This window comes from Candidatus Zinderia endosymbiont of Aphrophora alni, assembly GCF_964019745.1.
Lineage (GTDB): Bacteria > Pseudomonadota > Gammaproteobacteria > Burkholderiales > Burkholderiaceae.
In genome coordinates this window covers 230,686-288,356 of record NZ_OZ026462.1, presented here as the reverse complement: position 1 = coordinate 288,356, position 57,671 = coordinate 230,686, and the positions used below count along the sequence as shown (strand labels likewise).

The following is a 57,671-nucleotide window of genomic DNA, read 5'->3' as shown; positions in this document are numbered from 1 at the left end:
CAAAACAATTAGCAGTACGTAAACATGCACCTAAATTATGAGGATCAGTAATTCTATCAAGAATTAAAAATAAAGAATTTTTTTTTATATTATTAATATAATTTTCAATTTTTAAAAAAGTATTTTTTTTATATATTAAAGCAACTATACCTTGATGAGCATTTGTTTTAGATATTTTAAATAAATAATTTTTATCTACTTTTTTAATTAAATTTTTTTTTTTTGATAACAAATTTAAAATTTTTTTTATACGAATATCATTTCTATTATAATTAATATAAATTTTATTTATTAAAAAAAATTTATTTTTTATACAAGAAAAAATTGAATGAAAACCAAAAATAATATTTTTTTTCATATAAATAATTATATTTTTTTTAAAAATTTTTAAAATTTACTAAAAATATTTTTTTATTATAATAATTATATTAAAAAATAATATTTTTATAAATATATAATATAATATTTATATTATATTTTTAATATTTTTTTTTTTTAAAAAAATTTTTTATAATACATAACTAAATATTATAACATTTATGAAAATAAATAACAAAGAAATTTTAAATATTATTTTAAATAAATACGCAAAAAATAAAAATGATACAGGTTCTACAAAAGTTCAAATAGCTATTTTAACTTATCGTATAAATAATTTAAATATACACTTTAAAAAAAATAATAAAGATAATCATTCAAAAATAGGACTAATAAAAATAATAAATAAAAGAAAAAAATTATTATTTTATTTAAAAAAAAAAAATGAAAAAGAATATAATTTATTAATTAATAAATTAAAAATAAGAAAATAAATTATATTAATATGTAAAGGAATTTGTGTTTAAAAAAATTATTAAAGTTTTAAAAATTAAATCTTATAAAATAATTTTAGAAACTGGAGAAATAGCTAAAAAAACTTCTAGCTCAGTAAAAATTACTGTTAATAATACAATAGTTTTAGTAACTGTTGTTAATAATTTACAAAAAATTAAAAAAAAAAATTTTTTTCCTTTAACTATTAATTATATAGAGAAATTATATTCAATAGGTAAAATTCCTGGAGGATTTTTTAAAAGAGAAGGAAAACCATCAGAAAGAGAAATAATAATATCTCGTTTAATTGATAGATTAATTAGACCATTATTTCCAAAAAATTTTTTTAATAAAATACAAATTATAATTCATACTTTATCTGTAGATAAAGAAAATGATCCAGATATTTTAGCAGCTATAGGAGTTTCAGTAGCAATATCTATTTCAGGAATACCTTTTAAAGAATCTATTGCTACAATAAGAATAGGATATATTAATAATAAATTTATTTTAAATCCTACTATTTCAGAATTAAAATTTTCAAAATTAAACTTAATTTTATCTGGAACAAAAAAAAAAATTTTAATGCTTGAAGCAATTTCAAAAGAAATATCAGAAAAAAAAATATTAAAAGCTATAACTTTTGGACAAAAAAAAATTAAAATAATAATAGATTTTATAAATAAATTTAAAAAAAAAGTAAATAAAAAAAAAATAAATTGGAAACCTGAAAATAAATATAAAATATTTAAAATTAAAAATTTAATAAAATATAAATTAAAAAATATATATAAAATTGATAATTTATTATTAAATAATAATAAATTAAATTTAATAAAAAAAAAAATTTTTTTAAGTTTAAATAAAATAGAAAAAAAAAAAATTAAAGAAATTAATAATTTTTATTTAAAAACAATTTTTAAAAAAAATAAAAATAAAATTTTTAATGGAAATTCTAGAATAGATAAAAGAGGAATAATGGATATTAGACCTATAAATATAAAAACTAGTATTTTACCTAGAACACATGGATCTATTCTTTTTACTAAAGGAGAAACTCAAGCATTAGTAATAACTACTTTAGGATCTTCAAAAGATGAACAAAAAATTGAAACTTCTTTAGGAGAACATTCAGAAAGATTTATGTTACATTATAATATGTTACCTTTTGCTACTGGAGAAATAAATAAAATAAATTTTCCAAAAAGAAGAGAAATAGGACATGGATATTTAGCAAAAAGAGCATTAATAAATTCATTACCTAATATAAAAAATTTTAATTATTCAATAAGAATTGTTTCAGAAATTACAGAATCTAATGGTTCTTCTTCAATGGCTTCTGTTTGTGGAGGATCATTAGCTTTAGTAAATGCTGGTGTTCCAATAAAAAATTATGTTGCTGGGATAGCAATAGGATTAATAAGAAATAAAAAAAAAAATATAATTTTAAGTGATATTTTAGGAAAAGAAGATCAATTAGGGATTTTAGATTTTAAAATAACTAGAACTATTAAGGGAATTACTGCTTTACAAATGGATATAAAAACTACAGGGATAACAAAAAAAAATATTTTTCGTGTTCTAATGCAAGCAAAAGAAAATCTTTTAAAAATTTTAAAAAAAATGGAAAATTCACTTTCTATAAAGAAAATAAAACTTTCAAAGTTTGCACCACATTTAATAAAATTTAAAATTAATCCAAAAAATATTAAAAATATAATAGGTAAAGGTGGTTCAATAATTAAAAATATTATACAAAAAACTAAAACAAATATAGATATTAGTAATGAAGGAATAATAACTATATTATCAATAGATAAAAAAACAGGACAAAATGCAAAAAAAAAAATTGAAATACTTACAAAATCTATAAAAATAGGAGAATTTTATAAAGGAACTGTAATAAAAATATTAGAATTTGGCGCTATAGTTCAAATTATTCCAGGTAAAGATGGTTTATTACATATTAACCAAATAACAAATAAAAAAAAAAAATCTATAAAAGATTTTTTAAAAAAAGGACAAATAATTAAAATTAAAGTAATAAATTGTGACAATAAAGGAAGATTAAAATTTTCTATGAAAAAAAAAAAATATTAAAAATATAATATATAATATTAATTATATGTAATATATTTTTTTTATTTAATAAATATATAAATATTAAAATATTAAAATGAGACGAAAAATATATAAAAGTTTTTTATTTTTACTTTTATTTTTTTTAATTTTTACACATATAAAAAGAATTAACAATTCAAAAATTATTCTTTATAAAAAAATTCCATACTCAAAATTTATAAATGATATAAAAACAAAAAATATTAAGAAAGTTTTAATAAATAATAATATTTTAAAAGCAAAAAATTTAAATAATGAATATATTAAAACAACAATTACTTCTTTAGATAAAAAATTAATATCACGTTTAATAAAAAATAAAATTATATTTGAAGTAAAAAATGGTCATCAAAAATCTTGGGTACTACAAACATTTTTATCATGGTTACCAACTTTTATGGTAGCATTTTTTTGGATGTTATTTATAAAAAATATGCAAAATAGTAAAAATGTAAATTTTTCTTTTAATAAATCTAAAGCTAAAATGATAAATACAAAAGATAATTTTATAAATTTTTCAAATGTTGCAGGGTGTAATGAAGCTAAAATAGAATTAAAAGAAATAATAGAATTTTTAAAAAATTCTCAAAAATTTAAAAAATTAGGTGGATACATGCCACATGGAATATTAATGGTAGGCCCTCCAGGAACTGGTAAAACATTATTAGCAAGAGCTATCGCAGGAGAAGCAAAAGTTCCATTTTTTACTATCTCAGGTTCTGAATTTGTAGAATTATTTGTAGGTCTTGGCGCTTTAAGAGTAAGAAATATGTTTAATAATGCTAAAAAATATTCTCCATGTATAATTTTTATAGATGAAATAGATGCAGTAGGAAGACAAAGAGGATATGAATTATCTGGTGGAGGTAATAGTGAAAGAGAACAAACTTTAAATCAAATATTAGTAGAAATGGATGGTTTTGAAAAAAATTCTGGAATTATAATAATAGCAGCCACTAATAGAGTTGATGTTTTAGATAAAGCATTATTAAGACCTGGAAGATTTGATAAACAAATATTAATTACATTACCAGATGTTAAAGGAAGAGAAGAAATTTTAAAAATTCATATTAAAAAAGTACCTATATTAATTAATATGAAAATAAGTATTTTAGCAAGAAGTACCCCAGGTTTTTCTGGTGCAGATTTAGCAAATTTAGTTAATGAAGCAGCTATTAATGCAGCTAGTTTAAATAAAAAAGTAGTAGAAATGGAAAATTTTGAATATGCTAAAGATAAAATTATTTTAGGCCCAGAAAATAAATCAATATTTATTCAAGAAAAAGATCGTATTAATACTGCTTATCATGAATCAGGACATGTAATAGTAGCAAAAACATTTCCAAAATCTGACCCAATTCATAAAGTTACTATTATACCTAGAGGATATTCTTTAGGAATTACTTGGCAACTACCTAAATATGATAAAATTAATTTATATAAAAAAAGAATTTTAGAAAAAATTTCTATTTTATTAGCTGGTAGAATATCAGAAGAAATATTTACAAAAAATTCTTCTACAGGCGCTTCTGGTGATTTTAAAAGAGCCACAAAATTAGCTAAAGATATGGTAATATGTTATGGTATGTCAAAAATAATAGGAGTTGTATATCATAAAAATGATGATTCTTTTAATAAAAATTATAATAAAAATATTTCTGAAAAAACAAAATACAAAATTGATAAAGAAATTAAAAAAATTATTAATACACAATATCAAATTTCAAAAAATATAATAAAAAATAATAAAAATAAAATAAAAATAATGGTAAAAAAATTATTAAAAAAAGAAACTTTAAATTCAAAAGAAATAAATAAAATTATGAAAATTAAAAATTAACTTTTTAATTATTTAAAATAAATAATTAATTTTATAAACAAAAATAATTATATTTTATATATAAAATATAAATAAAAAAAATTTAATTTTTAAAATATTAAATATATTATCATTTTTTTTTTTTTAAAAAATATTATTAAAAAATTAAAATAAATATAATTTTATTAATTTTATAAAAAAAATATTAAAATATATATAATATATATAAAAAATTAAATATAATATAAATTATTTTATAAAAATATTAAAAAATATAATATATTTTTTTTTATAAAAAATTTTAAAAAAATAAATAAAAATATTTATATATAAATTTAAAAAAATTTTATATTAATTAATAATATTAAAATAATTTATTATATTATAAATAAAAATTTTAAAAAATTTATAATTTAAAAATTATTTATATAATATATTTAAAAAATATAATAATTATAATAATAAAATTTTATAAAATATAAAATATATATATTACAACATATTAAAATAATACTATCATTTTTAATATGTTGTATAATATATATATATTTTTTTTTAAAAATACAGAAAATTAAGGAGTTTGAATATTAGAAGCTTGTTTACCTTTAGCACCTTGTGTTATTTCAAATTGTACTTTTTGTCCTTCTTTTAAAGTTTTAAATCCATTCATTTGAATAGCAGAAAAATGCGCAAATAAATCTTCACTACCATCATCTGGAGTTATGAAACCAAAACCTTTAGAATCATTAAACCATTTTACAATTCCTGTTGCCATAAAATTTTTCTTGTAAATATAAAAATTATTTAAATACCAAAACACATTACATATATATAAAATATATATAATTTATAATTATTATATAATAAAAATATTACAAAGTATATATTTTATTAAAATAAATAAAATATACAAAAAAATATGTATAAAATGTATGTAATTATTACTTTTTTACAAATTTTTTCAGGATTAATTATTATTATTTTAATATTATTTGAAAATAATAAAAATATTAATATATATAACAATAAATCTTATTTAAATTTTTTAGATTATGATGAATATTATCATTTTTACTTTAAATTAATCATAACTATAATAATAATATTTTTATTATTAACAATAACTTCTGTATATTTTAATAATAAAATTTTTATTAAAAATAATAATAATTAAAATTAACTATATAAAAATATTTAAGTATTTTTAAAATACCGATGTGGTGAAATGGTATACACGTTACCTTAAGGAGGTAATAGCGTAAAAGCTATACGAGTTCAATTCTCGTCATCGGTATAAATTTTTTTTTTAATATGTATAATAAAAATTATTTAAAAATATTATTATTTATATTTATAGGAATAACAATAGGTATTATTCCTCAAATTATTGGTTATATATGTGGACCACATAAATCATATAAAGAAAAAAATTCTTCATACGAATGTGGTTTTAATTCTTTTAAAGATTCAAGAATAAAATTTAATATTAAATATTATTTAATTGCAATTTTTTTTATTTTATTTGATATAGAAAGTATTTTTTTTTTTCCTTGGTGTATATCTATGAAAAAAATAGGAATATATGGATATATTACTATAATGATTTTTATTTTTGAACTTATTATAGCTTTTTTATATATATTAAAAGAAGGAGCTTTAGAATGGTAATAAAAAATGTTAAATAATAATAAATTACATAATGGATTTGCTACAACAACATTAAATAAATTAATTAATTGGGCACAAAGTGGTTCTATGTGGCCAATGACTTTTGGTTTAGCTTGTTGTGCAATAGAAATGATGCATGCTGGTGCTTCAAGATATGATTTAGATCGTTTTGGAGTAATGTTTAGAGCTTCTCCTAGACAATCAGATGTTATGATAATTGCTGGAACTTTATGTAATAAAATGGCACCTGCATTAAGAAAAGTTTATGATCAAATGCCTGAACCAAGATGGGTAATATCTATGGGCTCATGTGCTAATGGCGGTGGATATTATCATTATTCTTATTCTGTTGTTAGAGGATGTGACAAAATAGTACCTGTTGATATATATGTTCCAGGTTGTCCACCTACTCCAGAAGCATTAATAAATGGAATAATACAATTAAAAAATAAAATTAAAAATCAAAATATTATTAATAAATAATTTTAATTTGTAAAAATTAAATGAAAAATGAAAAACTTAAAAAATATATTTTTAAAATTTTAGGTAATTTTATAGAAAAATTTAAAGAAGAATTTAATGAAATTACTATTGTAATAAAACCAAAAAATTATTTATTTTGTATGAAAAAAATTTTTAATAATAAAAAAACACAATTTAAAAAATTAATAGATATTTGTGGTGTAGATTATTTAACTTATAAAAATAAATTTAAAAAAAATATTAATAGATTTGCTGTTATTTATCATCTTTTATCTATTAAATATAATTGGAGATTAAGAATAAAAGTATTTATTAAAAATAATAATAATCCTAAATTACCTTCATTAACAAATATTTGGAAATCTGCTAATTGGTATGAAAGAGAAATTTATGATTTATATGGTATAATTTTTACTAATCATAAAAATTTAAATAGAATTTTAACTGATTATAATTTTATAGGACATCCTTTAAGAAAAGATTTTTTAGTTTATGGATACACAGAAATATATTATGATAACTCTAAAAAAAATGTAAATTATAAAATTATAGATATTAAAAAACCATTTATACCACAAAGAATTATAAAATAAATTACTAAATTTTAATTATTTTAAAAATATAAATTAAAATAATATGAATAAAAAAAAAAAATTTATATTAAATTTTGGTCCTCAACATCCAGCAGCACATGGAGTTTTACGTTTAATATTAGAATTAGATGGAGAAATAATTAAAAAAGCTACACCTCATATTGGTTTTTTACATAGAGGAACAGAAAAATTAATAGAACAAAAAACTTATCTTCAATCAATTCCATATATGGATAGATTAGATTATGTTTCTATGATGTGCAATGAACATGCTTATGTTTTAGCTATAGAAAAATTATTAAAAATTGAAATACCAATCAGAGCTAAATATATTAGAGTTATGTTTGATGAAATAACAAGAATATTAAATCATTTAATGTGGTTAGGTTCTCATGCTTTAGATATGGGAGCAATGGGGGTTTTTTTATATACATTTAGAGAAAGAGAAACATTAATTGATTGTTATGAAGCAGTATCTGGATCTAGAATACATGCTGCTTATTATAGACCAGGAGGAGTTTATAGAGATTTACCAGAAAAAATGCCAAAATTTAAAAAAATTTTTAAAAAAAATAAAAATTATTTAAATAAAATAAATGAAAATAGACAAGGATCTTTATTAGATTTTATTGAAGATTTTACTAAAAAATTTCCTAAATATATCGAAGAATATGAAACTCTTTTAACAGATAATAAAATTTGGAAACAAAGATTAAAAAATATTGGTATTGTAACACCAGAAGATGCTATTTCTATGGGTTTTACTGGTCCTATGCTTAGAGGTTCTGGGGTTAAATGGGATTTAAGAAAAAAACAACCATATGCTATATATGAAAAAATAAATTTTTCTATACCAATTGGTAAAAATGGTGATTGTTATGATAGATATCTAGTAAGAATGCAAGAAATGAAAGAATCTAATTTAATAATTAAACAATGTATAAATTGGTTAAAAATAAATCCAGGACCTATAAAAATTAATAACCATAAAATTTCTCCTCCAACTAAAAATAATATCAAAAGTGGTATGGAAGAATTAATACATCATTTTAAATTATTTTCAGAGGGGTTTTGTCTTCCAGAAGGAGAAGTATATTCAGCTATTGAACATCCTAAAGGAGAATTTGGAATATATATTATTTCTGATGGAGCTAATAAACCTTATAGAATTAAAATAAGATCTCCAGGATTTGCACATTTACAAAGTTTTAATAAAATGGTTAAAGGTCACATGTTATCTGATGCTGTTGCAATAATAGGAACACAAGATATTGTTTTAGGAGATATAGATAGATAATAATTAAAATTATTTTTAATAAATAATTTTTAATATAAATATTTTTTAAAAATTTTAAATATGATTTTAAATAAAAAAATTTTAAATAAAATAAATAATGAAATTAAAAAATATCCTATAAATAAAAAAAAATCTGCTTTAATATCAGCATTAATAATTCTTCAAGAAAACTATGGTTGGTTATCTAAAAAACTTCAAAAAAAAATAGCAAAATATATTAATATACCATATATATCAGTATTAGAAATAATTACATTTTATAAAATGTATAATTTAAAACCTCAAGGTAAATATAAAATAACAATATGCACAAGTTTATCTTGTGTACTCTCAGGAGCTAACAAAATTAAATCATATTTAATAAAAAAATTAAAAATTAATTTTAATGAAACAACTTTAAATAAAAAAATTACACTAATAAATGGAGAATGTATAGGAACTTGTGGTAAAGGACCAGTAATTTTAGTAAATAATAAATATATATATAATAATATTACAAAAAAAAAAATTAATAAATTATTAAAAAAGGAGTTTAAATAATGTCATGTTTACACAATAAACATATAAATCCATTAATTTTCTTAAATTTAAATGGTAAAAATTGGCATTTAAATGATTATATTAAAAGAGGTGGTTATAAATCTTTAAAAAAAATATTATATAATAATATTAATCCTAAAAAAATAATAAAAAAAATTAAAAATTCTGGATTAAGAGGAAGAGGAGGAGCAGGGTTTTCAACAGGATTAAAATGGAGTTTTATAAATTATAAATATCCGGGACAAAAATATTTAATTTGTAATAGCGATGAAGGAGAACCAGGAACTTTTAAAGATCAAGATATAATACTTTATAATCCACATGCAATAATAGAAGGAATGATAATAGGAGGATATACTATGGGAATAACAATAGGATATAATTATATTCATGGTGAAATTTTTAAAGCTTATCAAAGATTTAATATTGCTATAAAAGAAGCAATAGAAGCAAATATTTTAGGAAATAATATATTAGGAAGTAATTTAAAATTTAATTTATATATTCATAGAAGTTATGGTTCTTATATTTGTGGAGAAGAAACAGCATTATTAGAATCTATAGAAGGAAAAAAACCCCAACCAAGATTTAAACCTCCATTTCCTGCAAATTTTGGTTTATATGGAAAACCTACTATTATAAATAATACAGAAACTTTTGCTTCCATTCCATTTATTATTAAATTAGGTGCAAAAAAATATTTAAAAATTGGCAAACCAAATAACGGAGGAACAAAAATTTTTTCTATTTCTGGTGATATAAAAAATCCAGGAAATTATGAAGTACCTTTAGGAACACCATTTAAAAAATTATTAAAAATTTCTGGAGGAATGAAAAATAAAAAAAAAATTAAATCAGTAATTCCTGGAGGTATATCTACACCAATACTTTTAGGAGAAATTATGATAAAAATTAATATGGATTATGATGATATTTTAAAACATGGCTCTATGTTAGGTTCAGGAGCAGTAATAATTTTAAATGAAACTAGATGTATGGTAAAAATTTTAATGAATATTTCAAATTTTTTTAAAAAAGAATCTTGTGGTAAATGTACACCTTGTAGAGAAGGAACTGGTTGGATATACTCAATAGTAAAAAAAATAGAAAATGGATTTGGAAAAGAAGAAGATTTAGAAAAACTTTTATTAATATCAAAAAATATTTTAGGAAATACAATTTGCGCTTTAGGAGATGCAGCTTCTATTTCTACTTCATCTTTTATTAAAACTTTTTATAAAGAATTTTTATATCATATAAAATATAAAAAATGTTTAATATTTTAATATATAAAAAATATATATTTTATAAAAATATTAAATAATTTTAAAAATATAATTTATAAATTTTAAAATGATAAATATTAAAATTAACAAAAAAAAATTTTTTATTAAAAAAAAAAATACAATATTAAATATTGCTAAAAAAAATGGGATATATATACCATATTTTTGTTATCATAAAAAATTATCTATTTCTGCAAATTGTAGAATGTGTTTAATAGAAATTAAAAATTCTATAAAATTATTACCAGCTTGTGCAACAGAAATAAGTGATGGAATGATTATAAAAACTAATTCTAAAAAAGTAATAGAAGCAAGAAAAAATATTTTAGATTTTTTTTTAATAAATCATCCTTTAGATTGTCCAATTTGTGATAAAGGTGGAGAATGTAAATTACAAGATTTTTCTATGAAATATGGAAATTTTTTTTCTAAAGATTATAAAAATAAAAGAGTTTTTTTAAAAAAAAATGTAGGTCCTTTAATTTCTATGAATGAAATGAATCGTTGCATTAATTGTACTAGATGTATAAGATTTAGTGAAGAAATTGCTGGTAATTCAGAAATAGGAATAATTAATAAAGGAGAAAAATCAGAAATTATTACATTTTATGGAAAAAAAATAAATTCAGAATTATCCGGAAATATGATAGATATTTGTCCAGTAGGTGCAATAACTTCAAAACCTTTCAGATTTAAAGCAAGACCTTGGGAATTAAAAAATAAAAAATCTATAAGTCCTTTTGATAATTCTGGATCAAATTTAACAATTCAAATAAAAGATAATAAAATATTAAGAATATTACCATATGAAAATAAAAATATTAATGAATGTTGGATATCAAACAAAGAAAGATTCTTTTATGATGGATTATATAATAATAGAAATTTATTACCAAAAATAAAAATTAATAAAAAATGGGAAGTAGTAAAATTATCAGAAGCTTTAAAATATATAAAAAATAAAATTATAGAAATTCAAAAAAAATATAATTCAAATTCTATAGCCACAATTTGTAATACATCTTCAACTTTAGAAGAATTATTTTTAATAAAAAAAATTACAAAAAAAATAAATTCACCAAATATAGATTTTCGTCTTAGACAAACAGATTTTAATTTAAATAATAAAATTATACCATGGTTAGGTATAAATATTAAAGATATTCCTAATATTAACGGAGCTTTTATAATAGGATCTTTTTTAAAAAAAGATCATCCAATAATTTCTTTAAAAATTAGACAATCAATTAAAAATGGTTCAAAAATTAATATTTTAAATGCAAATTATAATGATAATTCAATTTTAATAAATAATAAAATTATTATTCAACCATCTTTATGGGTAAAAATTCTTTATGAAATTCTTGTATATATATTAAAAAAAAAAAAAAAAAAAATCCCAGAATTTATTACTAATATTAAAATTTCTCAAAAATCAAAAAATATTGCAAATGATTTATTATTTTTAAAAAATACAATTATTTTATTAGGTAATTTAGTAACTCAACACCCAGAATACTCACAAATACATATAATTTCACAAACAATTTCTGAAGAAACAAATTCAAAATTAGGATATTTAACAGAAGCAAATAACATTATTAGTGGATATATAACAAAAGTTTTTTCTAAAAATAAAAATATTAATTCTAAAACTTTATTTAAAAATTTATACAAAAGCTATATATTATATAATGTAGAACCTGAATTTGATTGTTATAATCCTATATTAACAAAAAAAGCTTTAAAAAAATCGAAATTTACAGTTGTTATTTCTCCATTTATACATAATATGAAATATGCGCATGTAATTTTACCAATAACACCTTTTACAGAAAATTCTGGAACATTTATTAATGTTGAAGGAATTCCCCAAAGTTTTAAAAGATCAATAAAACCATTAAATAATATTATTTCAGGATGGGAATTATTATGCAAATTAGGAAAAATATTTAAAATACCTAATTTAAATTATAAATCTTCATTAGAAATAAAAGAAAAAATTTTTACAAATAAAAATGAAATTATTAATAAATTAAATAATTATTGTAAATTAAAATTTAAACCAATAAAAAAATATAATAAATTATTACTAGAAAGAATTTCAGATATACCAATTTATTTATCAAATTCTATTTTAAGAAGATCTAAAATACTTTCAAAAACTCAAGATTCTCAAGAACCTAAAATATTAATTTCAAAAAAACTATCAAAAAAATTATCTATTTCAAATTATAATATAATTTATATTAAACAAAAAAAAGGTTATGCAATTTTAGAAGCGTATATAGATAAAAATTTACCAGAAAATGTTATACAAATTTCTGCTGCACATAAAAAAACTTCTAATTTAGGAAAAATGATAGGAAATATTAAAATAAAAAAACATTATATTAATAATAATTAATAATTTTTTTTTTTTTTTTTAAAAAAAAAAAATATTTTATATGATAAAAATTTATAATTTTAATATTTTTTATGAAATAATAAAAATATTATTAATAATAATACCATTATTAATTTGTGTAGCTTATTTAACTTATATAGAAAGAAAAATTATTGCTTGGTTACATTTAAGAGTAGGTCCCAATAGAGTAGGTTTTAAAGGTTTATTACAACCTATCGCTGATACTTTAAAATTAATATTTAAAGAAATTATAATTCCAAAAAAATCAAATAAAATTTTATTTCATATTGCTCCAATTATAACTATAATGCCAACTTTAACAGCTTGGGCAATAATACCTTTTGGTCCAAAATTAATTTTTACTAATCTTAATACAGGTTTATTATTTATAATAGCTATAACTTCAATAGAAGTATATGGAATAATTTTTGCTGGTTGGTCATCAAATTCAAAATATGCTTTTTTAGGAGCAATGAGAGCAGCAGCACAAATGATTTCATATGAAATAACAATGAGTTTTTCTTTAATAATAGTTATATTATTAACTAAAAGTGTAAAATTAATTAAAATAGTTAATTTTCAAAATAATGGATTTTTTGCAAAAAAATTAGGATTAAATTTTTTATCTTGGAATTGTTTTTTAATTTTTCCAATATTTATAATATATTTTATTTCTGGGATTGCTAAAACAAATAGACATCCTTTTGATGTTGTTGAAGGTGAATCAGAAATAGTTGCAGGTTATATGGTAGAATATTCTGGAATGTTATTTGCTATATTTTTTTTATCAGAATATACAAATATAATTTTAATTTCTATATTAACAACATTAATATTTTTAGGAGGTTGGATAGCTCCAATTAAAATTTTAAATTTTATTCCAAATTTTTTTTGGTTAGGAATTAAAACTTTTTTTTTAATATTTATATTTATTTGGATAAGAGGTACTTTACCTAGATATAGATACGATCAAATAATGAAATTAAATTGGAAATTTTTTCTTCCAATTACTTTTATATGTTTTATTATAATCGCTACTATATTACAAATAAATATTTTTAAAAAATAAAATTATATAAAAAATGTTATATATAAAAAAAAAAATTAAAAATTTTTTTTTAGTAAAATTTATTAAAAGTTTTTTATTAACAATAAAATATTTTTTTTCAAAAAAAATAACTATTTATTATCCAGAAGAAAAAACTCCAATTTCACCTCGTTTTAGAGGATTACATGCATTACGTAGATATCCAAATGGCGAAGAAAGATGTATAGCATGTAAATTATGTGAAGCTATATGCCCTGCTATGGCTATAAATATAAAAATAAAAGAAGATAAAAATGGTTCTAGAAAAACTAAAAAATATAATATAGATTTAAAAAAATGTATTTTTTGTGGTTTTTGTGAAGAAGCTTGTCCAGTAGATTCAATAGTACAAACACATATTTTCAAATTTAATGGTAATAATAAAAAAAATTTATTTTTAACAAAAAAAATGTTACTTAAAAATGGTGATAAATATGAAAAAAAAATTATGAAAGCTAGAATAGCCGATTCTAAATATATTTAATAATAAAATTTATATAAATTTAATGAATATTAAAATATTATATTTTTTAACATCTTCAATTTTAATGTTAATTTCAGCTTTACAAGTTATATTAAATAATAATCCAATTAATTCTGCATTATTTTTAATATTAACATTTTTTTTAATGTCAAATATTTGGTTTTTTTTAAAAATTGAATTTTTAGCTACAATATTAATTGTTATATATGTAGGTTCTATAATGATATTATTTTTATTTATTATTATGATGATGAATTTAAAAAAAAATAAAAATAAAAAAATAAACTTTAAAAATTTTTTATTAACAATAATACCTTTAATAATAATATTATATAAAATAATATTTTTTATTTATAAAAATAATTTTCATAAAATTAAAATTAATAATTTTATAAAAATAAATCATAATAATATTAAAAAATTAGGAATTATTATATATACAAAATATATATATGCTTTTGAAATATCATCTATAATTTTATTAGTTTCTATAATAGCTATTGTTTCAATAATTATTAATAATAAAAAAAAAATAAAATATTAAAATGAATACCTTTTATTATTTATTAATAAGTTCAATATTATTTATAATTTCTATATTAGGAATATTTTTAAACAAAAAAAATATAATAATAATAATTATGTCTTTAGAATTAATGTTTTTATCAATAAATATGAATTTTTTAATTTTTTCAAATTTTTTTAATGATATTTTAGGACAAATTTTTGTATTTTTTATTTTAACTGTTTCTGCTGCAGAAACAGCTATAAGCTTAGCTTTTTTAATAAAAATGAATAAAAATTTAAATAATATTAATATTCAAAAATTACATAATTTAAAAAAATAAAAATTAATTAAAGTGATTATATTAAATAATAAATTTTTTTTTTTAACTATTATAATTTCACCATTAATAAGTTTTATAACTATTGGCTTATTAGGAACAAATTTCTTTTTAAATATAATAAATAAAAAAATTACAAATTTTATAGCAATAAGTAGTATTTTACTTTCAACTTTTATTTCTTTTAAAACTTTTTTATTAACAATCAATGGACATATTTATAATATAAATATATATACATGGATAAAATTTAATAATTTAAAAATAAAATTTGGTTTTTTAATTGATAATTTAACATCAATAATGATGTTAATGATTACATTTATTTCTTTAATAGTATATATCTATTCAATAGAATATATGAAAAATGATAAAGGTTATAAAAGATTTTTCTGCTATTTATCTTTATTTATTTTTTCAATATTAATATTAATAATGAGTAATAATTTATTACAATTATTTTTTGGTTGGGAATTAGTAGGAATAGTTTCTTATTTATTAATAGGATTTTGGTATAAAAAAAAAAAAGCCAATAAAGCTAGTATAAAATCATTTTTAATAAATAGAATAGGAGATTGTGGACTATTAATAGCAATAGGATTAATATTTTCATATACAAATTCTTTTAAATACAATAAAATTTTTAAAAATTTACATTTTTTAAAAAATATTTATTTATATAAAACTAATATATTAATAACAACTATTATTTGTATATGTTTATTTATTGGAGTAATTAGTAAATCAGCTCAATTCCCTTTACATATCTGGTTACCTAATTCTATGGAAGGTCCTACACCTGTTTCAGCACTTATTCATGCTGCAACTATGGTGACAGCAGGTATTTTTATAATTTCTAGATTATCACCAATATTTGAATTATCTAAAAATACATTATCAATAATTTTAATTATTGGAGGAATAACATCTATGTTTATGGGAATACTTGCAATTATTCAAAATGATATAAAAAAAATAATAGCATATTCTACTATATCTCAATTAGGATATATGACCATGGCATTAGGTGCTTCAGCATATTCTATAGCAATATTTCATTTAATTACTCATGCTTTTTTTAAAGCATTACTTTTTTTATGTGCAGGATCAATAATTATAAATAATAATCATATACAAGATATAAGATATATAAATAATAATATTAAAAAAAATATACCAATAACATGGGCAACTTTTTTAATTTCTATATTTAGTTTAATAGGAATACCTTTTTTCTCAGGATTTTATTCTAAAGAAAGTATAATAAAAATATTATCAAAAACTAAAATAACAGGCTCTAATTTTGCATATTTTTCATCATTATTTTCTATTTTAATAACTACTTTATATTCATTTAGAATGTATTTTAAAATATTTCATAAAACTTCTAAAAAAAATATTAATAATAAAAAAAAAAAATCTAATTATTTTATAAAAATTCCTTTAATAATTTTAAGTATTCCCTCATTTTTTTTAGGTTATTTTCTTATAAAACCAATAATTTTTAAAAATTTTTTTAAAAAATGTATAACTACAAACATTAATTTTAAAAATATTAAATATTTAAAAAAAATTTTTATTAATCCATTTTTAATGAGTCTTAAAGCTTGGAAAACTATTCCTTTTTTATTAATAATAATAGGGATTTTTATAACATATTATGTATATATAATAAATATAAATTTCACAACTTATTTAAAAAATAAATTTAATTTTATATATAAAATTTTAAAAAAAAAATATTTTATTGATATTTTTTTTAAAAAAATTTCTTATTTATTAATTTTAATATGTAAAAAAATGAAAATTTTTATAGAAAAAAAAATATTTAATAATTTTTTTTTATTTGGAATTATTAAAATAATAAAAATTATTTCAAAATTTACAAAATCATTAAATTCCGGATATATTCATAAATATATTTTTACTATGATAATAGGATTATTAATGATTTTAATTTATTTACCTATAAAGTTTTAATTAAAATGAAATTATTTTTACATATTTTAAGTTTTTCAATATGGTTACCAATATTATGTGGTATATTTTTAATATTAATTAATAATTATAAAAATAATGAAATTAAAAAATATATTTCTTTAATAAGTGCAATTATTAGTTTCATACCAACATTATTAATAATTTATTTTTTTAAAAATTCAGAAAAAAATTTTCAATTTTCAGAAAAAATACATTGGATAAAATGTTTTAATATTAATTATCATTTAGGTATTGATGGAATTTCATTATGGTTTATACCATTAACAGCATTAACAACTTTAATAACTATATTATTAGCATGGGATAATATTAAAAAAAATATTTCTCAATATTTTGGATTATTTTTAATATTATCAGGATTAATGATAGGAGTATTTTCTTCTATTGATTCTATGCTTTTTTATATTTTTTTAGAAACTACACTAATACCAATATTTATAATTATTGGAATATGGGGTGGGAAAAAAAAAATATATGCAACATTTAAATTTTTTTTTTACACATTATTAGGTTCAATAACAATGCTTTTAGCATTAATATATTTATATATCAAAACTAAAAATTTTGATATTACATCTTGGTATAATTTACCATTAACTTTTAATGAACAAAAAATAATATTTTTAGCATTTTTTTTTGCTTTTGCTATAAAATTACCTATTTGGCCATTTCATACATGGTTACCAGAAGCCCATGGAGAAGCTCCAACTAATGGATCAATTATTCTAGCAGCAATTATGTTAAAATTTGGCGCATATGGCATATTAAGATTTTTATTACCTATTACACCAGAAGCTAATAAATTTTTTGCCCCAATAATAATTATATTATCATTATTTTCTATTGTTTATATAGGTTTAATAACAATTGTTCAAAAAGATATAAAAAAATTAATAGCATATTCTTCTATAAATCATATGGGGATCGTAACAATAGGAATTTTCTTATTAAATAAAATAGGGATTTTAGGAGCAATTATACAAATGATCTCTCATATATTTACTTCAATTGCTATGTTTAGCTTAATAGGAATTATATATGAAAAAACTAAAACAAAAAAAATTAATAATTTAGGTAAATTAATTAAAAAAATACCTATTTTTTCTACATTTTTTATAATTTTATCTTTAGCAAATTGTGGTTTACCTTCAACTTCTAGTTTTGTTGGTGAATTTTTAGTAATAATAAGTGCTATTAAATATAATTTTTATATAGGAATAATAACATCAACAATTTTAATTTGGTCTGCTATATATTCATTTCTTTTAATAAAAAGAATTATTTTTGATAAAACAAAAAAATGTTCTATTAAAATAATAAAAGATATTAATAAAAAAGAATTTTTTGTTTTATTTATTATTACAAGTTTAATTTTTATTATTGGTATTTTTCCTAAAATAATAATTACTCCATTAGAAACTTCAATAACAAATTTATTAAGTTAATGTATATTTTATTTATATATAAAATATAAATTATTTTTTATAAAAATGAAAAATTTAAATTTAATTTATTTTTTCCCAGAAATAATTTTATTTATAACTATTATTATATATTTAATAATTAATATTATTTTTAATAAAAAAAAAAAAATAAATTATTATTTATCAATTTTTTCTTTATTAATATGTTTAATATTTACTATTAAATATAATTTAAATAATAAAATTATTTATTTATTCAATAAAACTTTTATAAAAAATAAAATTTCTAATTTTTTAAATATATTTATATATTTAATAAATTTATTAATTATATTATATAGTTATCAATATTTTAATATTAAAATTAAAAAAAAAAAAAAATATTTAAAAAAAGAATTTTTTTTTTTTATATTAACTTCTATAATAGGTCAAACAATAATAGTTTCTAGTAATAATTTACTAATTATTTATTTAGGTATAGAATTAACTTCATTATCTATAAGTAGTTTATTAATATCAGAAAGTAAAAAAAAAAAATCTTATGAAACTTCTATAAAATATTTTATTTTAAATATTATAGCATCAGGTTTTTTTTTATATGGAATCTCCATGATATATGGAGCAACAAAATTTATTAATTTAAATGATATTTATTATTCATTAATATCTGGAAATTTTTTTTTTAATTTATTAATATTAGGAATAATTTTTATATTATCTAGTATATTTTTTAAATTTGGAATAGCACCATTTCATATGTGGATACCAGATATTTATGAAGGCTCTATATGTCCTATAACTATGTTAATAAGTTCTACTCCTAAAATTGTTTTTTTTTCTATAATATTAAAAATATTTTATTATTTTTTTCCTATAATAATAAATTTTAAAAAAATTTTAATATTTATATCAATATTATCAATTATAATTGGAAGTACTGCAGCAATAATGCAAAAAAATATTAAAAGATTATTAGCTTATTCTTCTATTTTTCATAGTGGATTTATTTTACTCGGAATAACATCTACAATATTTTGTAGAAATTCTATAGAATTTATAAATTCTTTTTGTTTTTCGTTATTTTATATAATTATATATGTTATTAATAATTTAGGAATTTTAGGAATAACAATTATTCTTTCAAAAAATAAATATGAATCTAATAATATTAGAAATTTTAATGGTTTAAAAAAAAAAAATTTTTTACTTACTTTAATAACATTAATTTTAATACTTTCATTAAGTGGTATACCACCTTTAATTGGTTTTTATACTAAATTTTCAATTTTAAAAATAATAATTAAATTAAATCAAAAATATATAGCAATATTAATAAGTATATTTTCTTTAATAAATATATTTTATTTATTAATAATAATAAAAAATATTTTATTTAAAAAACCAATTATTAATACAAAAATAAAAAACAATTTTTTAATTAAAATATTATTAATAATAAATATAATTTTTATTTTATTTATAAGTATATTTCCAGATTTTTTAATAAATATATGTTTTAACATAATTATTAAAACTTTTACTAAAATAAAATATTTATTAATTTAAAATTTTGGAGTTGGCGGGGATCGAACCCGCGTCCGTAAAATATCAATATAAACATATCTACATATTTAGCATTGTTTTTTTAACTTAATATTAATAAAATAAACAAGCATATTTATTAATATAAATTCACAAAAAATTTAATTTTAAAATTTTGTGAAAAAAATTTTAAAACGATTCTCTATTTATAACCTTATATATTATTAATATATTTTTTATATATAATAAAAACCATTATAGAGAAATCATGGAATAAGGTAACTACTTATTTTTAAGCAGCTATTGCGTAATTATTTTCGTTTGCAGTTATTTTTTAAAAAATTTTCTAATAAATTTTATGAGATAATTAGATTCTCAATATGCAATGTATTATTATGATAAATACGTCGAAACCAAATCAACCCCTATTAACAAATATATAAAATTATAACATAAATAAAAATATTTAAAAATAAAAATATGAATAATAAACAATTATTACGTTATTCAAGACATATTTTATTAAAAGAAATAAATATTAAAGGTCAAAAAAAATTATTATCAAGTCATGTAATAATTATAGGTATTGGTGGTATAGGTTCTACAGCTGCTATTTATCTTGCTTCTTCTGGTATAGGAAAAATTACATTAATTGATAATGATATTGTAAATTTAACAAATTTACAAAGACAAATTATACATAATACTAATAATTTAAAAAAAAAAAAAGTTTTATCAGGAAAAAAAACATTAAAAAAAATAAATCCAAATATTAAAATAAAAACTATAGAAGAAAAAATAAATAATAATAATATTTATAATTTTATAAATAAAAAAAAAATATTATTAGATTGTAGTGATAATTTTAAAACAAGATTTATAATTAACAAAGCATGTGTTAAAAATAAAATACCATTAATTTCAGGATCTGCTATAAAATTTAATGGACAAATTTGTGTTTTTGATAAAAGATTTTCTAAAAATCCTTGTTATGAATGTGTATTTCCTAAAAAAAAAATAAAAGAAGAAAAATGCTCAAATTTAGGAATATTCTCGCCATTAGCAGGAATAATAGGTGCAATACAAGCTTCAGAAACTATAAAATTAATAATAAATATTAAAAATAAAAAAAATTTTTTTTATACATTAAATTTAAAAAAAATGAAACTTCTAAAATTTAAAATTAAAAAAAATTTATTTTGCAAAATTTGTAAAACTAAAAAAAATATTTTTATTAATCATAAATATAATTAAATTTTTTTTTAAAATTTTCTACTCTTCCAGAGATATCTAATATTTTATTTTTACCAGTATAAAACGGATGAGATTTAGAAGAAACTTCTATTTTAATAAAAGGATAATTAATACCATTAAAATTAATTTTTTTTTTTGTTTTTATTGAAGATTTAATAATAAATTTATAATTTATTGAAACATCATAAAAAACAACATATCTATATATTGGATGAATATTTTTTTTCATAAATTTTTTATTAAAAAATAATTTTTTAATTTTATATTATCATTTTTAAAAAATCTTCATTATTTTTTGTAATTTTAAATTTTTTTAAAAAAAATTCCATAGCAGAAATTTCATCCATATCAAATATTAATCTTCTTAAAATCCAAATTTTTTGTAATTTTTTTTTTTCTATTAATAATTCTTCTCGTCTAGTTCCAGATTTTTTTAAATTAATAGCAGGATAAACTCTTTTTTCTGCTAATCTTCTTTCAAGATGAATTTCCATATTTCCAGTGCCTTTAAATTCTTCATAAATTACATCATCCATTTTACTTCCAGTATCAATTAAAGCAGTAGCAATAATTGTTAAAGATCCACCTTCTTCTATATTTCTAGCAGCTCCAAAAAACCTCTTAGGTCTTTGTAAAGCATTTGCATCAACACCTCCAGTTAATATTTTACCAGATAAAGGAGTAATAGTATTATAAGCTCTCGCTAATCTAGTAATAGAATCTAATAGTATTATAACATCTTTTTTATTTTCTACTAATCTTTTTGCTTTTTCTAATACCATCTCTGAAACTTGTACATGTCTATAAGCTGATTCATCAAAAGTAGAAGCAATAACTTCTCCTAAAATAGATCTTTGCATTTCAGTTACTTCTTCTGGTCTTTCATCTATTAATAAAACTAATAAAATAACTTTTGGATAATTTAAAGTAATAGCACGTGCTATATGTTTTAAAATAATAGATTTTCCTGATTTTGGTGAAGAAACTAATAATCCTCTTTGACCTTTACCAATTGGTGCTATTAAATCAATAACTCTACAAGTAGTATTTTCTTCTTTTGTTAAAAGATTTTTTTCTAAAATAAATAATTTATTCGCATGTAAAGGAACTAAATTTTCAAATAAAATTCTTTGTTTAAAAAATTCTGGTGATTTATAATTAATTTTAATTATTTTCATAATTGCAAGATAACGCTCATTAATTTTAGGTAATCTAATTTCACCTTCTATAAAATCTCCAGTAAAAAGATTAAATTTACGTATTTGAGATGGAGAAATATAAATATCATCAATAGAAGCAATATAATTTGAATTTGAAGATCTTAAAAAACCAAAACCTTCAGGTAATATTTCTAATATACCATTACCAAAAATTTGTTTTCCTAATTGAAAATTTTTTTTTAAAATATTAAAAATTAATTCTTGTTTTTTTAAAAAAGATATTTTTTTTAAACCTAAATTAGTAGCAATTTTAAATAAATAAGTCATATGTAAAATTTTTAATTTTGATAAATGCATAAATATTATTTAAAATTTTTTCTTTTTTTTTACTTCTTATTTCTTTCTTTTTTATTTTTTTTTTTATAAAATATATCTTAAAAAAATTATTTATGAACATTTTTTTCAATAAAATACATAAGTTGACTTTCAGAAAAAACTCCTATTCTTTTAGAAATAACTATACCTTTTCTAAAAAAATATAAAGTAGGAATACTTTTAATATTAAAAATTTTAGTAATTTCAGAATTTTCATCTACATTTAATTTTGTAAAAATTATAATATTTTTATATTCTAATGCTACTTTAGAAAAAATTGGTAAAACCATTTTACAAGGATTACACCAAGGAGCCCAAAAATCTAATATAATTGGTCTTTTAGCTTTTAAAATATCATTTTCAAATGATAAATCTGTAACAGATTTTACAATTTTTAACATAATTAAAATTTTTAATTTTTTTTTTATAAATTAATATATAATATATATTATATATATTTTATATATAAATAATTTATATAAAAATATAAATATTTTTTTAAAAAAAATATTTAAATATTAGTATATATTATAAGTATATTCTATATATAAAACAATTTATATTATATAATAAATATAATTAATATCAATTACAATTTGTTTTTAATAAAAAATATAAAAATATTATATATATTTTTATTTATGAAAAAAAAAAAATTTAAAATAAATAATTTAATAGTAAAAAAAAAAATATTTTTTTCTACTGCTAATAATTTAAATAATTCAATTTTTATTGAAGCTTGTGCTGGGAGTGGAAAAACTAAATTAATAATTATTAGAATTATTCATTTATTAATAAAATATAATAATTATAAAAAAATATTAATTTTAACATTTACACGTATAGCTTTAAAAGAAATAAAAAAAAAAATAAAAAAATTTTTTTTTTACATTATAAATATTAACAAAAAAAAATTTTATAAAATTTTTATAAAATATGGTTTTTTAAAAAAAGAAATAAAAAAAAATTATATAAAAATAAAAAATTTATATAAAATATTTTTATTTAAAAATAAAAAAATAAATTTTTTTACATTTCATGGTTGGTTTTTATTTTTTTTAAAAAAAAATTTTTTTTTTAAAAAAAAATATAATATATTAGAAAATACAGAAATATTAATAAATGAAACATATAAAAAATTATTAATTAATTTACAAAAATTAAAATATAAAAAATATAAAAAATATTTTTTAAAATCTATAAAAATTTTAGGTATAAAAAATACTAAAAAAATTTTAAAAAAATTTATTTTTAAAAGAGATGAATGGTTATTATACAATAATATTTTAAAAAAAAAAAAAACAACACATTTAAAAGAAATAAAAAAAATTTGTAAAAAAAAAAAAAAAAAATATATATTAAAAATATGGAAAGAAAAAAAATTTATAAAAAATATAAATTTTATTATAAATATTTTTAATAAATTAACACCTTCATATAAAAAAAAAAGTTTAATTTTATCTAAAATTTTAATTTCTAAACCTTCAATAAAACAATTTAAAAAATTATATAATATATTTTATACTAAATATAAAAAAAAAAGAAAAATTAATATTTTAAAAAAAAAAATAAATTTTAATTTATTTAAAATAAAATATTATAATATTATTAATATATTAAATATTAATAATAAAAATTATATTTTTAAATATAATAAAATATTATTTAATATAGCAAAATTTTTTTTAAAAATATATATAAAAAAAAAAAAAAAAAAAAAAATATTAGATTTTATAGATTTAGAATTTGAAACATATTTATTATTAAATAATAATAATAAAAAAAAAATAAATATAAATTTTAAACATATTATTATAGATGAATTTCAAGATATAAATTTAATACAATGGAAAATTATTAATTCAATTATTAATTTAAATAAAAAACAAAATAATATAAAAATATTTTTTGTAGGCGATCCAAAACAATCAATTTATAATTTTAGGAAAAGTGATTATAGAATTTTTATTTATATAAAAAAATTTTTAAAAAAAAATAAAATTTTTTTATTACAAACAAATGTAACAAAAAGAAATTCTATAAATATTATAAATATAATAAATAATACTTTAGTAAAAAAAAATATTTTTTTTCAAAAACAATATACGACAAATTTAATAAAAGGTGAAGTTTGGAAATTACCTTTAATTAATTATTTTAATAAAAAAAAAATAAATAATTTTAAAAAAAAAAAAATAGATATTCAAAGATTTAAAGAAGGAGAACAAATTGCACAATCAATTTTATTAATAAAAAAAAAAAAATTAATATATAAAAAAAAAATAAAAAGAAAAATTAAATGGAAAGATTTTTTAATATTAATTAAAACTAGAAAATATTTAAAAGAATATGAAAAAGCTTTTAAAAAATATAATATACCTTTTACTTCAGATAAAAAAAAAAAAATATTTAATTTATTTATTATAAATAATTTAATTATTTTATTAAAATTTTTAACAACTAAAAATAATAAATTATTATTAATACAAATTTTAAAAAGTAATTTTTTTTTAATTTCTAAAAAAGATTTAAAAAAAATTTCTAAAATAAAAGAAAAAAAATATAAAAATTTTTTTTTACAAAAAAAATATTTATTTTCTAAAAAAACTAATTTTATTTTAATATATTTATTAAAATGGATAAAATATACAAAATATTTTTCAATTTATAATTTATTAAAAAAAATTTTAAAAGAATATCAATTAATAAGTTTATTTTATAATAAATTTATAAAAAATTTTAAAAAAATTAAAAATTTTTTTAAATTTATTTTTTTATATAAAAATATTAAAAATATAACTATAGAAAAATTTATTATTTATATAAAAAATATTTCAAATAAAAAAATTTATATAAAAAAAGAAAATTATTTTTTTAAAAATACAATACATATTGTAACTATACATAAATCAAAAGGATTAGAATCACCAATAGTAATATTGCCTGATACTAATCATAATAATATTATATATGAAAATATTGATTTATTATTTAATTTTCCTTATGATAGTAATAGTAAATTACATTTTTCAATTTTTGAGAAAAATAAAAAATATGAATTAATTAAAAAAAAATTTTTTAATTTAGAAAAAAAAATAAAATTTCAAGAATATTTAAATATTTTATATGTTGCTTTAACAAGAGCTAAACAATTATTAATTATAAGTGGTATAAAAAATAAAATAATAAATAAAAAAAATATTTTTAAAAATTGGTATCAAATATTATTTGAAAATAATAAAAAATATAAAAAAATTTCTAAAAAAGAATTATTTAAAAAAAAAAAAAATATTTTTTATATTAAAAATAAATATTTTATTAAAAATAATATTTATATAAAAAAAAAAAAAATTTATATTTTTATTTCACACATTTTAAATAAAAATAAATGGCCTATAAAACTTCCTAATATTCAAAATATTAAAAAATATTTTTCTTGTTCTTATAAAATAACTAAAAAAATTTTAAAAATAATTATTAATGTTTTAAATAATTTTAAATTAGAAAAATTTTTTAATCCTAAAAAATTTATTAAAGCATTAAATAATGTAAAAATATATAAAAAAAAAAAAAAAATAATATGTAATAGAATTGTTTTTTTTAAAAAAAAAATATGGATTTTAAATTACAATTTATTTATTTTAAATAATAATTCTTTATTAAAAAATTTAAAAAAAATTTTAATTTTTCAAAAAAATTTTTTTTTAATTTTTCCTTCTAAATTTATTAATTCAGCTCTTATTTTAAATAATGGTAAATTAATAATTAATAAATAATTTATTTTATATACTTTATAAAAAGTATATCTTTATAAAAATTATATATAAAAAATATTTATGACTTTTATTATTTTAAAAGAAAACGAACCTTTTGAAGTAGCTTTAAGAAGATTTAAAAGAAATATTGAAAAAAATGGATTATTAATAAGATTAAAATTAAAAGAATTTTATGAAAAACCAACAGCTAAAAAAAAACGTAAATTAATTTTAGCAAAAAAACGTAATTATAAAAGAATTAAAAGTCAAAGACTACCTAAAAAATTATATTAATATCTAATTATTAAATAAAAATTTATGATAAATAAAAAAAATATAAAAGAAATATTAAATAGTATAAATATTATTGAAATAATAAATAATTATATTACATTAAAAAATAAAGGTTCTAATTATATTGCTTTATGTCCATTTCATAATGAAAAAAATCCTAGTTTTACTGTAAATCAAGAAAAACAATTTTATTATTGTTTTGGTTGTAAAACATCTGGAAATGTAATCAATTTTTTAACTAATTTTTTAAAAATTAATTTTTTAGAAGCTATAAAAATTTTATCAAAAAATAAACAATCGATAATTTATAAAAAACCACGAATAATAAAAAAAAAAAAAATAAATAAAATTGAAATTCTTAATTTAATAAATATTGCTAAACATTTTTTTATGAAACAATTATTTTTATCAAAAAATGCTTTAATTTATTTAAAAAATAGAAAAATTTCTTATAAAATAATAAAAAAATTTAATATAGGATATGCAAAAAATAAATGGAATTTATTATATAAAGAATTTTTAAAATATAAATTTTTAAATTTTTTAGATTCTACTTTAATAATTAAAAATAATATTAATAATTATTATTATGATAGATTTAGAGGTAGAATAATATTTCCAATAAAAAATATTCATGGTCAAACTATTGGTTTTGGTGGTAGAACTATTAAAAATGATAAAATTAAATATTTAAATTCTCCAAAAACAGAAATTTTCGAAAAAAAAAATATACTATATGGTTTATATGAAGTAAAAAAAAAAATTCAAAAAAAAAATTATGTTTTAGTAACTGAAGGTTATATAGATGTATTAACATTATACCAATCTGGTTTTAAAAATACTGTAGCAGTTTTAGGTTCAACATGTACATTAATACATATAAAAAAATTATTACAACAAACAAAAAATATAATTTTTTGTTTTGATGGCGATGAAGCTGGAAAATTAGCTACAATTAATACTTTAAAAGTATGTTTAAAAATTAAAATAGATAAAAAAATAATAAAATTTATTTTTCTTCCTAATGGTTATGATCCAGATACTTTTATAAAAAAATTTGGAAGTGAAAAATTTAAAATTTTAATTAAAAACTCTATACCTTTTTCTAAATTTTTAATAAATATAATTATTGGTAATAATAATATTAATAATTTTCAAGATTGTATAAAAATTAAATTAAAAGCAAAAGAAATTTTAAGAAAAATGCAGGGATCTTTATTAAAAATACAAATTATTAAATTTATTAAAAATATTTTATCTTTAAAAAATATAAATTTTTGATTAATTTTAATTTATATAAAAAATTAATAATTTTAAATATAAGAAAAAATTTAAATAAAAAAATATAAAAATTTTAAAAATTATTCTAAATATGAATGTATCTAAAAACAAAAATAATAATAAAAAAATTTTAAAAAACAAAAATAATATCAATAATATTTTAAAAAATAATATTATTTTAGATGAAAATAAGATAAATAATTTAATGAAAGTATATATGAAGGAAATGGGGGATATAAAATTATTAACTAAAGAAGCAGAAAAAAAAATTTTTAAAAAAATAGAAAAGGGATTAAAAAAAATAAGATATTTTTATTTTGTTTGTTTAAATATAATTTCAAAAACTTTAAAATATTTTAAAAAAATTATAAATAATAAAATTTTAATAAATAAAATAATTGAAGGATTTAATAAAAATAAAAAAGAAAGAATATCTTTTAAAAAAAATAATTTTAAAAAATCTACTTTATTATTTAATAAAATTATTAAATTTAAAAAAAAATTATCTATAAAATATCTTTTAATTTTAAAAAAAAAAAAAATATTAAAAATATTAAAAAAAATTTATAAAAATAAACCTATTTTTTTTATTAAATTACAAAATAAAATTTCAAAAAAATTTTCAAATTTTATTTTTACTCCTAAAATTATGAGTGAATTTTATAAAAAAATAAAATTAACAATAAATTTAATAAAAAAAATAGAAAAAAAATTTTTTAAAATAATAGTAAAAAAATGTAATATAGATTATAAAGTATATAAAAATAATTTATATAAATATAAAACAAATTATATTTGGATAGATAAAAATTTTTATCTTTTTTTAAAAAAAAAAAAAATATTAAAAAAAAATTTTTTTAAAATTCAAAATTTAGAAAAAAAAATATTAGATATAGAAAAAAAATGGTCTTTACCAATTTTAAAAATTAAAAAAATTTTCAAAATTATACTTAAAGCAAAAAAAAAAATTAATAAAGAAAAAAAAAAAATGATAGAAGCAAATTTAAGATTAGTAATTTCTATATCAAAAAAATATATTAATAGAGGTTTAAATTTTTTAGATTTAATTCAAGAAGGAAATATAGGACTAATAAAAGCTGTAGATAAATTTGAATATCAAAAAGGATATAAATTTTCAACATATTCAACATGGTGGATACGTCAAGCAATTACTAGATCTATTGCTGATCAAGCAAAAACCATTAGAATTCCCGTACATATGATAGAAACAATTAATAAAATAAATAAAATTTCTAGACAAATATTACAAAAAACTGGTTTTGAACCAGATATTTTAACATTATCAAAAAAAATAGGAATTTCTAAAAAAAAAATAAAAAAAATTATGAAAATAGCTAAAGAACCTATTTCTATGGAAACACCTATAGGTGATAATAATGATTCATATTTAGGAGATTTTATTGAAGATACTAATATAATAACACCTTCAGAAGCTGCTTTTAATTCTTCTATGAAAAATTCTATAAAAGAAATTTTAAAAGGATTAACAAAAAGAGAATCAAAAATAATAAAAATGAGATTTGGTATAAATTCAGATATAGATTATACATTAGAAGAAGTTGGGAAATATTTTAACGTTACTAGAGAAAGAATTAGACAAATAGAAGCTAAAGCATTACGTAAATTAAAAGAATCATCAAAATTTTTAAAATCTTAAAAATTAAATGGGCCTATAGCTCAGTTGGTTAGAGCAAACGACTCATAATCGTTCGGTGGGGGGTTCAAATCCCTCTGGGCCCATAAAAAATATAAATTTAATTTTTTTTAAAAAATAAAAATAAATTTATTAAAAAATGATAAGAATAGTTTTAAGTATTCAATATGATGGAAATTTATGGCATGGATGGCAAAAACAAAAACATAAATTAACTATACAAGATAAATTAGAAGAAGCTATTAAAAAATTAATATTAATAAAAATAAATGTTATTTGTTCTAGCAGAACAGATACAGGCGTTCACGCATTAGAACAAATTGCTCATTTTGACACTAATATTAAAAAAAGTAAAATACTTTGGTTATACGGAATAAATCATTTTTTACCACCTACAATTGTTATAAATTGGGTTCATAAATTTAAAATTAATAATATAAAAGAAAAAAATTTTCATTCTAGATTTAGTGCAATTTCTAGAATATATCAATATATATTGTATAATAATATTTTAAAATCACCATTTTTATATGGAAAAGTTGGTTGGACTCATAAAAAACTTAATATAAATTTAATGAATAATGGCGCTAAATATTTAATAGGATTACATGATTTTTCAAATCTTAAATCTTCAAAATGTCAATCAAAAACTTCAATTAAAAATATAAAATATATTAAAATATATAAATATAAAAAAATAATAATATTTATTATTAATGCAAATTCATTTTTATATCATATGGTTAGAAATATAATAGGATTACTAATAAATGTAGGAAATGGTTTATATAAACCAATAGATGTATATAAAATATTAAAAAAAAAAAAAAAATATAATATTTTTACATTTATGCCATATGGATTATATTTAACAAAAATTAATTATTCAAATATTTGGAATCTTCCTAAAAAAAAAAATATAAATTTTTTTTTAAATATATATAAATTTTTAGTACAATAAAATGTATAAAACAAAAATCAAAATTTGTGGTTTAACAAAATTAAAAGATATTAAAAATATTTCATTATTTGGGATAAATGCTATGGGATTTGTATTTTTTAAACAAAGCCCAAGGTATATAAATCCTATAAAAGCTTCTAATTTAATAAAATATGTATCTCCATTTACTATAAAAGTAGGTTTATTTGTAAATCAAAATTTAGAAAATATTAAATATGTTTTAAAATATGTTCAATTATCATTATTACAATTTCATGGCGATGAAACTCCTGAAGAATGTTCAAAAATAGCATTTTTAACAAAATTACCTTTTATAAAAGCAATAAGAATTAAAAAAAATACAACAAGTATAGAATTATTAAATTATGAAAAAAAATTTACTAATTCAAGTATTTTTTTTAAAGGTTTATTATTAGATACATTTAATAAAAATTATGGAGGAAGTGGGAAAACATTTAATTGGGATATTATTCCTAATGAAATAAAATCAAAAATTATTTTAAGTGGAGGGATAAATATTAATAATATTTCTAAAGCAATAAAAAAAATTAAACCATATGCAATAGATATAAGTAGTGGCGTTGAAAAAAAAAAAGGTATTAAAGATATAAAAAAAATAAAATTATTAATTAAAAAAATAAATTTAATTAATTTTAAATAAATAAATATTTATTTTTAATAAATAATTAAAAAATGAAAATTTTAAATAATATTTTTTTTAAAAAAATAAATAAAAATATTTATAATTTACCAAATAAAAAAGGTTATTTTGGAAAATATGGAGGAAAATTTATTTCAGAAACATTAATTTTAGCATTACAAAAATTACAAAAAATATATATTAAAAATAAAAATAATAAAAATTTTATAAATAAAATTAATAATGAATTAAAAAATTTTATTGGTAGACCAACTCCAATTTATTATGCTAAAAATTTATCTAAAATTATTGGAGGAGCAAAGATTTTTTTAAAAAGAGAAGATTTAAATCATACAGGTTCGCACAAAATTAACAATGTTATAGGACAAATTATTTTAGCAAAAAAAATGAATAAAAAAAGAATAATCGCTGAAAGTGGTGCAGGACAACATGGTGTAGCAGTAGCTACTGTTGCTGCAAAATTTGGGATGGATTGTAATATATATATGGGAAGTAAAGATATTAAAAGACAATTACAAAACGTTTATAAAATAAATCTTTTAGGAGCTACTGTAATTCCTGTTAATTCAGGTTCTAAAACATTAAAAGATGCTTTAAATGAAGCTATACGAGATTGGACAACAAATATTGAAACAACATTTTATGTAATAGGAACTGTTGCTGGTCCTCATCCATATCCTACAATTGTTAGAAATTTTCAATCAATTATCGGTAAGGAATGCATAAAACAAATGCATAAAATTTTAAAAAAACAACCAGATTACATAATAGCAGCAATTGGTGGTGGTTCTAATGCTATAGGAATTTTTTATCCATATATTAATTATAAAAAAATTAAACTTTTAGGAATTGAAGCAGCTGGTAAAGGATTAAAAACTAATAAACATGCTGCTTCTTTATTGATGGGATCTTCTGGAATATTACATGGTAATAGAACATATTTATTACAAGATAAATACGGACAAATTTTAAAGACACATTCTATATCCGCAGGTTTAGATTACCCTGGTGTAGGACCAGAACATTCTTTTTTAAAAGATATAGGTAGAATTAAATATAAAAATATTACTGATAATGAAGCTTTATCTGCTTTTTATGATTGTTGTAATATTGAAGGAATTATTCCTGCTTTAGAATCTAGTCATGCTTTAGCATATGCTTTAAAAATTTCTTCTATTTTAACAAAAAAAAAAAATATTCTAATTAATTTATCTGGAAGAGGTGATAAAGATATGCATACAATAAAAAATATAAATAAAAATTTATAATATTTATATATTTTATAATAAATATGTCTAGAATTAAAGAAACATTTTCTAAATTAGCATTATTAAAAAAAAAAGCATTAATAACTTTTATTACAGCTAACGACCCCGCACCTAAATATACATTAAAATTAATGAATACATTAGTTAAATATGGTGCTAATATTATTGAAATTGGAATACCTTTTTCTGATCCTATGGCAGAAGGAAAAACAATACAAAAATCTCATAAAAGATCATTAAAATTTAAAACAAATCTAAAAAATATATTAAAAAATATATATAATTTTAGAAAATTTAATAAAATTACACCAATAATTTTAATGGGATATGCTAATTCAATAGAAAAATTAGGAATAAATAATTTTATTTATCAAGCAAAAATTTCAGATATAGATGGAATAATAATAGTTGATTATCCTCCTGAAGAATGTAAAAAATTTACCAAAAAAATGAAAAATAAAAAAATTGATCAAATTTTTTTAATATCTCCTACTACAAATAAAAAAAGAATAGAAAAAATTTCTAAAATTAATAGTGGATTTATTTATTATGTTTCTTTAAAAGGAGTTACTGGATCAAAAAATATAGAAATTAATAATTTACAAAAAAAAATTAATATAATAAAAAATTATACTAAATTGCCAATAAATATAGGTTTTGGGATTAATTCTTTAAAAATAATTGAAAAAATAAAAAATATAGCAGATGGAATTATAATAGGAAGTAAAATTATAAAAAAAATAAAAAAATCTTCAAAAGAAAATATTTTTAATGATATTAAAAAATTAATAAAAAATATACGTTATACTTTAGATAAATAATAAAAATTATAATTTTATATAAAAAAATAAATTTTTAAATAATTAATTATTTAATATAAAAAATAAAAATATAAATATAAATTTTTAATAATTTTAATTATTAAAATAAATAATATAAATTTATTTTTTTTATTTTAATAATTAATATTAATTAAAAATAAAATTATATATTAAAATTATATATTTCAATAAAAATATATTTTTAATGTTTTTAAAAATATTTAAAAAAATATTTTATTATTTTTTTAAAAATTTATAACATTATAAATATTATATTATTTAATATATTTAAAAAAAATATAATAAATAAAATATTAATAAAAAAAAATAATATATATATTATTTTAATAAAATTATTTTTTTTAAAAAAAATAAAATATTTATAATATTATTAAATATAAACAAAAAAATATAATATGAAAAATATATATAAAATTTTATTTTTAAACCCTCATTTTAATAAATAAACAATTAAAAAATTCAAAAAATATATAATATTATAAATCTTTTTTTTTATTATTTCAAATATTTTAAATAAAATAAAATATAAATAATTTTATTTATTAAATTTAAATATTATGAATAAAAAAAATTTAGGATTTACTACTAAAATTTTACATTATAATAAAAAAAAATATATTGAACATGGTTCAATACATAAACCTATATATAATAATGTAGCTTTTAAATATAAAAATGCTAAACATATTGCAGAAGTTTTTCAAGGAAAACAAAATGGATATAGATATGGTAGACAAGGAAATCCTACAGTATCAGCATTAGAAAAAAAAATAACATTAATGGAAAACGGCAAATATACTATATGTTTTTCAACAGGTATGGCAGCAATAGCAGCTATTATCCAAGGATTATTAATTAAAAACGATCATATTATTTCTTCATTTTTTTTATTCGGTAATACTAATAGTATGTTTAATACAATTAATTTACAAGGTATTAAAATAGATATGGTAGATGCTACAGATATAAAAAATATAAAAAAAAAAATTACTTCAAGAACTAAAATAATTTTTGTAGAAACAATAGCAAATCCTAGAACACAAATAGCAGATTTAAAAAATATTGGAAAATTATGTGAAAAAAAAAATATTTTATATATAGTTGATAATACTATAACATCTCCATATTTATTTCAACCTAAAACCGTTAAAGCAAGTTTAATTATAAATTCATTAACTAAATCAATATGTGGTCATGGTAATACATTAGGAGGCTCTCTAACTGATACTGGGATTTACAATTGGAAAAAATTTTCTAATATTTTAAATATATATAAAAAATATCATTATAGTAAATGGGGTATTATTCAAATCCGATCAAAAGCATTACGTGATTTTGGTGCCTCTTTAAGTCCAGAATCAGCCTATAATATTTCAATTGGAGCAGAAACAATTTCTTTAAGACAAAAAAAAGCTTGTAAAAATGCATTATCATTAGCAAATATGCTAAATAATGAAAAAAATATTTCAAAAGTTTTTTATCCTGGTTTATCAACACACCCTCAACATAAATTAGCAAAAAAAAAATTTAAATATTTTGGAAATATTTTAAGTTTTGAATTAAATAAAAATATTAAATGTTTTGAATATTTAAATAAATTAAAAATAGCTATAATTGCTAGTAATTTAGGAGATAATAGAACTTTAGTAATTCCAGTAGCACATACTATTTATTTTGAAATGGGAAAAAAAAAAAGAAAAAAAATGGGTATTTCAGAATCTCTAATAAGAGTATCAGTAGGTATTGAAAACATTAAAGATATATTATATGATTTTAAAAAAGCTTTAAATTTTTAAAATATAAATATTTATTTACAATAATTTATAGTATATTGAGGTATTTTTATAATTAAATTTTGTTTTTTTAAAATTACTTGACAAGAAAGTCTAGAATTAGCTTCTAAACCCCATGCTATATCTAATAAATTTTCTTCTTTTAAAGATGGTTTATTTAAAAGATTAAATCCTTTACAAACTATAACATGACAAGTTGTACAAGCGCAAACTTTCCCACAAGAATGTTCAATATATATTTTATTTTTTAATAAAATATTACACAAACTTTCACCAAAATTAAAATTTTTAATAATAAAACCATTAGGGCAATAATAAATATGTGGTAAAATTATAATTTTTGACATTTTTAAAAAAAATTAATAAAATTTTTATATAATAAAAAATATATATTATTTATATATTTTTATAAAATAAAATTATTTATATTTATTTTTTAAATAAACATTTAATAAATAATTTTTTTTTTTTTTTTAAAAAAAATTCTTTAGCAGAAATTTTTAATAAACCATCAATATCAATTTTAAAAATTATTAATACACGAATATTTCCAGCTTTCATAGGAGATATTCCACTTATTTCAAATTTTGCTATAGATTTACAATTAATAACTAATTTATCTTCTCCTTGTAAAATATTTAATAAAATTTTTGTTTGATTATTTTTTAAGGTAGTAAAATATTGACTATAAAAACAAGGAATTATAGAATTTTTATTTATAATTTTTTCAACTATTCCATTAATAGTTTCAATACCTAACGAAAAAGGTATTACATCTAATAATAATATTTTTTTTAAATTTAAAATAGTATTATTAATTAATAAATTTCCTTGAATAGCTGCACCTATAGAAACAACTCTATCTGGATCAATATTAAATAAAACTTTATTATTAAACAATTTATTAATAGATTTTCTTAAATAAGGAATACGAGTAACACCACCAACTAAAATTACTTTAGTAATTTCATTTATATGAATATTAGATTCCCTTAAAATTTTATAAATAATATTAATAGTTTTTTTAATTAATATTTTAATTAAATTAATAAATTTTTTTAATGTTAAAAATAAAAAAATTTTTTTATTAAAATTTAAAATTAATTTAATTTTTAAATATTTTTTAAAAGAAAGAATTTCTTTAAATTTACGAGATTTTAATCTTAATTTATATAAATCATTTTCAGATAAAAAAAAAAAATCTAATTTTTTTAAAATCCAATTAAATAAAATATTATCAAAATCATCACCACCTAAAAAAGGATCACCACCTACAGCTAAAACTTTAAAAATATTTTTTTTAATTTCTAAAATAGAAACATCAAAAGTACCACCTCCTAAATCATAAATTAAAAATTTTCCAAAAGAAAAATTATTTAATCCATAAGCAATAGCTGCAGATGTAGGTTCATTTAATAAACGTAAAACTTTTATATTTGCTAAATTTGCAGCATATTTTATAGATTTTCTTTGTAATTCATTAAAATATGCGGGAACTGTAATAACCGCTATATTTACATTAATATTTAATTTTTTTTTAACAATTTTTAATAAAGCAAAAAATATTTTAGAAGAAATTTCTACAACACTCTTAAAACCAAAAGAAGTATTTATATATAAAATTCCAAATAATTCTTTTATATTATAAGATATATTTTTTAAAAATGAAATTTCTTTTAAATCTCGTCCTATAAAACGTTTAATAGAAAAAATTATATTTTTATTTTTAATAAATTTTAATTTATCAATTTTATTTCCAATTAAAATTTTTTTTTTAGTTAAAAACTGTATATTAGATGGTAATAAATCATATTTTTTATTATATTTTATAGTTTTAGGTATACCATCTATAATAATTGTTACTAAAGAATTAGTAGTACCAAAATCTATTCCTAATACTAAATCATTTTTATTAATAATATTTATTATTTTTTTAATTTAAAAAAATATTTATTTAATTTCAAAAAAAATATTATTTATATTTTTAATAATTTTTTCTAAAAATATTAAATTATATATTAATTCTTTTAAATTTTTTAAATTTTTCTTAATAAATTGAATATTTATTAAATTTATAATAATTTTTTTTTTTTTATAAATATTAATTTCAAATTTATTTAATTTTTTTTTTTTATTATTATATTTTATATATTCTAAATATTTTCTTAATTTTAATTGTTTTAATAAAAATTCTTTAGAAAAAAAAATATTTTTATTAATAAATAAATTATAATTCATTAATTTACACAAATATATTGATCTTTTTAAAGGATTTTTTAAATTTAAATAAGCTTTATTAATAAAGGAAGAAAATTCTATTTTTTTTTTTTTTTTTTTTTTATTTAAAAAAATAAATCTATCAGGATGATTTTCATTTTGTAATTGAATATATTTTTTTTCTAAAATTAATAAATTAATATTAAAAATAATAGGTAAATTAAATAAAAAAAAATAATTTTTCATATATATAAAAATATATATTTATATATAAAAATATTAATTAAATTAATTTATTTATTTTAAATTTTATTTAATTTTTTTAGCTTTTGTTTTTGTTTTTGTTTTTGTTTTTGTTTTTGTTTTTGTTTTTGTTTTTATTCTAGTTCTAGTTCTAGTTCTTATTTTATTTTTACTACTATTTTTTAATTTTCTTAATTTATAATCTTTTATTGCAGCTCTTATTGCATCTTCTGCTAAGATTGAACAATGTATTTTAACTGGAGGTAAAGAAAGTTCTTCAACTATTTCTGAATTTTTTATTAATAATGCTTCATCTAATGTTTTACCTTTAATCCATTCTGTAATTAATGAAGAAGAAGCAATTGCTGAACCACAACCATAAGTTTTAAATTTAGCATCTTCTATAATACCTTTAGAATTAACTTTAATTTGTAATTTCATAACATCACCACAAGATGGAGCACCAACCATACCAGTACCAATATTTTTAAAATCTTTTTTAAAACTCCCAACATTACGAGGGTTTTCGTAATGATCTAAAACTTTTTTTGAATATGACATTTTTTTTTTTTTTAAAATATGTTTTTAAATTAAATTTTCCATTTAATTGTATTTAAATTTATACCTTCTTTATACATTTCCCATAACGGGGAAATTTTTCTTAATTTTTTAACATTTTTTTTAATTAAAAAAATCGCAAAATCTATTTCTTCTTCAGTAGTAAAACGCCCTATTGTTAATCTAATAGAACTATGTGCTAATTCATCACTAATACCTAAAGATTTTAAAACATAAGAAGGTTCTAAACTAGAAGAAGTACAAGCAGATCCTGAAGAAATTGCTATTTCTTTTACTGACATTATTAATGATTCACCCTCTATATAATTAAAACTAATATTTAAATTATGAGGAACACGAAATTTTAAATCACCATTTATATAAGATTCTTCAATACATTCAAGATTTGATTTTAATTTATTAAACATATATTTTATACGAATTAATTCTTTTTCCATTTCTAATCTAGTAATACGAAATGCCTCTCCCATACCAACAATTTGATGTGTCGCTAAAGTACCTGATCTTAAGCCACGTTCTTGACCACCACCATGAATTTGTGCTTCAAGTCTTATTCTAGGATTTTTAGAAATATATAAAGCACCTATACCCTTAGGACCATAAACTTTATGTGCTGATAAACTCATTAAATCAACATTCATTTTTGAAACATTTAAATTAATTTTTCCTATTGCTTGTGCAGCATCACAATGAAAAATAATACCTTTTTCTCTACAAATTTTTCCTATTTCTTCAATAGGTTGTATAACTCCTATTTCATTATTTACTAACATTACTGAAATTAAAATTGTATTATTTTTTATATTAGATATAATATCTTGAATATCAATTAATCCATTTTTTTTAGGTTTAATATAAGTTACTATAAAACCACAACGTTCTAAATTACGAAATGTATCTAAAACAGATTTATGTTCAGTTTTAACTGTTATTAAATGATTTCCTTTAAATTTATAAAATCCAGCAACTCCTTTAATTGCTAAATTATTACTTTCTGTTGCTCCAGAAGTCCAAATAATTTCTTGAGAACTAACTTTTAATAATTTAGCAACTTCCTTTCTAGCATTTTCTATATTTTTTTCTACATCCCAACCATATATATGACTACGAGAAGAAGAATTACCAAAATTATTATTTAAAAAAAAAATCATTTTTTTAATTACACGAGGATCTATAGGAGTTGTTGAAAAATAATCTAAATAAATTGGATTTTTTTTTAAAAATAATTTATTATTTAAATAATTTTTAATTAAAATATTCACTTTTAAAAATATTATAAATATATAAAATACATATTTGTTATTAATTATAACAAATAAAAATTTATTTTTTAAAAAAAATTTTTTAAAAATGAAATATACAAATATACTAGAAATAAATAATTCTAAAAATATAAAAATAACAATAATTTGTTTACATGATTTAGGAGGTGATAAAACAAATTTTTTACCAATAATAAAAAATACTAAAATTTATAAAAATATAAATATTCGTTTTATTTTTCCACAATCACCTAAAATTTCTATTTCTGCTAATAATAATATTATTATGAATGCATGGTACAACGTATATTGTAAAAAAAAAAAAATAGAAGATAAAAAAGGAATAAAAAAATCTCAAAAAAAAATTGAAAAAATTATAAATAAAGAAATTAATAGAGGTATTTTAACAAAAAATATTTTTTTATTAGGATTTTCACAAGGAGCAGTAATAGCATTACAAACAGGCTTAAAATATTCTAAACAATTAGCAGGTTTAATATCTTTATCAGGGTATTTACCTTTTAAAAAAAATATTAAAAAAAAAAAAATTATAAATAGTTTAAATACACCAATATTTATTGCACATGGTATATATGATAATATTATAAATGTTAAAAATATTATAAAATTAAAAAATTTTTTTAAAAAAAATAAATATAATTTTAAATGTAATTTATATAAAATAAAACATGAAATTTGTAAAAAAGAAATTTCCGATGTAGATTTTTGGATAAATAAAAAAATTTTAACAAATAATTAATTATTATAAATAATTTTATATATTTTTTTTATATAATTATCTATATTTAAAATAGGTTTTTTTGCTACACCTGATTTATTAGCGGCTATAGCAACAGCTGGAGCAACTTTAAACAATAAACGAGTATCAAAAGCTTTAGGAATAAAATATTCAGAACTAAATTCTGGAATTTTACCATATATTTTAAATAAATTTTCATTATATTCATTAGAATGTACTAATTCTGCAATAGCATATACAGCTGCTATTTCCATTTTTCTAGTTATTGTAGTAGCACAAGAATCTAAAGCGCCTCTAAAAATATATGGAAAACATAAAGCATTATTAACTTGATTTGGATAATCAGAACGACCAGTAGCAATAATAGCATCATTTCGTATTAATTTAACATCTTCTGGAAAAATTTCAGGTATAGGATTTGCTAAAGCAAATATTAAAGGATTTTTAGACATAATTTGTACCATTTCTTTTGTTAAAATTCCTCCCACTGATAAACCTAAAAAAATATCAGCTCCTTTAATTATTTCTAATAAAGTTCTAGCTTTAGTTTTTTTAGCAAAACGAAATTTTTCAGTATTTTTTAAATCTGAACGACCTTTATATATAACTCCAGTTAAATCAGTAACAAAAATATTTTCTATTGGAAAACCTAAATCTATAATTAAATCTAAACAAGCTAAAGAAGCAGCACCAGCACCAGAAACAACTAATTTTACATTTTTAATATTTTTATTAACAATTTTTAATCCATTTAATAAAGCAGCTGCAACTACAATAGCAGTACCATGTTGATCATCATGAAAAACAGGGATTTTCATATCTTTACGTAATTTTTTTTCTATATAAAAACATTCAGGAGATTTAATATCTTCTAAATTAATAGCACCAAAAGTAGGTTCTAATGATGTAATAATATCACATAATTTATCAGGATTATTTTCATTTATTTCTATATCAAAGGAATTAATACCAGCAAATTTTTTAAATAAAATACTTTTTCCTTCCATCACAGGTTTTGATGCTAATGCTCCTATATTGCCTAAACCTAAAACGGCACTACCATTACTTATTACACCTACTAAATTACCTTTTGAAGTATATTTAAAAACATTTTGAGGATTAATTACAATTTCTTCACAAGGAAAAGCAACACCTGGAGAATATGCAAGAGATAAATTAAAATGATTATTAACTATTTTAGTAGATTTAACACAAATTTTTCCAGGTAAAGGGTTTTTATGATATTTTAAAGAATATTTTTTAAAATCTTTTTTTTTAATTTTCATATTATTAATGTTTTATTATAATTTTTATTTTATATATCAAAATTTTTAAAAAATAATTTATTATATTATAATATAATATAATTTAAATAAAAAATTTTTTATATATTTTAATATATTAAATTAACAATAAATTATTAAATTATTTTAAAAATAATTATATATTATTTTATAAATATTTAAAAATATTTTTAATAATTATATTATATATAATATAATTATAAATTAATAAATAATAATATTAATAAAAAATTTTTTAAAAATATAAATATTAATATTTTAAAAAACTTTAATCTTATTAAAAATAATTTATATAAATTTATATTAAAAATAAATTTAAAATTAATAAATATTAAAAATTTAATAATAAATATATTTAATAAATTAATTAAAATTTTAAAAATTAAAATATAATTTTTATTAATATATTAAAATTATATTTTTTTAAATAATTTTAATAAATTAAATTTTATAAAAATTTAAAAAATAAATATTAAATTATTTAAATTAAAAAATAAATAATAATTTATTATATTTAATTATATAAATTATATAAAAATTATTTTTTTAATAATTTTAAATAAAATATAAAATATATATTATAATATTTTGTTAAAATGCGGGAGTAGCTCAGTTGGTAGAGCAATACCTTGCCAAGGTATAGGTCGAGAGTTCGAAACTCTTCTCCCGCTTTTTTATTATTTTTTTAAAAATATTTAATGACGAGATAGCAAAATGGTTATGCAAGGGCCTGCAAAGCCTTAGAAGTCGGTTCAATTCCGACTCTCGTCTATATTATTACTTATAATATAAAATCTTTTTTATTATTTAATTTTAAATTAATATTTTAAATATTTTTTTAAAAAAATAAAAATTAAATATTTTTTAAATAAATTGGAAAAAAATTTTTATTTAAAATATATTCTTTATTTTTAAATTTTTTATAACCTAATCTAGCAATTTGTATAGCATGAGGATTTGCTTCTATTAAAAATTTAATAAAATATATTTTAGAAAATTTTTTTTTTTTTTTAAAAAAAGATTTATCCCCACAAAAAAAAACATTTCCTTTAGGTAAAATTTCAAATATAGAAGATATAACAGGATTTATAACCACTACCCAATTATAATTAATAAATTTATATTGAGACCAATAAAATTTATTATTATTTGCATCAATAATAGATAAAATATTTTTTTTTTTAAAATTATCAAAACAAAATTGTGACATAGCTTCAAAAGTAACAATTGGAATTATTGGAATATTTTTATTAAAAGAAAAACTTTGAGCAATTATAAAAGCAATTTTTATACCAGTAAATGATCCTGGACCAATACCAATTGCAATAACATCTATAAACGACAAATCTAAAAAATTTTTTTTAAAAAATTTTTGTATTATAAATAAAATTTTTTTAGAAAAATTACCTAAATTTTCAAAAAATTCAGTATATAATAATATCGAATTATTTAATACAGCTATAGAAGAAAATAAAGTAGAAGTCTCAATTGCTAATAAAATTGACATTTATTTTAAAATATATTATATATTTTTATATATATATATTTTTATATATAAAAAAAATATGAATTATAAAATTTTTAATAAAAAAAAATATTTAGAAATATATGAAAAACTTTCAAAAAATAAATGGGTTATTTCTTGTTTCTGTGTTGAATGGTGTGAAATTTGTAGAAGATTTCAAAAAAATTTTTATAAATTATCAAAAAAATATTTAAAATATTATTTTTTTTGGATAGATATTGAAGAAAATAATGATTTTTTTACTAATATTAAAACAGATAAATTTCCTAAAATATTAATTCAATATAAAAAAAAAATAATTTTTTTTAGTAATTTTGAAACAAATATTTTTAATATATATAATATAATTAAAAAATTTAAATTTAAATCACAAAAAAAACTTAACGAATTTATAAAAAATAATAACATAATTTATAATTGGAAACAATATAATTTATATAATTATATTAAAAATAAAAATATTATTTTTAAAAAATAAAAATATGAAATTAGAAAAAATAAAAAAAATTTTTATTGATTTTTTTATATCTAAAAAACATACTTTTGTTCCTTCTTCTAGTTTAGTAGCCAAAAATGATCCAACAATTATGTTTGCTAATTCAGGAATGGTACAATTTAAAAATATATTTTTAGGTATTGAAAAACCAAAATATAAAAGAATTACTTCTATTCAACGTTGTATAAGAGTAGGAGGAAAACATAATGATTTAGAAAATGTTGGATATACCTCAAAACATCACACATTTTTTGAAATGTTAGGAAATTGGTCTTTTGGAGATTATTTTAAATATAAAACTTTAAAATGGTCTTGGGAATTATTAACTAAAATTTATAAATTATCTGAAGATAAATTATTAATTACAATTCATAAAAATGATGAAGAATCATATGAAATATGGACTAATAAAATTGGAATTTCAAAAAAAAAAATTTTTTTAATAAATAATAATTCTGATAATTTTTGGCAAATGGCAAATACTGGTCCTTGTGGACCATGTTCAGAAATATTTTATGAATATAAAAAAAATAATAATATAGTTACAATTAATGAATTAAATAATAATAGTAATTATATAGAAATTTGGAATAATGTATTTTTAGAATTTAATAAAAAAATAAATAAAAAAACTAATCAAATAATTTTAAAAAAATTACCATTAAAATGTGTAGATACTGGAATGGGATTAGAAAGATTAGCTACTATTTTACAAAATGTAAAAAATAATTATGAAATAGATTTATTTAAAAAAATAATTATTTATATTGCTAAAAAAATTAATTTTAAAGATACTAAAAATATTTCATTAAAAATTATTTCTGATCATTTAAGAGCATCTTCATTTTTAATAATGGATGGGATTTTACCAAATAATAATGGACATGGTTATATATTAAGAAAAATAATTCGTAGAGCTATAATTTATGGATATAAAATAGGAAAAAAAAATATTTTTTTTTATAAATTAGTTCCTATTATTATAAAAGAAATGAGTCTTTCTTATCCTAAACTTATAAAAAAAAAAAAAAAAATACAAGAAATAATAAAAAAAGAAGAAATACTTTTTAAAAAAACTATTAAAAATGGATTAAAAATTTTTAAAAAAATAACTAAAAAAGAAAAAATAATTACTGGAAAAACTGCTTTTATTTTACATGATACTTATGGATTAAATATAAATTTAATTATAGAACTATGTAATATATATAATATTAAAATAAATATAAAAGAATTTAATAATGAAATGAAAAAACAAAAAAATAAATATAAAAATTTTTAAAAATTAATAATTTATTAAAATTATTTTATTAATAATTAAATATATATTTTTAATACAAATATGAAAATAAAAAAAAAAGTAAATACTTGTTATTTAAAATGTCCCTTACCAATATTAAAAACCAAAAAAGAATTATCAAAAATTAAAAAAAAAGAAATTTTATTAATAATAACTACAGATATAAATTCAAAAATAGATTTTGAAATTTTTACAAAACAAACAAAACATATATTAAAAATATTTTTTAAAGAAAAAAAATTTTTTTTTTTTTTTATAGAACATAAATAATTTTATTATTTAAAATAATTAAAAAAATAATTTATTTAAATAATATGATATATAATAATATTATAAATATAATTAAAAATTATTTATTTAAATTTAATTATAAATTAATAAAATTTAAAAAAAAATCTAATAATTTATTTAAAATTTTTATTGATTTTAAATATTCTTTTAAAAATAAAAAAAAAATTACAATAAAAGATTGTGAAATTATTTATAATCAACTTAAATATATTTTATACACAGAAAATATCAAATTTAATTTTTTGGAAATATCATCTCCAGGATTAAATATAAAAATTAAAAAATGGAATGATTTTATACGTTTTATTAATTATGAAATAATTTTAAAATTAAAAACTACTCCTAAAAGATTTAAAAAAAATCAAAAATTATTTCAAGGTATTCTTTTAAAACCTGAAAAAAATTTCTTTAAATTAAAAATACATAAAAAAAAATTTTTACAATTTACCTTAAATAATATTTATAAAGCTAATTTAGTAAAAAATATACATTTATTTAAAAAATAAATATAAAAATTTTTATATATATTTTTATTAATAAAATTATTATTGATTAATATTAAAAATATAATATAATTATTATAAATAATTATTATTTAATTTAAATAAATCAAAATAATAATTAAAAATATATTTTTTTAAAAAATTAATTTAATATTTATATATATTATTATATAATAATTATTATTATTAAATAAATTTATAAAAAATAAATAGATGCAAAATAAAAAAAAAATATTTTTAAAAAAAAAAAAATTAAAAAAAAGTAAAAATTTTAATAAAATTAAAAAAAAAAAAATAAATAAAAAAAATTTAATTTCATTAGAAAATAAAATTATTTATATTCCAAAATATATATCAATTTCTGATATAGCTGAAAAAACTTTAATAACATCATCAAAAATAATAAAATTTTTAATAAAATCAGGAAAAATAATTACTAAAAACGAAATTTTAGATCAAAAAACTGCTATAAATTTAATTCAAAAATTAGGATTAAAAGCTGAAAAATATATTAAAAATAAAAAAAAAAAAAATAATTTTAAAAAAAATAAAAAAAATTTTATATTAAGAGCTCCAATTGTTACTATAATGGGACATGTAAATCATGGTAAAACTTCACTCTTAGATTATATACGTAAAACTAAAATTACTAATTTTGAAATAGGAGGAATAACTCAAAACATAGGTGCTTATCATATTAAATTTAACAAAAAGAATATAACATTTATAGACACTCCAGGTCATGAAGCATTTTCTTCAATAAGAACAAAGGGAATAAAAATTACAGATATTATTGTATTATTAGTAGCCGCTGATGATGGTGTTATGCCTCAAACTAGAGAAATAATATCACAAATATTGCCTACAAAAATTCCAATAATTGTTGCAATTAGTAAAATAGATAAAATAGATATAAATTTAAAAAAAATTTATGAGGAATTAATTAGAGAAAAAATTATTCCTGAAAAATATGGTGGAAATATTCCATTTATAAAAATTTCTATAAAAACAGGAAAAGGAATAAAAACATTATTAGAATATATTTTATTACAAGCAGAAATTATGGAATTAAAAACCACAATTTCTACTCCAGCAAAAGGAGTAATAATAAATTCTAAATTAGATAAAGGAAATGGACCTATAGCAACTATATTAGTAAAATCAGGTATATTAAAAATTGGAGATTTTATATTAACTGATACAACTTATGGAAAAATAAAATCTATTTTAAATGAAAATTTTAAAAAACTTGATAAAGTTAAACCATCAATACCTGTGGAAATTTATGGGTTAAAAAAAATACCAAATATTATAGAAAATTTCCATGTAACAAAAAAAAAAATAAAAAAAAATTTTTTTTTAAAACAAAAAAAAAATAAAATAATAAATTTTGAAGATACAAAAAAAAAAAAAATTTCTTTAATATTAAAAACTAATTTACAAAGTCATAAAGAAGTTTTAATACAAAACATTAAAAAATTATCTAATGATGAAATAAATATAAATATAATACATTCAGCTATAGGAGAAATTTCTGAAAATGATATTAATTTAGCTATTATATCAAAATCTAAAATTTTAGGTTTTAATACAAAAATTAATTTAAAAGCTAAAAAACTTGCAAAAAAAAATAATATTTATGTTAAACAATATAATATTATTTATGAAATAATAGAAGAAATTAAAAATTTAATTTTAAAAATAAAAGAAAAATTTAAAATAAAAAAAATAATAGGAATAGTAGAAATAAGACAAATATTTAATAATAATAAAAAATTTTTTATTGCTGGATGTTATGTAAAAAAAGGTGAAATAAAAAAAGAATCATTAATAAAATTAACTAGAAATAATAAAACTATCTTTATTGGTAAAATAGAAACTTTAAAAAGATTTAAAAAAAATGTTCAAATAGTAAAAAAAGGTTTTGAATGTGGAATTTCTTTAAAAAATTTTAAAGATATTAAAATAAATGATTTAATAGAAATTATAAAAATTTAAAATATTAAAAATAATTCTTATAATTTATGAAAATAAAAAATAAACATCAAAAAAAAGAAAGATATATACAAATAGCTTTTCAAATACAAAAAGATTTATCAAAAATTATTTCAAAAAAAATTATTTATTTAAATATAAAATTTATTACAATTACAAAAGTTGAAATAAAAGCTGGGAATAATAATGCTAAAATTTTTTTTAATATAATAAAAAAAAAAAAAAATATTAAAAATATAACAAATATATTAAATAAAAATTCTAAATATTTTAGAAAAAAATTAAGTAAATATTTATCTTTATATAATACACCAAAATTAAAATTTATATATGATAATTCTTTTTTTTATAATAATAGAATACTTAATTTAATTAAAATTGCTAATAAAAAAAAATAATTTTATTATTTTTTAAATTTTAAAATTTTTTTAAAAAAAATAAAATTAAAATTTAAAAAAAATAATGAAAATAAATAAACAAAAATTGAAGATATAAAAATAAATGTTAAAAACATTATTCTTTCTAAAGGATGTTTAACATTAAACCAATTAAAAAAATTAGAAATAATAATTTCAAAAATTAACATAATTATTAAAGCAATTATTATTTTTAAAAAAAAAGTAAACCATCCTTTTTCAAAGGATTTTTTTTTTTTAGAATTAAAAATAAAAAGTAAAAATAAATTACTTAAAATATTAGTTATAGCAGTTGATAAAGAAAAACCAATATGTCCTAAATAAGGAACTAAAAAATAATTTAATATTTGAGAAACAATCATTATAAATAATGAAAATTTTATAGGAGTTATTTTATCTTTATTAATAAAAAAATTAATTAAAAAAACTTTATTTATTAATAATGATGTTAAACCTAAACTATAAAAATTTAATGTTTTACTTGTCATAAAAACAGAATTTATATCAAACTTATTATAAAAAAATAAAGTTGAAATTATAGGAACTGATAAAGTAAAAAAAAATATTTGTAAAGGAAAAATTAATAAAAATACTAAACGTAAAGTATAATCAAAAAAAGTATAATATATAAAATTATTTTTTTTAAAAAATACTTTTGAAAGTATAGGTAATATTATTGTATATAATACACCACAAATAAGTGCTAAAGGAAACTCTATTAAACGATCAGAATAAAATAACCAAGAAACACTTCCTTCTTTTAATTTAGAAGCAATTTTAATGTTTAATAATAAATTTAATTGTAAAATACTATAAGATATTATAGGTGTTAATACTTTTTTAAATATATACGTAGCTTTTTTATTTTTTAAACTAGAAAAAAAATTAAAATAAATTTTAGGTAAAATCCCAATTTTTCTTAAAAACGGTATTTGAAATAAAATTTGTATAATTCCAGAAAAAAATATAGAAAATCCCACACCATAAATTGGGCAATTAAAAATAGGAGTAACAACATATATACTAATTATAAATAAAATATTTATAATTATTAAAGAAATTGTTGAAATTTTAATATTGTTATATATATTCAAAATACATCTAGAAATAGCAATATAAGAAGAACAATAAATAAAAGGTAACATTATTTTTATTAAATTAGAAGATAAAAAAAAAATTTTTTTATTACTTTTAGTTTTTATTAATAATATTTTAACTATAGTTAATGAAAAAATTGTTGATAAAATAACAACAAAAAATGAAAGCCACATTAAAATAGTAGTAACATCATTTATAATTTTTTTTATCTTTAAAAAAGAATATTTTCTTTTATTTTTATATTCTATTATTATAGGAATAAAAGTTTGTGAAAAAATATCTTCAGAAAATATTCTACAAACTAAATTTAATATTCTAAAAGATATATTAAAAGCATCAGTATAAATAGAAACCCCAAAATTGTGTGCGAAAACAATTTCTCTTAAAAAACTAATAACACGTATTAAAAATACTATAATAAGTACAAAAAAAAAAGATTTATACATTTTAAAAATAAATATTTTTATTAATAAATTTATTATAAAATAATATGACAAATATAAAACAATCACAAAAAAGAATAAAACAATCAAAAAAAAAAAGATTATATAATTTAAGTAAAAAATCTATATTAAAAACTTCAATAAAAAAATTTTTAAAAATTTTAAATTTAAAAAATTCTCAAGAAATTTTAATAAATTTTAAAAAAACTTTTTCTATTATAGATAAAACAGCAAAAAAAAAAATAATTCATAAAAATAAAGCCGCAAGATATAAAAAAAAATTATCAATTAGTTACAAAAAAAAAATATTTAATATTTAAAATGTTATTCTAAATATTTATATTTATACAAATATATTATTAAAATTAAAGTAGTAAAAATCATTAAAAAAACTGAAAAATAATAACCAAAAAACCAATTTATTCCTGGTATAAATTTAAAATTCATACCATAAATACTAGCAACTAATGTAGAAGGTAAAAAAAATACTGATATAATTGTAAGAAATTTAACAACTTTATTTTGATTAATATTTATAAAATTTATAACAGTATCCATTAAAAAATTTTTCTTTTCTAAAAGAAAGGAAATATGTTGAGATATAATTTTTATATTGAATAAAATTTCATTAAAAATAATTTGTTGTTTTAAATTTAATAAATTATTTTTCATTAATAAATTTATTATGTATTTTATATCTATAATATTATTATAAATTTTATTACTTAAATTTTCAATATAAAAAATTATATCAAATACATATTTAGCATCATAGTCATTAAAAATTTTTTTTAAAATATTAAAATCAATTAATTCTAATTTTTTATAAATTAATTTTATAATATCTATAAAATATTCAACATGATATTTATATAAATTTAATAAAATATCTTTACAATCAATATAATTATAAATATTATTTTTAATATTATTTTTAATTAAAGAAAAAATAGGTAAATTATATGTACGTATAGTAAATAATATTTTTTTATATAAAATAAAAGTTACTAATGTTGTTAAAAATTTTTTTTTTTTAATTTCAAATAAAAAATTATTATAAAAATAAATATAATTTTTTTTTAAATTTTTTATATAAAAAATATTTTTTTTTTTTTTTTTTAAAAATATTTTAATATTAAAAATTTTTTTAATCCATTGTTTTTCTTCTATAGAAGGATTTATTAAATCTATCCATATAGGTGTTATATTATCAAAATCATTAACATTTAAAATATTTTTTTTTTTTAAATTTCCATTACAAAGTATAAAAGCTTTTATCATATATTTAATAAATATTAAAATGATTATAAAAAAAATATATATTTATATATTTTATACTATTTATAAAAATTATGTATTTATTATTTAACATAATAAATTTTATTTTTTAAAAATAAAAAATATTTTATTTATTATTAATTTAAATACTAATTTAATAAATATTAAAAATAAAATTTATAATAATTTTATTTTAAATAAATATAAAAAAATTAAATTTAAAAACTTTTTAAAATAAATATAAAATAATAAAAAATAATTATGATTAATATTTAAAAATTAACATATAAAAATATAATTTTAAAATATATATAATTAATATATTTTTTATTAAAATACATATTTTTATATATATATAAAAATATTTTTTATATTTATCAAATATTGCAATAGCAACATTAAATAATTTTAAATTTATAATTATAAATTAATATTTAATTATTAATTAAAAATTATATAATATATTTTATATATTAATATAATTTTTAAATTTAAAATTTATTTTTTTTTCTTAAATTTTCTTTTAAAATAATCTTTCTTAAACGAATATTTTTTGGAGTTATCTCTATAATTTCACTTTCATTTATAAAATTAATTGCATATTCAATTGTTAAAGGAATAGGGGGGATTAATTTTATTGCTTCATCAGAACTAGATGCTCTAATATTAGTTAATTGTTTACATTTTATTGGATTAACTACTAAATCATTTTCTCTAGAGTGAATACCTATAATCATACCTTCATAAACTAAATCATTAGGTTTTATAAACATTTTACCTCTTTCTTGTAATTTCCAAATAGAATAAGCCACAGCACTTCCTGTACATTGAGAAATTAATACACCATTACTACGTTTTTTAGAATTTAATGAAAAATTTAAATTATTTTTAATTGGTATATATTTTTCAAAAATATGATTCATTAATCCACTACCTTTTGTTAACATTATAAATTCATTATGAAAACCAATTAAATTATTAGTAGATATACTATATTCTAAATGAACAATATTTTTTTTAATATTTATATTTAAAATATTACCATATCTACAACCTATTTTTTTCATAATTATACTTTTATATTTTTCTTCTATAAAAATATTTAATTTTTCAAAAGGCTCACATTTTACACCATCTATTAAAATAATAATAACTTTTGGACGTGAAACAGATAATTCAAAACCTTCACGACGCATTTTTTCAATTAATACTGCTAAATGTAATTCTCCTCTACCAGAAACTTTATATATTAATTTATTATTATTTTTTTGATTTATATATAAAGAAATATTTCTTCTTTGTTCTTCATATAATCTATGTTTAATTTGACTATCAGTAACAAATTTCCCTTCTTTTCCAGAAAATGGAGAATTATTAATAAAAAAATCCATAGAAATAGTAGGATTATCTATATTTAATTTAGGTAAAGGTTTCCAATTATCTATAGAACATATAGTAGCACCTATAGCAATATTATTAATACCACTAATTAAAATAATATCTCCAGAAAAAGCTTCTTGTACAGGAATTTTTTCTAATCCATTAAAAATTAATATTTTTTTTATTTTATTTTTTTTAGGTATAGATAAATTATTATTCGACCATAAAACTTCTTGCCCACATTTAATAGTACCAGAAAATATTCTACCAACACTTACTAAACCAAAATATGGTATATCTTCTATAGCTATAATTCTAATTTGTAAAAATTTTTCTAAATTATCATAACAATAAGGAATATTTTTTAAAATTTCTTCTAATAATGGTTCCATATTTCCAGTATTTAATAAAGGATCAATATTAGCAAAACCTTTTTTTGCAGAACAATAAATAATAGGAAAATCTAATTGTTCTTCAGTAGCTCCTAAAGAATCAAATAAATCAAAAGTAGAATTAACCACCCAATCAACACGTTTTTCTAAAATATCTATTTTATTTATTACAACTATAGGTTTTAAACCTAAAGATAAAGCTTTTTTAGTAACAAATTTTGTTTGAGGCATTGGTCCTTCTTTTGCATCTACTAATAATAATACTCCATCAACTATAGACAAAACTCTTTCTACTTCCCCACCAAAATCAGCATGTCCAGGTGTATCTATAATATTAATACGTATATTTTTATAATTAATAGAACAATTTTTAGAAAAAATTGTAATTCCTCTTTCTTTTTCTATTTCATTAAAATCTAAAATACGATTAATACTTTTTTTTTCTTTATTTACAACTTTTGAAAATATCAATAATTGATCTATTAAAGTAGTTTTACCATGATCAATATGTGCTATAATAGCTATATTACAAACATAATTTTTTTTTTTACACATAATTAAAATATATAATAAATAATATTAAAAATTTATAATTTTGAAAAAAAAAAAAAAAAAAAAATAAAAATTTTTTATTTTTTATATAAAAAATATATCAATTAATAATAAATTACATTAATTTTTTAAAAATATTTTTATATATAAAAAATAATATTTAAATAAAAATATAAAATAATATGAGACAAATTATATTAGATATAGAAACTACAGGATTAAATCCTGAATTAGGAGATAGAATAATAGAAATTGGTTGTATAGAATTAATAAATAGAAAGATTACAAATAATAATTTACATTTATATATAAACCCCGAAAGAAATTCTTCACACCAAGCATTTTTAATACATAAAATAGATAACAATTTTTTAAAAAAAAAACCCAAATTTTCTCAAATTGTAAACAATTTTTGTAATTATATTAAAAATAGTGAAGTAATTATACACAATTCAAAATTTGATATAAGTTTTTTAAATAAAGAATTTAAATTATTAAATTTAAATTCTTTTACATATTATATATTAAAAATTATTGATTCTTTAAAAATAGCAAAAAAAAAATTTCCAGGACAAAAAAATTCTTTAAATGCTTTATGTAATAGATATAAAATTTTAAATTTTAATAGAAATATTCATGGTGCTTTATTAGATGCTAAATTATTAACAAGTGTATATTTAGCAATGACTAGTAAACAAAAAAATTTTTATAAAAAATGGGAAATAAAAAAAAATAAATTTAAAAAAAATATAAATTTAAATACAAATATTTTACTAAAAAATAAAAATGTTATTTATGCAAATAAAAAAGAACTATTAAAACATAAAAATATTTTAAATATTATAGAAAAAAAAAATAAAAAAAAATGTATTTGGAATAAAATTAAAATTTAATTAAAAATAATAAATAAAAATTTTTTTATAAAAATATATAAAATTATTAAATGAAAGTTTTAATAGCTATAAAAGAAATTATAGATCATAATCTTAAAATTACTATTAAAGATGATAACAAAAATTTAAAAATAAAAAATTTAAAAAAAACAATAAATCCTTTTGATGAAATAGCTTTAGAAGAAGCTATAAGATTAAAAGAAAAAGGAAAAATTAAAGAAACAATTTCTATTTCTTGTGGAAATATTAGTAGTAAAGAAATTTTACAAAAATCATTAGCAATGGGTATAGATAAAAGTATTTTAATAGAAAATACTACAAAAACAATTTTACAACCAATAGATATTGCAAAATTAATAAAAAAAATTATTAAAAAAGATAAAAAAATTAAACTAGTAATTTTAGGAAAACAATCTATAGATTATGATTATAATCAAACTGGACAAATGTTAGCAGGTTTATTAAATTGGCCACAAGCAATTTCTATAACAAAATTAAAAATTAAAAATAATCAAATTTATGTAACTAAAGAAATTGATTCAGGAATAGAAAAATTATTATTAAATTTACCAGCAATAATAACAGTTGATTTAAGATTAAATGAACCACGTTATATAACATTAATAAAAATTTTAAAAGCTAAAAAAAAAAAAATTAATATTTTAAATACAAACAAATTTAATATTAATTTAAATAAAAATATAAAAATATTAAATTTTTCATATAATAAAACAAAAAAAAAAAAAATTAAAATAATAAATTCCATTGAATTATTAAAAATAATTAAAAATTATATTTAATAATATAAATATTATTAATAAATATTAATATATATTTAATATAATATATGAAAGTTTTAATAATTGCTGAACATGATAATAAAAATTTAAACGAAAATATATTAAACGTTGTATATGCTGCTAAAAAAATTAGTAAAAATATAGATATATTCATAGCAGGATATAAAGCTAATAATATTATTAATATATCTTCAAAAATTGAAAATATATCTAATATATTATATATTGAAAATAAAAAATTTACTTATTTATTATCAGAAGATGTTACAGAAGAAATATTTAAAATTTCTAAAAATTATACACATATTATGTGTTCTACAACATCTTTTGGAAAAAATATTTTACCACGTTTAGCAGCAAAATTAAATGTAAATCAAATTTCAGAAGTAATAAAAATTAAAAATTTTAATACATTTAAAAGACCAATTTATACAGGTAATATTATTTCAACAATAAAATCAAAAGATTTTATAAAAATAATCACAATTAGAGCTATATCTTTTAAAAAAGCAAAATTTAAAAAAAAAAATTCTAATTTTAATACTAAAATAAAAATAATAAATACTATTAATAAAAAATTTAAAAATTCAAAATTTATATCAAAAAAAATTAATAAAACTAATAGACCAAATCTAAATACAGCTAAAATTATTATTGCTGGAGGAAATGGTATAAAATCTAAAGAAAATTTTAAATTATTAGAATTATTAGCAGATAAATTAAAAGCAGCAATTGGCGCAACTAGATCAGCAGTTGATTCTGGTTATATATCAAATGAATTTCAAATAGGACAATCTGGACAAATTGTAGCTCCAGAATTATATATTGCTATTGGGATTTCTGGCGCCATTCAACATTTAGCAGGTATTAAAGATTCAAAAAAAATTATAGCTATTAATAAAGATAAAGATGCTCCTATATTTTCAATTGCTGATTATGGAATTATAGGAGATTTAAATAAAATAATACCAAATCTAATAAATAAAATAAATTAATAAAAATTTTTAAATAATTTTTCTTTAATATTCAAATCAACTTTTTTTAATAAATGTTTATAATAGTTTATTGAATGATTATTTGGTAAAGTTTTTTTTATATCTAACCATGATAAAAAATTTATATTTAAAAATTTTTCAATTTTTATTGAAAGTAAAGGTAAAATAGGTTTTAAATAAATTGTTATTATTCTGAAGCATTCTAATAAATAACTACATATTTTTTGTAAATTTTTATCTTTTTTAAAAAAATTCCAAGGTTTATTAAAATTTATATAAATATTTATTTTATTAATAATTTTCATTATAAAATATAAAACTTTTTTAAAATTTCTTTCTTCATAAAATTTATAAATATTATTAAAAATACCTTTAATATTACGTAATAAATAATAATATTTTACCCCCCAATTAGTATTTAATTTATAATTAAAATTATTACAAATAAATTTAGAAATTCTACTAGGAATATTTATATATTTTCCTATTAAATCAGAATTAATTCTATATATAAAATCATCAATATTTAAATCTATATCTTTTATTTTTGAATTTAATTTATAAGCTATATAATATCGTAACCATTCTGGATTAAAACCTAAATTTAAATATTTTAAAGGACAAATTCTATAATTATTAGATTTAGATAACTTTTTACCATTAATAGTTATAAAACCATGAACAAAAATATTTGTTGGTAATTTATTTTTTGAAAATTTAAGTATAGCTGGCCAAAATAAAATATGAAAATAAATAATATCTTTACCTATAAAATGATATTGTTCAGTATATTTATCTTTTAAAAAAAAATTATAATTAATATTTTTTCTATCTAAAAAATTTTTTAAAGAAGAAATATAAGCTATAGGTGCATCTAACCAAACATAAAAATATTTATTTAAAGTATCTGGAATTTTAATCCCAAAATATGGATAATCACGACTAATATCCCAATCTTTTAAATTATTTTTTAATAACCATTCTTTAGCTTTGTTTATAACTTCTGTTTGAAATTTAGGTTTTTTAAAAATCCATTTAGATAAAAAATTTATACATTTTTTTTTAGATAATAAAAAAAAAATATGATCAGATTTTTTTTTAATTATTTTTTTATTAGAAAAAATTGAATATGGATTTTTTAATTCCATTAAAGAATAAACAGAACCACAAATTTCACAAAAATCACTATTTTGATTTAAAGCATCACATTTAGGACAAGT

53 protein-coding genes, 4 tRNA genes, 1 other RNA gene and 2 pseudogenes (2 of these 60 only partly in view) are annotated in these 57,671 nt (G+C 16.3%); 43 read left to right on the top strand and 17 right to left on the bottom strand.

The features are described 5' to 3' along the window. On the bottom strand, window positions 1-358 hold the beginning of the coding sequence (gene rlmB / locus AACL00_RS01420) for a 23S rRNA (guanosine(2251)-2'-O)-methyltransferase RlmB (protein ID WP_339044910.1). The gene continues 395 nt to the left of window position 1, outside the view; the window shows 358 of its 753 coding nt (coding positions 1-358); it begins with the start codon at window positions 356-358; its stop codon lies beyond the left edge, outside the window. A 181-nt stretch (window positions 359-539) separates the two neighbouring features. Here rlmB and rpsO point away from each other — a divergent pair, with 181 nt between their 5' ends. From rpsO to ftsH, 3 genes are all read left to right on the top strand, one after another. After that, on the top strand, window positions 540-812 hold the full coding sequence (rpsO, locus tag AACL00_RS01415; RefSeq protein ID WP_339044908.1) for a 30S ribosomal protein S15: 273 nt from the start codon (window positions 540-542) through the stop codon (window positions 810-812). Between the two features lie 25 nt (window positions 813-837). Further along, the gene (gene pnp, locus AACL00_RS01410; RefSeq protein ID WP_339044906.1) at window positions 838-2,913 is read left to right on the top strand and encodes a polyribonucleotide nucleotidyltransferase; all 2,076 of its coding nucleotides are present in this window, start codon (window positions 838-840) and stop codon (window positions 2,911-2,913) included. Window positions 2,914-2,989: 76 nt separating this feature from the next. Beyond that, a complete protein-coding gene (gene ftsH / locus AACL00_RS01405; RefSeq protein WP_339044904.1) occupies window positions 2,990-4,774 on the top strand; it encodes an ATP-dependent zinc metalloprotease FtsH in 1,785 nt (594 codons plus the stop codon). A gap of 550 nt (window positions 4,775-5,324) precedes the next feature. Here the strand turns inward: ftsH and cspE are convergent. Further along, window positions 5,325-5,528: a transcription antiterminator/RNA stability regulator CspE gene (gene cspE / locus AACL00_RS01400; protein WP_339044903.1), complete on the bottom strand. Its 204-nt coding sequence runs from the start codon at window positions 5,526-5,528 to the stop codon at window positions 5,325-5,327. 144 nt (window positions 5,529-5,672) lie between these two features. Here cspE and AACL00_RS01395 point away from each other — a divergent pair, with 144 nt between their 5' ends. The 16 genes from AACL00_RS01395 (at window position 5,673) to AACL00_RS01320 (ending at window position 20,434) form a co-directional block, all read left to right on the top strand. Beyond that, the gene (locus AACL00_RS01395; RefSeq protein ID WP_339044902.1) at window positions 5,673-5,927 is read left to right on the top strand and encodes a hypothetical protein; all 255 of its coding nucleotides are present in this window, start codon (window positions 5,673-5,675) and stop codon (window positions 5,925-5,927) included. A gap of 37 nt (window positions 5,928-5,964) precedes the next feature. After that, window positions 5,965-6,047: transfer RNA gene (locus AACL00_RS01390), tRNA-Leu, on the top strand. A gap of 17 nt (window positions 6,048-6,064) precedes the next feature. Continuing rightward, a complete protein-coding gene (gene ndhC, locus AACL00_RS01385; protein ID WP_339044900.1) occupies window positions 6,065-6,421 on the top strand; it encodes an NADH-quinone oxidoreductase subunit A in 357 nt (118 codons plus the stop codon). A 6-nt stretch (window positions 6,422-6,427) separates the two neighbouring features. Further along, window positions 6,428-6,904: an NADH-quinone oxidoreductase subunit B family protein gene (locus AACL00_RS01380; protein ID WP_339044897.1), complete on the top strand. Its 477-nt coding sequence runs from the start codon at window positions 6,428-6,430 to the stop codon at window positions 6,902-6,904. Window positions 6,905-6,924: 20 nt separating this feature from the next. Further along, the gene (locus tag AACL00_RS01375) at window positions 6,925-7,497 is read left to right on the top strand and encodes an NADH-quinone oxidoreductase subunit C (protein ID WP_339044896.1); all 573 of its coding nucleotides are present in this window, start codon (window positions 6,925-6,927) and stop codon (window positions 7,495-7,497) included. Between the two features lie 43 nt (window positions 7,498-7,540). After that, on the top strand, window positions 7,541-8,794 hold the full coding sequence (locus AACL00_RS01370) for an NADH-quinone oxidoreductase subunit D (RefSeq protein WP_339044895.1): 1,254 nt from the start codon (window positions 7,541-7,543) through the stop codon (window positions 8,792-8,794). Window positions 8,795-8,854: 60 nt separating this feature from the next. Beyond that, entirely contained in the window at window positions 8,855-9,334 is a 480-nt protein-coding gene (gene nuoE / locus AACL00_RS01365) for an NADH-quinone oxidoreductase subunit NuoE (RefSeq protein ID WP_339044894.1), read from the top strand. Beyond that, window positions 9,334-10,620: an NADH-quinone oxidoreductase subunit NuoF gene (nuoF, locus tag AACL00_RS01360; protein WP_339044893.1), complete on the top strand. Its 1,287-nt coding sequence runs from the start codon at window positions 9,334-9,336 to the stop codon at window positions 10,618-10,620. Before nuoE ends, nuoF begins: the two co-directional genes overlap by 1 nt. A gap of 67 nt (window positions 10,621-10,687) precedes the next feature. Continuing rightward, window positions 10,688-13,027 (top strand): NADH-quinone oxidoreductase subunit NuoG, encoded by a 2,340-nt coding sequence (gene nuoG / locus AACL00_RS01355; protein WP_339044892.1) that lies wholly within the window; start codon window positions 10,688-10,690, stop codon window positions 13,025-13,027. Window positions 13,028-13,067: 40 nt separating this feature from the next. Then, window positions 13,068-14,096, top strand: a complete 1,029-nt coding sequence (gene nuoH / locus AACL00_RS01350) for an NADH-quinone oxidoreductase subunit NuoH (protein WP_339044891.1) — start codon at window positions 13,068-13,070, stop codon at window positions 14,094-14,096. A 13-nt stretch (window positions 14,097-14,109) separates the two neighbouring features. Further along, window positions 14,110-14,598 carry an NADH-quinone oxidoreductase subunit NuoI gene (nuoI, locus tag AACL00_RS01345; protein WP_339044889.1) on the top strand — a complete coding sequence of 163 codons (489 nt, stop codon included), beginning with the start codon at window positions 14,110-14,112 and terminating at the stop codon, window positions 14,596-14,598. Window positions 14,599-14,620: 22 nt separating this feature from the next. Beyond that, window positions 14,621-15,142: an NADH-quinone oxidoreductase subunit J gene (locus AACL00_RS01340; protein ID WP_339044888.1), complete on the top strand. Its 522-nt coding sequence runs from the start codon at window positions 14,621-14,623 to the stop codon at window positions 15,140-15,142. Next, a complete protein-coding gene (gene nuoK, locus AACL00_RS01335; protein ID WP_422388891.1) occupies window positions 15,138-15,446 on the top strand; it encodes an NADH-quinone oxidoreductase subunit NuoK in 309 nt (102 codons plus the stop codon). The genes AACL00_RS01340 and nuoK overlap by 5 nt, the downstream gene beginning before the upstream one ends. A gap of 12 nt (window positions 15,447-15,458) precedes the next feature. Next, complete coding sequence (gene nuoL, locus AACL00_RS01330) at window positions 15,459-17,423, top strand: NADH-quinone oxidoreductase subunit L (protein ID WP_339044886.1); 1,965 nt, start codon at window positions 15,459-15,461, stop codon at window positions 17,421-17,423. A 5-nt stretch (window positions 17,424-17,428) separates the two neighbouring features. Continuing rightward, entirely contained in the window at window positions 17,429-18,889 is a 1,461-nt protein-coding gene (locus tag AACL00_RS01325; protein WP_339044884.1) for an NADH-quinone oxidoreductase subunit M, read from the top strand. A gap of 45 nt (window positions 18,890-18,934) precedes the next feature. Continuing rightward, window positions 18,935-20,434 carry an NADH-quinone oxidoreductase subunit NuoN gene (locus AACL00_RS01320; protein ID WP_339044883.1) on the top strand — a complete coding sequence of 500 codons (1,500 nt, stop codon included), beginning with the start codon at window positions 18,935-18,937 and terminating at the stop codon, window positions 20,432-20,434. A gap of 2 nt (window positions 20,435-20,436) precedes the next feature. Here the strand turns inward: AACL00_RS01320 and ssrA are convergent. Next, window positions 20,437-20,836: a transfer-messenger RNA gene (gene ssrA / locus AACL00_RS01315) on the bottom strand. 54 nt (window positions 20,837-20,890) lie between these two features. Between ssrA and AACL00_RS01310 the strand changes: the two genes are divergently transcribed. Next, window positions 20,891-21,664, top strand: coding sequence for a HesA/MoeB/ThiF family protein (locus AACL00_RS01310; RefSeq protein ID WP_339044882.1), 774 nt, complete (start codon window positions 20,891-20,893; stop codon window positions 21,662-21,664). On the opposite strand, the gene AACL00_RS01305 is transcribed toward AACL00_RS01310, so the two are convergent. The 3 genes from AACL00_RS01305 to trxA all read right to left on the bottom strand — a co-directional run bounded on the left by AACL00_RS01305 (window position 21,645) and on the right by trxA (window position 23,600). Beyond that, on the bottom strand, window positions 21,645-21,893 hold the full coding sequence (locus AACL00_RS01305) for a type B 50S ribosomal protein L31 (protein ID WP_339044881.1): 249 nt from the start codon (window positions 21,891-21,893) through the stop codon (window positions 21,645-21,647). The two genes, AACL00_RS01310 and AACL00_RS01305, sit on opposite strands and share 20 nt — an antisense overlap. A gap of 31 nt (window positions 21,894-21,924) precedes the next feature. Then, window positions 21,925-23,181, bottom strand: coding sequence for a transcription termination factor Rho (gene rho / locus AACL00_RS01300; protein ID WP_339044880.1), 1,257 nt, complete (start codon window positions 23,179-23,181; stop codon window positions 21,925-21,927). Between the two features lie 86 nt (window positions 23,182-23,267). Then, a complete protein-coding gene (gene trxA / locus AACL00_RS01295) occupies window positions 23,268-23,600 on the bottom strand; it encodes a thioredoxin (RefSeq protein WP_339044879.1) in 333 nt (110 codons plus the stop codon). A 240-nt stretch (window positions 23,601-23,840) separates the two neighbouring features. Here trxA and AACL00_RS01290 point away from each other — a divergent pair, with 240 nt between their 5' ends. The 10 genes from AACL00_RS01290 (at window position 23,841) to AACL00_RS01245 (ending at window position 35,732) form a co-directional block, all read left to right on the top strand. After that, window positions 23,841-26,975 carry a UvrD-helicase domain-containing protein gene (locus AACL00_RS01290; RefSeq protein ID WP_339044878.1) on the top strand — a complete coding sequence of 1,045 codons (3,135 nt, stop codon included), beginning with the start codon at window positions 23,841-23,843 and terminating at the stop codon, window positions 26,973-26,975. 60 nt (window positions 26,976-27,035) lie between these two features. Then, window positions 27,036-27,248, top strand: a complete 213-nt coding sequence (rpsU, locus tag AACL00_RS01285; RefSeq protein WP_339044877.1) for a 30S ribosomal protein S21 — start codon at window positions 27,036-27,038, stop codon at window positions 27,246-27,248. Window positions 27,249-27,272: 24 nt separating this feature from the next. Next, window positions 27,273-28,529, top strand: a complete 1,257-nt coding sequence (gene dnaG, locus AACL00_RS01280) for a DNA primase (protein ID WP_339044876.1) — start codon at window positions 27,273-27,275, stop codon at window positions 28,527-28,529. A gap of 91 nt (window positions 28,530-28,620) precedes the next feature. Continuing rightward, window positions 28,621-30,207, top strand: coding sequence for an RNA polymerase sigma factor RpoD (rpoD, locus tag AACL00_RS01275; RefSeq protein ID WP_339044875.1), 1,587 nt, complete (start codon window positions 28,621-28,623; stop codon window positions 30,205-30,207). Between the two features lie 9 nt (window positions 30,208-30,216). Then, a tRNA-Ile gene (locus AACL00_RS01270) sits at window positions 30,217-30,290 on the top strand. Window positions 30,291-30,343: 53 nt separating this feature from the next. Next, window positions 30,344-31,165 (top strand): tRNA pseudouridine(38-40) synthase TruA, encoded by an 822-nt coding sequence (gene truA, locus AACL00_RS01265; protein WP_339044874.1) that lies wholly within the window; start codon window positions 30,344-30,346, stop codon window positions 31,163-31,165. 1 nt (window position 31,166) lies between these two features. Beyond that, on the top strand, window positions 31,167-31,826 hold the full coding sequence (locus AACL00_RS01260) for a phosphoribosylanthranilate isomerase (protein ID WP_339044873.1): 660 nt from the start codon (window positions 31,167-31,169) through the stop codon (window positions 31,824-31,826). 32 nt (window positions 31,827-31,858) lie between these two features. Next, the gene (trpB, locus tag AACL00_RS01255; RefSeq protein WP_339044872.1) at window positions 31,859-33,094 is read left to right on the top strand and encodes a tryptophan synthase subunit beta; all 1,236 of its coding nucleotides are present in this window, start codon (window positions 31,859-31,861) and stop codon (window positions 33,092-33,094) included. Between the two features lie 23 nt (window positions 33,095-33,117). Next, window positions 33,118-33,915, top strand: coding sequence for a tryptophan synthase subunit alpha (gene trpA, locus AACL00_RS01250; protein ID WP_339044871.1), 798 nt, complete (start codon window positions 33,118-33,120; stop codon window positions 33,913-33,915). Window positions 33,916-34,490: 575 nt separating this feature from the next. Beyond that, window positions 34,491-35,732, top strand: a complete 1,242-nt coding sequence (locus AACL00_RS01245) for a cystathionine gamma-synthase family protein (protein WP_339045135.1) — start codon at window positions 34,491-34,493, stop codon at window positions 35,730-35,732. 11 nt (window positions 35,733-35,743) lie between these two features. On the opposite strand, the gene fdx is transcribed toward AACL00_RS01245, so the two are convergent. The 5 genes and pseudogenes from fdx to AACL00_RS01220 form a co-directional block, all read right to left on the bottom strand. After that, on the bottom strand, window positions 35,744-36,076 hold the full coding sequence (gene fdx, locus AACL00_RS01240; RefSeq protein WP_339044870.1) for an ISC system 2Fe-2S type ferredoxin: 333 nt from the start codon (window positions 36,074-36,076) through the stop codon (window positions 35,744-35,746). Window positions 36,077-36,158: 82 nt separating this feature from the next. Next, window positions 36,159-37,619: an Hsp70 family protein gene (locus tag AACL00_RS01235; protein WP_339045134.1), complete on the bottom strand. Its 1,461-nt coding sequence runs from the start codon at window positions 37,617-37,619 to the stop codon at window positions 36,159-36,161. A gap of 60 nt (window positions 37,620-37,679) precedes the next feature. Next, window positions 37,680-38,192 carry a Fe-S protein assembly co-chaperone HscB gene (gene hscB / locus AACL00_RS01230; protein ID WP_339044869.1) on the bottom strand — a complete coding sequence of 171 codons (513 nt, stop codon included), beginning with the start codon at window positions 38,190-38,192 and terminating at the stop codon, window positions 37,680-37,682. Between the two features lie 186 nt (window positions 38,193-38,378). Then, window positions 38,379-38,750, bottom strand: a pseudogene (gene iscU, locus AACL00_RS01225) (Fe-S cluster assembly scaffold IscU); the annotation flags it as partial. 29 nt (window positions 38,751-38,779) lie between these two features. Next, window positions 38,780-40,024: an IscS subfamily cysteine desulfurase gene (locus tag AACL00_RS01220; protein WP_339045133.1), complete on the bottom strand. Its 1,245-nt coding sequence runs from the start codon at window positions 40,022-40,024 to the stop codon at window positions 38,780-38,782. Window positions 40,025-40,118: 94 nt separating this feature from the next. On the opposite strand from AACL00_RS01220, the gene AACL00_RS01215 reads away from it, so the two are divergent. Continuing rightward, window positions 40,119-40,790 carry an alpha/beta hydrolase gene (locus AACL00_RS01215; protein ID WP_339044868.1) on the top strand — a complete coding sequence of 224 codons (672 nt, stop codon included), beginning with the start codon at window positions 40,119-40,121 and terminating at the stop codon, window positions 40,788-40,790. Here the strand turns inward: AACL00_RS01215 and AACL00_RS01210 are convergent. Beyond that, window positions 40,790-42,085, bottom strand: a pseudogene (locus tag AACL00_RS01210) (malic enzyme-like NAD(P)-binding protein); the annotation flags it as partial. The gene AACL00_RS01215 and the pseudogene AACL00_RS01210 overlap by 1 nt on opposite strands. 607 nt (window positions 42,086-42,692) lie before the next feature. On the opposite strand from AACL00_RS01210, the gene AACL00_RS01205 reads away from it, so the two are divergent. Continuing rightward, window positions 42,693-42,765, top strand: a tRNA-Gly gene (locus AACL00_RS01205). A 29-nt stretch (window positions 42,766-42,794) separates the two neighbouring features. Further along, a tRNA-Cys gene (locus AACL00_RS01200) sits at window positions 42,795-42,865 on the top strand. Window positions 42,866-42,947: 82 nt separating this feature from the next. Here the strand turns inward: AACL00_RS01200 and tsaB are convergent. Next, window positions 42,948-43,601, bottom strand: a complete 654-nt coding sequence (gene tsaB, locus AACL00_RS01195; RefSeq protein WP_339044867.1) for a tRNA (adenosine(37)-N6)-threonylcarbamoyltransferase complex dimerization subunit type 1 TsaB — start codon at window positions 43,599-43,601, stop codon at window positions 42,948-42,950. 58 nt (window positions 43,602-43,659) lie between these two features. Between tsaB and AACL00_RS01190 the strand changes: the two genes are divergently transcribed. From AACL00_RS01190 to rbfA, 6 genes are all read left to right on the top strand, one after another. Next, a complete protein-coding gene (locus AACL00_RS01190; RefSeq protein WP_339044866.1) occupies window positions 43,660-44,097 on the top strand; it encodes a thioredoxin domain-containing protein in 438 nt (145 codons plus the stop codon). 4 nt (window positions 44,098-44,101) lie between these two features. Further along, a complete protein-coding gene (gene alaS / locus AACL00_RS01185; protein ID WP_339044865.1) occupies window positions 44,102-45,397 on the top strand; it encodes an alanine--tRNA ligase in 1,296 nt (431 codons plus the stop codon). Window positions 45,398-45,457: 60 nt separating this feature from the next. Then, the gene (locus AACL00_RS01180; protein WP_339044864.1) at window positions 45,458-45,685 is read left to right on the top strand and encodes a sulfurtransferase TusA family protein; all 228 of its coding nucleotides are present in this window, start codon (window positions 45,458-45,460) and stop codon (window positions 45,683-45,685) included. Window positions 45,686-45,729: 44 nt separating this feature from the next. Further along, window positions 45,730-46,212 carry a hypothetical protein gene (locus tag AACL00_RS01175; RefSeq protein ID WP_339044862.1) on the top strand — a complete coding sequence of 161 codons (483 nt, stop codon included), beginning with the start codon at window positions 45,730-45,732 and terminating at the stop codon, window positions 46,210-46,212. A gap of 210 nt (window positions 46,213-46,422) precedes the next feature. Beyond that, entirely contained in the window at window positions 46,423-48,207 is a 1,785-nt protein-coding gene (gene infB / locus AACL00_RS01170; protein WP_339044861.1) for a translation initiation factor IF-2, read from the top strand. A gap of 26 nt (window positions 48,208-48,233) precedes the next feature. Further along, window positions 48,234-48,602, top strand: a complete 369-nt coding sequence (gene rbfA, locus AACL00_RS01165) for a 30S ribosome-binding factor RbfA (protein ID WP_339044860.1) — start codon at window positions 48,234-48,236, stop codon at window positions 48,600-48,602. A gap of 5 nt (window positions 48,603-48,607) precedes the next feature. On the opposite strand, the gene murJ is transcribed toward rbfA, so the two are convergent. Then, window positions 48,608-50,164, bottom strand: a complete 1,557-nt coding sequence (gene murJ, locus AACL00_RS01160) for a murein biosynthesis integral membrane protein MurJ (protein WP_339044859.1) — start codon at window positions 50,162-50,164, stop codon at window positions 48,608-48,610. A 44-nt stretch (window positions 50,165-50,208) separates the two neighbouring features. Here murJ and rpsT point away from each other — a divergent pair, with 44 nt between their 5' ends. Beyond that, window positions 50,209-50,481: a 30S ribosomal protein S20 gene (rpsT, locus tag AACL00_RS01155; protein ID WP_339044858.1), complete on the top strand. Its 273-nt coding sequence runs from the start codon at window positions 50,209-50,211 to the stop codon at window positions 50,479-50,481. A 4-nt stretch (window positions 50,482-50,485) separates the two neighbouring features. On the opposite strand, the gene AACL00_RS01150 is transcribed toward rpsT, so the two are convergent. Beyond that, window positions 50,486-51,442, bottom strand: coding sequence for a CorA family divalent cation transporter (locus tag AACL00_RS01150; protein WP_339044857.1), 957 nt, complete (start codon window positions 51,440-51,442; stop codon window positions 50,486-50,488). A gap of 488 nt (window positions 51,443-51,930) precedes the next feature. Continuing rightward, window positions 51,931-53,766, bottom strand: a complete 1,836-nt coding sequence (typA, locus tag AACL00_RS01145) for a translational GTPase TypA (protein ID WP_339044856.1) — start codon at window positions 53,764-53,766, stop codon at window positions 51,931-51,933. 179 nt (window positions 53,767-53,945) lie between these two features. Between typA and dnaQ the strand changes: the two genes are divergently transcribed. Genes dnaQ through AACL00_RS01130 form a run of 3 tightly spaced genes read left to right on the top strand, consistent with a single transcriptional unit; the run spans window position 53,946 to window position 56,451 of the window. Continuing rightward, complete coding sequence (gene dnaQ, locus AACL00_RS01140) at window positions 53,946-54,656, top strand: DNA polymerase III subunit epsilon (RefSeq protein ID WP_339044855.1); 711 nt, start codon at window positions 53,946-53,948, stop codon at window positions 54,654-54,656. Between the two features lie 50 nt (window positions 54,657-54,706). Continuing rightward, window positions 54,707-55,456 carry an electron transfer flavoprotein subunit beta/FixA family protein gene (locus AACL00_RS01135; RefSeq protein ID WP_339044854.1) on the top strand — a complete coding sequence of 250 codons (750 nt, stop codon included), beginning with the start codon at window positions 54,707-54,709 and terminating at the stop codon, window positions 55,454-55,456. A gap of 47 nt (window positions 55,457-55,503) precedes the next feature. Continuing rightward, complete coding sequence (locus tag AACL00_RS01130) at window positions 55,504-56,451, top strand: electron transfer flavoprotein subunit alpha/FixB family protein (RefSeq protein ID WP_339044853.1); 948 nt, start codon at window positions 55,504-55,506, stop codon at window positions 56,449-56,451. On the opposite strand, the gene metG is transcribed toward AACL00_RS01130, so the two are convergent. After that, on the bottom strand, window positions 56,448-57,671 hold the 3' portion of the coding sequence (gene metG / locus AACL00_RS01125; RefSeq protein WP_339044852.1) for a methionine--tRNA ligase. The gene runs 447 nt beyond the window's last position; 1,224 of the gene's 1,671 nt are visible here — the last part of the coding sequence; the start codon falls outside the window, past its right edge; its stop codon occupies window positions 56,448-56,450. The two genes, AACL00_RS01130 and metG, sit on opposite strands and share 4 nt — an antisense overlap.

Coding starts and splice junctions, on each gene's coding strand:
- rpsT (WP_339044858.1), top strand. CDS start 50,209: ATGACAAATATAAAACAATCACAAAAAAGAATAAAACAATCAAAAAAA.
- AACL00_RS01135 (WP_339044854.1), top strand. CDS start 54,707: ATGAAAGTTTTAATAGCTATAAAAGAAATTATAGATCATAATCTTAAA.
- murJ (WP_339044859.1), bottom strand. CDS start 50,164: ATGTATAAATCTTTTTTTTTTGTACTTATTATAGTATTTTTAATACGT.
- ndhC (WP_339044900.1), top strand. CDS start 6,065: ATGTATAATAAAAATTATTTAAAAATATTATTATTTATATTTATAGGA.
- cspE (WP_339044903.1), bottom strand. CDS start 5,528: ATGGCAACAGGAATTGTAAAATGGTTTAATGATTCTAAAGGTTTTGGT.
- AACL00_RS01290 (WP_339044878.1), top strand. CDS start 23,841: ATGAAAAAAAAAAAATTTAAAATAAATAATTTAATAGTAAAAAAAAAA.
- AACL00_RS01320 (WP_339044883.1), top strand. CDS start 18,935: ATGAAAAATTTAAATTTAATTTATTTTTTCCCAGAAATAATTTTATTT.
- AACL00_RS01260 (WP_339044873.1), top strand. CDS start 31,167: ATGTATAAAACAAAAATCAAAATTTGTGGTTTAACAAAATTAAAAGAT.
- dnaG (WP_339044876.1), top strand. CDS start 27,273: ATGATAAATAAAAAAAATATAAAAGAAATATTAAATAGTATAAATATT.
- AACL00_RS01340 (WP_339044888.1), top strand. CDS start 14,621: ATGAATATTAAAATATTATATTTTTTAACATCTTCAATTTTAATGTTA.
- trpA (WP_339044871.1), top strand. CDS start 33,118: ATGTCTAGAATTAAAGAAACATTTTCTAAATTAGCATTATTAAAAAAA.
- AACL00_RS01395 (WP_339044902.1), top strand. CDS start 5,673: ATGTATAAAATGTATGTAATTATTACTTTTTTACAAATTTTTTCAGGA.
- truA (WP_339044874.1), top strand. CDS start 30,344: ATGATAAGAATAGTTTTAAGTATTCAATATGATGGAAATTTATGGCAT.
- nuoE (WP_339044894.1), top strand. CDS start 8,855: ATGATTTTAAATAAAAAAATTTTAAATAAAATAAATAATGAAATTAAA.
- AACL00_RS01370 (WP_339044895.1), top strand. CDS start 7,541: ATGAATAAAAAAAAAAAATTTATATTAAATTTTGGTCCTCAACATCCA.
- typA (WP_339044856.1), bottom strand. CDS start 53,766: ATGTGTAAAAAAAAAAATTATGTTTGTAATATAGCTATTATAGCACAT.
- AACL00_RS01310 (WP_339044882.1), top strand. CDS start 20,891: ATGAATAATAAACAATTATTACGTTATTCAAGACATATTTTATTAAAA.
- rpsU (WP_339044877.1), top strand. CDS start 27,036: ATGACTTTTATTATTTTAAAAGAAAACGAACCTTTTGAAGTAGCTTTA.
- AACL00_RS01190 (WP_339044866.1), top strand. CDS start 43,660: ATGAATTATAAAATTTTTAATAAAAAAAAATATTTAGAAATATATGAA.
- tsaB (WP_339044867.1), bottom strand. CDS start 43,601: ATGTCAATTTTATTAGCAATTGAGACTTCTACTTTATTTTCTTCTATA.
- nuoI (WP_339044889.1), top strand. CDS start 14,110: ATGTTATATATAAAAAAAAAAATTAAAAATTTTTTTTTAGTAAAATTT.
- ftsH (WP_339044904.1), top strand. CDS start 2,990: ATGAGACGAAAAATATATAAAAGTTTTTTATTTTTACTTTTATTTTTT.
- hscB (WP_339044869.1), bottom strand. CDS start 38,192: ATGAAAAATTATTTTTTTTTATTTAATTTACCTATTATTTTTAATATT.
- trxA (WP_339044879.1), bottom strand. CDS start 23,600: ATGTTAAAAATTGTAAAATCTGTTACAGATTTATCATTTGAAAATGAT.
- AACL00_RS01305 (WP_339044881.1), bottom strand. CDS start 21,893: ATGAAAAAAAATATTCATCCAATATATAGATATGTTGTTTTTTATGAT.
- nuoF (WP_339044893.1), top strand. CDS start 9,334: ATGTCATGTTTACACAATAAACATATAAATCCATTAATTTTCTTAAAT.
- AACL00_RS01150 (WP_339044857.1), bottom strand. CDS start 51,442: ATGATAAAAGCTTTTATACTTTGTAATGGAAATTTAAAAAAAAAAAAT.
- AACL00_RS01325 (WP_339044884.1), top strand. CDS start 17,429: ATGAAATTATTTTTACATATTTTAAGTTTTTCAATATGGTTACCAATA.
- AACL00_RS01375 (WP_339044896.1), top strand. CDS start 6,925: ATGAAAAATGAAAAACTTAAAAAATATATTTTTAAAATTTTAGGTAAT.
- rpoD (WP_339044875.1), top strand. CDS start 28,621: ATGAATGTATCTAAAAACAAAAATAATAATAAAAAAATTTTAAAAAAC.
- rbfA (WP_339044860.1), top strand. CDS start 48,234: ATGAAAATAAAAAATAAACATCAAAAAAAAGAAAGATATATACAAATA.
- nuoG (WP_339044892.1), top strand. CDS start 10,688: ATGATAAATATTAAAATTAACAAAAAAAAATTTTTTATTAAAAAAAAA.
- nuoH (WP_339044891.1), top strand. CDS start 13,068: ATGATAAAAATTTATAATTTTAATATTTTTTATGAAATAATAAAAATA.
- fdx (WP_339044870.1), bottom strand. CDS start 36,076: ATGTCAAAAATTATAATTTTACCACATATTTATTATTGCCCTAATGGT.
- AACL00_RS01175 (WP_339044862.1), top strand. CDS start 45,730: ATGATATATAATAATATTATAAATATAATTAAAAATTATTTATTTAAA.
- alaS (WP_339044865.1), top strand. CDS start 44,102: ATGAAATTAGAAAAAATAAAAAAAATTTTTATTGATTTTTTTATATCT.
- dnaQ (WP_339044855.1), top strand. CDS start 53,946: ATGAGACAAATTATATTAGATATAGAAACTACAGGATTAAATCCTGAA.
- rho (WP_339044880.1), bottom strand. CDS start 23,181: ATGCATTTATCAAAATTAAAAATTTTACATATGACTTATTTATTTAAA.
- AACL00_RS01380 (WP_339044897.1), top strand. CDS start 6,428: ATGTTAAATAATAATAAATTACATAATGGATTTGCTACAACAACATTA.
- AACL00_RS01180 (WP_339044864.1), top strand. CDS start 45,458: ATGAAAATAAAAAAAAAAGTAAATACTTGTTATTTAAAATGTCCCTTA.
- AACL00_RS01215 (WP_339044868.1), top strand. CDS start 40,119: ATGAAATATACAAATATACTAGAAATAAATAATTCTAAAAATATAAAA.
- infB (WP_339044861.1), top strand. CDS start 46,423: ATGCAAAATAAAAAAAAAATATTTTTAAAAAAAAAAAAATTAAAAAAA.
- rpsO (WP_339044908.1), top strand. CDS start 540: ATGAAAATAAATAACAAAGAAATTTTAAATATTATTTTAAATAAATAC.
- trpB (WP_339044872.1), top strand. CDS start 31,859: ATGAAAATTTTAAATAATATTTTTTTTAAAAAAATAAATAAAAATATT.
- AACL00_RS01130 (WP_339044853.1), top strand. CDS start 55,504: ATGAAAGTTTTAATAATTGCTGAACATGATAATAAAAATTTAAACGAA.